Annotated in this window: 46 protein-coding genes (1 of these 46 cut by a window edge); 25 read left to right on the top strand and 21 right to left on the bottom strand. The window is 70.6% G+C overall.

The window, feature by feature from the left end:
* From ACZ7L5_RS07655 to ctaC, 4 genes are all read right to left on the bottom strand, one after another.
* On the bottom strand, positions 1-912 hold the 5' portion of the coding sequence (locus ACZ7L5_RS07655; protein ID WP_471515213.1) for a L,D-transpeptidase. 351 nt of this gene lie to the left of the window's left edge; the window shows 912 of its 1,263 coding nt (coding positions 1-912); its start codon is at positions 910-912; the stop codon falls past the left edge of the window.
* A gap of 130 nt (positions 913-1,042) precedes the next feature.
* On the bottom strand, positions 1,043-1,441 hold the full coding sequence (locus ACZ7L5_RS07650; RefSeq protein ID WP_328882172.1) for a cytochrome c oxidase subunit 4: 399 nt from the start codon (positions 1,439-1,441) through the stop codon (positions 1,043-1,045).
* On the bottom strand, positions 1,438-3,174 hold the full coding sequence (ctaD, locus tag ACZ7L5_RS07645) for an aa3-type cytochrome oxidase subunit I (protein WP_328882171.1): 1,737 nt from the start codon (positions 3,172-3,174) through the stop codon (positions 1,438-1,440). The genes ACZ7L5_RS07650 and ctaD overlap by 4 nt, the downstream gene beginning before the upstream one ends.
* Positions 3,171-4,136, bottom strand: a complete 966-nt coding sequence (gene ctaC / locus ACZ7L5_RS07640) for an aa3-type cytochrome oxidase subunit II (RefSeq protein ID WP_328428288.1) — start codon at positions 4,134-4,136, stop codon at positions 3,171-3,173. The genes ctaD and ctaC overlap by 4 nt, the downstream gene beginning before the upstream one ends.
* Before the next feature lie 259 nt (positions 4,137-4,395).
* On the opposite strand from ctaC, the gene ACZ7L5_RS07635 reads away from it, so the two are divergent.
* Positions 4,396-5,772 (top strand): aminotransferase class V-fold PLP-dependent enzyme, encoded by a 1,377-nt coding sequence (locus ACZ7L5_RS07635; protein ID WP_471515211.1) that lies wholly within the window; start codon positions 4,396-4,398, stop codon positions 5,770-5,772.
* A gap of 27 nt (positions 5,773-5,799) precedes the next feature.
* On the opposite strand, the gene ACZ7L5_RS07630 is transcribed toward ACZ7L5_RS07635, so the two are convergent.
* Positions 5,800-6,774, bottom strand: a complete 975-nt coding sequence (locus ACZ7L5_RS07630) for a carbohydrate kinase family protein (RefSeq protein WP_328882169.1) — start codon at positions 6,772-6,774, stop codon at positions 5,800-5,802.
* 131 nt (positions 6,775-6,905) lie between these two features.
* Between ACZ7L5_RS07630 and ACZ7L5_RS07625 the strand changes: the two genes are divergently transcribed.
* Both ACZ7L5_RS07625 and ACZ7L5_RS07620 read left to right on the top strand, forming a co-directional pair.
* The gene (locus tag ACZ7L5_RS07625) at positions 6,906-7,115 is read left to right on the top strand and encodes a hypothetical protein (protein ID WP_471515209.1); all 210 of its coding nucleotides are present in this window, start codon (positions 6,906-6,908) and stop codon (positions 7,113-7,115) included.
* Positions 7,116-7,322: 207 nt separating this feature from the next.
* On the top strand, positions 7,323-9,245 hold the full coding sequence (locus tag ACZ7L5_RS07620) for a hypothetical protein (RefSeq protein ID WP_471515207.1): 1,923 nt from the start codon (positions 7,323-7,325) through the stop codon (positions 9,243-9,245).
* 135 nt (positions 9,246-9,380) lie between these two features.
* On the opposite strand, the gene ACZ7L5_RS07615 is transcribed toward ACZ7L5_RS07620, so the two are convergent.
* Positions 9,381-9,737, bottom strand: coding sequence for an iron-sulfur cluster assembly accessory protein (locus tag ACZ7L5_RS07615; RefSeq protein WP_030582488.1), 357 nt, complete (start codon positions 9,735-9,737; stop codon positions 9,381-9,383).
* Positions 9,738-10,065: 328 nt separating this feature from the next.
* Here ACZ7L5_RS07615 and nadA point away from each other — a divergent pair, with 328 nt between their 5' ends.
* Positions 10,066-11,250 (top strand): quinolinate synthase NadA, encoded by a 1,185-nt coding sequence (gene nadA, locus ACZ7L5_RS07610; protein ID WP_467482454.1) that lies wholly within the window; start codon positions 10,066-10,068, stop codon positions 11,248-11,250.
* Between the two features lie 27 nt (positions 11,251-11,277).
* On the opposite strand, the gene ACZ7L5_RS07605 is transcribed toward nadA, so the two are convergent.
* Positions 11,278-13,533: a protein kinase domain-containing protein gene (locus ACZ7L5_RS07605; protein ID WP_471515205.1), complete on the bottom strand. Its 2,256-nt coding sequence runs from the start codon at positions 13,531-13,533 to the stop codon at positions 11,278-11,280.
* Between the two features lie 174 nt (positions 13,534-13,707).
* Between ACZ7L5_RS07605 and ACZ7L5_RS07600 the strand changes: the two genes are divergently transcribed.
* The 5 genes from ACZ7L5_RS07600 (at position 13,708) to ACZ7L5_RS07580 (ending at position 20,905) form a co-directional block, all read left to right on the top strand.
* The gene (locus ACZ7L5_RS07600) at positions 13,708-14,172 is read left to right on the top strand and encodes an SseB family protein (RefSeq protein WP_471515203.1); all 465 of its coding nucleotides are present in this window, start codon (positions 13,708-13,710) and stop codon (positions 14,170-14,172) included.
* A complete protein-coding gene (locus tag ACZ7L5_RS07595; protein ID WP_471515201.1) occupies positions 14,169-14,771 on the top strand; it encodes a hypothetical protein in 603 nt (200 codons plus the stop codon). Before ACZ7L5_RS07600 ends, ACZ7L5_RS07595 begins: the two co-directional genes overlap by 4 nt.
* Complete coding sequence (locus tag ACZ7L5_RS07590; RefSeq protein ID WP_471515199.1) at positions 14,771-19,498, top strand: putative T7SS-secreted protein; 4,728 nt, start codon at positions 14,771-14,773, stop codon at positions 19,496-19,498. Before ACZ7L5_RS07595 ends, ACZ7L5_RS07590 begins: the two co-directional genes overlap by 1 nt.
* Complete coding sequence (locus tag ACZ7L5_RS07585) at positions 19,488-20,246, top strand: hypothetical protein (RefSeq protein ID WP_471515197.1); 759 nt, start codon at positions 19,488-19,490, stop codon at positions 20,244-20,246. The genes ACZ7L5_RS07590 and ACZ7L5_RS07585 overlap by 11 nt, the downstream gene beginning before the upstream one ends.
* A gap of 446 nt (positions 20,247-20,692) precedes the next feature.
* Entirely contained in the window at positions 20,693-20,905 is a 213-nt protein-coding gene (locus ACZ7L5_RS07580) for a hypothetical protein (protein WP_471515195.1), read from the top strand.
* Between the two features lie 66 nt (positions 20,906-20,971).
* Here ACZ7L5_RS07580 and ACZ7L5_RS07575 read toward each other — a convergent pair whose 3' ends face one another.
* From ACZ7L5_RS07575 to ACZ7L5_RS07555, 5 genes are all read right to left on the bottom strand, one after another.
* Positions 20,972-24,151, bottom strand: a complete 3,180-nt coding sequence (locus tag ACZ7L5_RS07575; RefSeq protein WP_471515193.1) for an efflux RND transporter permease subunit — start codon at positions 24,149-24,151, stop codon at positions 20,972-20,974.
* Positions 24,152-24,334: 183 nt separating this feature from the next.
* The gene (locus tag ACZ7L5_RS07570; RefSeq protein ID WP_363037438.1) at positions 24,335-25,018 is read right to left on the bottom strand and encodes a response regulator transcription factor; all 684 of its coding nucleotides are present in this window, start codon (positions 25,016-25,018) and stop codon (positions 24,335-24,337) included.
* A gap of 49 nt (positions 25,019-25,067) precedes the next feature.
* Positions 25,068-26,300 (bottom strand): sensor histidine kinase, encoded by a 1,233-nt coding sequence (locus tag ACZ7L5_RS07565; RefSeq protein WP_471515191.1) that lies wholly within the window; start codon positions 26,298-26,300, stop codon positions 25,068-25,070.
* Between the two features lie 124 nt (positions 26,301-26,424).
* Complete coding sequence (gene pspAA / locus ACZ7L5_RS07560; protein ID WP_328882156.1) at positions 26,425-26,703, bottom strand: PspA-associated protein PspAA; 279 nt, start codon at positions 26,701-26,703, stop codon at positions 26,425-26,427.
* Positions 26,704-26,744: 41 nt separating this feature from the next.
* Positions 26,745-27,533 (bottom strand): PspA/IM30 family protein, encoded by a 789-nt coding sequence (locus ACZ7L5_RS07555; protein ID WP_471515189.1) that lies wholly within the window; start codon positions 27,531-27,533, stop codon positions 26,745-26,747.
* A 229-nt stretch (positions 27,534-27,762) separates the two neighbouring features.
* Here ACZ7L5_RS07555 and ACZ7L5_RS07550 point away from each other — a divergent pair, with 229 nt between their 5' ends.
* The 3 genes from ACZ7L5_RS07550 to ACZ7L5_RS07540 all read left to right on the top strand — a co-directional run bounded on the left by ACZ7L5_RS07550 (position 27,763) and on the right by ACZ7L5_RS07540 (position 31,309).
* Positions 27,763-28,461 (top strand): DUF3043 domain-containing protein, encoded by a 699-nt coding sequence (locus tag ACZ7L5_RS07550; RefSeq protein ID WP_384187651.1) that lies wholly within the window; start codon positions 27,763-27,765, stop codon positions 28,459-28,461.
* 83 nt (positions 28,462-28,544) lie between these two features.
* On the top strand, positions 28,545-29,246 hold the full coding sequence (locus ACZ7L5_RS07545) for a class I SAM-dependent methyltransferase (RefSeq protein ID WP_471515187.1): 702 nt from the start codon (positions 28,545-28,547) through the stop codon (positions 29,244-29,246).
* Between the two features lie 974 nt (positions 29,247-30,220).
* Complete coding sequence (locus ACZ7L5_RS07540; protein WP_471515185.1) at positions 30,221-31,309, top strand: S1C family serine protease; 1,089 nt, start codon at positions 30,221-30,223, stop codon at positions 31,307-31,309.
* 42 nt (positions 31,310-31,351) lie between these two features.
* Here ACZ7L5_RS07540 and ACZ7L5_RS07535 read toward each other — a convergent pair whose 3' ends face one another.
* Entirely contained in the window at positions 31,352-31,561 is a 210-nt protein-coding gene (locus tag ACZ7L5_RS07535) for a hypothetical protein (protein WP_328882153.1), read from the bottom strand.
* A 113-nt stretch (positions 31,562-31,674) separates the two neighbouring features.
* On the opposite strand from ACZ7L5_RS07535, the gene ACZ7L5_RS07530 reads away from it, so the two are divergent.
* Positions 31,675-32,877, top strand: coding sequence for a bifunctional adenosylcobinamide kinase/adenosylcobinamide-phosphate guanylyltransferase (locus tag ACZ7L5_RS07530; RefSeq protein WP_363037446.1), 1,203 nt, complete (start codon positions 31,675-31,677; stop codon positions 32,875-32,877).
* Here ACZ7L5_RS07530 and ACZ7L5_RS07525 read toward each other — a convergent pair.
* On the bottom strand, positions 32,866-33,738 hold the full coding sequence (locus tag ACZ7L5_RS07525) for a class I SAM-dependent methyltransferase (RefSeq protein WP_471515183.1): 873 nt from the start codon (positions 33,736-33,738) through the stop codon (positions 32,866-32,868). The genes ACZ7L5_RS07530 and ACZ7L5_RS07525 overlap by 12 nt on opposite strands.
* Positions 33,739-33,953: 215 nt before the next feature.
* Here ACZ7L5_RS07525 and cobT point away from each other — a divergent pair, with 215 nt between their 5' ends.
* Positions 33,954-35,081: a nicotinate-nucleotide--dimethylbenzimidazole phosphoribosyltransferase gene (gene cobT / locus ACZ7L5_RS07520; RefSeq protein ID WP_471515181.1), complete on the top strand. Its 1,128-nt coding sequence runs from the start codon at positions 33,954-33,956 to the stop codon at positions 35,079-35,081.
* 79 nt (positions 35,082-35,160) lie between these two features.
* The gene (locus ACZ7L5_RS07515) at positions 35,161-35,865 is read left to right on the top strand and encodes a hypothetical protein (protein ID WP_471515179.1); all 705 of its coding nucleotides are present in this window, start codon (positions 35,161-35,163) and stop codon (positions 35,863-35,865) included.
* Here ACZ7L5_RS07515 and ACZ7L5_RS07510 read toward each other — a convergent pair.
* Entirely contained in the window at positions 35,805-36,569 is a 765-nt protein-coding gene (locus ACZ7L5_RS07510) for a hypothetical protein (protein WP_451170192.1), read from the bottom strand. The two genes, ACZ7L5_RS07515 and ACZ7L5_RS07510, sit on opposite strands and share 61 nt — an antisense overlap.
* A 73-nt stretch (positions 36,570-36,642) precedes the next feature.
* On the opposite strand from ACZ7L5_RS07510, the gene ACZ7L5_RS07505 reads away from it, so the two are divergent.
* Complete coding sequence (locus tag ACZ7L5_RS07505; protein ID WP_471515850.1) at positions 36,643-37,422, top strand: adenosylcobinamide-GDP ribazoletransferase; 780 nt, start codon at positions 36,643-36,645, stop codon at positions 37,420-37,422.
* Positions 37,423-37,431: 9 nt separating this feature from the next.
* On the opposite strand, the gene ACZ7L5_RS07500 is transcribed toward ACZ7L5_RS07505, so the two are convergent.
* From ACZ7L5_RS07500 to ACZ7L5_RS07485, 4 genes are all read right to left on the bottom strand, one after another.
* Entirely contained in the window at positions 37,432-38,082 is a 651-nt protein-coding gene (locus ACZ7L5_RS07500) for a spherulation-specific family 4 protein (RefSeq protein WP_471515177.1), read from the bottom strand.
* Positions 38,079-39,539 carry a hypothetical protein gene (locus tag ACZ7L5_RS07495; protein WP_471515175.1) on the bottom strand — a complete coding sequence of 487 codons (1,461 nt, stop codon included), beginning with the start codon at positions 39,537-39,539 and terminating at the stop codon, positions 38,079-38,081. The genes ACZ7L5_RS07500 and ACZ7L5_RS07495 overlap by 4 nt, the downstream gene beginning before the upstream one ends.
* Positions 39,536-41,056 (bottom strand): GT4 family glycosyltransferase PelF, encoded by a 1,521-nt coding sequence (pelF, locus tag ACZ7L5_RS07490; protein WP_471515173.1) that lies wholly within the window; start codon positions 41,054-41,056, stop codon positions 39,536-39,538. Before pelF ends, ACZ7L5_RS07495 begins: the two co-directional genes overlap by 4 nt.
* A 108-nt stretch (positions 41,057-41,164) precedes the next feature.
* Positions 41,165-43,198 carry a hypothetical protein gene (locus ACZ7L5_RS07485; protein ID WP_471515171.1) on the bottom strand — a complete coding sequence of 678 codons (2,034 nt, stop codon included), beginning with the start codon at positions 43,196-43,198 and terminating at the stop codon, positions 41,165-41,167.
* 353 nt (positions 43,199-43,551) lie between these two features.
* Here ACZ7L5_RS07485 and ACZ7L5_RS07480 point away from each other — a divergent pair, with 353 nt between their 5' ends.
* The 8 genes from ACZ7L5_RS07480 to ACZ7L5_RS07445 all read left to right on the top strand — a co-directional run bounded on the left by ACZ7L5_RS07480 (position 43,552) and on the right by ACZ7L5_RS07445 (position 54,411).
* Entirely contained in the window at positions 43,552-45,093 is a 1,542-nt protein-coding gene (locus ACZ7L5_RS07480) for a leucyl aminopeptidase (protein ID WP_365062005.1), read from the top strand.
* Between the two features lie 253 nt (positions 45,094-45,346).
* A complete protein-coding gene (lpdA, locus tag ACZ7L5_RS07475; RefSeq protein WP_467482427.1) occupies positions 45,347-46,735 on the top strand; it encodes a dihydrolipoyl dehydrogenase in 1,389 nt (462 codons plus the stop codon).
* 59 nt (positions 46,736-46,794) lie between these two features.
* A complete protein-coding gene (gene sucB / locus ACZ7L5_RS07470) occupies positions 46,795-48,576 on the top strand; it encodes a 2-oxoglutarate dehydrogenase, E2 component, dihydrolipoamide succinyltransferase (RefSeq protein WP_365062007.1) in 1,782 nt (593 codons plus the stop codon).
* 209 nt (positions 48,577-48,785) lie between these two features.
* Positions 48,786-49,418 carry a GntR family transcriptional regulator gene (locus tag ACZ7L5_RS07465; protein WP_328882140.1) on the top strand — a complete coding sequence of 211 codons (633 nt, stop codon included), beginning with the start codon at positions 48,786-48,788 and terminating at the stop codon, positions 49,416-49,418.
* Between the two features lie 155 nt (positions 49,419-49,573).
* Positions 49,574-49,705: a hypothetical protein gene (locus ACZ7L5_RS07460; RefSeq protein ID WP_328882139.1), complete on the top strand. Its 132-nt coding sequence runs from the start codon at positions 49,574-49,576 to the stop codon at positions 49,703-49,705.
* 282 nt (positions 49,706-49,987) lie between these two features.
* Positions 49,988-52,690 (top strand): pyruvate dehydrogenase (acetyl-transferring), homodimeric type, encoded by a 2,703-nt coding sequence (gene aceE / locus ACZ7L5_RS07455; protein WP_471515168.1) that lies wholly within the window; start codon positions 49,988-49,990, stop codon positions 52,688-52,690.
* A gap of 114 nt (positions 52,691-52,804) precedes the next feature.
* A complete protein-coding gene (locus ACZ7L5_RS07450) occupies positions 52,805-53,779 on the top strand; it encodes a helix-turn-helix transcriptional regulator (protein WP_471515166.1) in 975 nt (324 codons plus the stop codon).
* 113 nt (positions 53,780-53,892) lie between these two features.
* The gene (locus ACZ7L5_RS07445) at positions 53,893-54,411 is read left to right on the top strand and encodes a DUF4240 domain-containing protein (protein WP_471515848.1); all 519 of its coding nucleotides are present in this window, start codon (positions 53,893-53,895) and stop codon (positions 54,409-54,411) included.
* 40 nt (positions 54,412-54,451) lie between these two features.
* Here ACZ7L5_RS07445 and ACZ7L5_RS07440 read toward each other — a convergent pair whose 3' ends face one another.
* Positions 54,452-54,670, bottom strand: coding sequence for a hypothetical protein (locus tag ACZ7L5_RS07440; RefSeq protein WP_471515164.1), 219 nt, complete (start codon positions 54,668-54,670; stop codon positions 54,452-54,454).
* A 211-nt stretch (positions 54,671-54,881) separates the two neighbouring features.
* Here ACZ7L5_RS07440 and ACZ7L5_RS07435 point away from each other — a divergent pair, with 211 nt between their 5' ends.
* Positions 54,882-56,009, top strand: a complete 1,128-nt coding sequence (locus ACZ7L5_RS07435; protein ID WP_471515163.1) for a lipid II:glycine glycyltransferase FemX — start codon at positions 54,882-54,884, stop codon at positions 56,007-56,009.
* Between the two features lie 639 nt (positions 56,010-56,648).
* On the opposite strand, the gene ACZ7L5_RS07430 is transcribed toward ACZ7L5_RS07435, so the two are convergent.
* Positions 56,649-57,383: a peptidoglycan recognition protein family protein gene (locus ACZ7L5_RS07430; RefSeq protein WP_471515846.1), complete on the bottom strand. Its 735-nt coding sequence runs from the start codon at positions 57,381-57,383 to the stop codon at positions 56,649-56,651.
* Positions 57,384-57,671: the final 288 nt, after the last annotated feature.

Below are 57,671 nucleotides of genomic sequence, written 5' to 3'. Positions count from 1 at the left end.
GCCTTCGGCTATGCCGATGCTCGTGCCGCGCATGCGTACGAAGTACTCCTTGCCCAGTACGACCTTGACGCCGTTGCGGGTCTCGAAGCCGGGCTTGCCGGTCGTGACTGGTACGGACCTGACCTCCTCGCCGTTGCGGTAGAGCGTCAGCTGGTGGGACGCGGCGTCCGTGACGGCTATGACCTGGTCGCCCGTGTTGATGCGCAGCGGCTTGGCCTTGCCGCCCCAGAGCCGGTCGCTGACCTTGATGCCGTCCAGGTTGCTGCGGGCCTGGATGGTGGCGTTCGCGGGCCAGAACTCCTTGGGGCGGTAGTGGAGTTTCTTGTCGTCCACCCAGTGCCAGTTGCCCTCGACGGCGGGCGCGGAGTCGACCTTGAGGGCCCGCTCGACTATCGCCCGCTGGTTCCGGTCCTTGATGGGCTGGCTCAGTTCGGCCGTGACGGGCTGGCCGACGCCGTAGGTACCGGTCTTGGGGCCGAACGTCACCGTCAGGTGCTTCTTGCTGGTCGGCTTGCTGGTGTCGAAGGCGAGGACCTTGCGGCCGGGGGCGCCGTCCTCGTCCTCGGTGCTCACGCGGACCGTGTAGCGGGCGTTGGCGGCGAGCGGAGAGGTGCTGTGCCAGCGGGTGCCGTCGGCGGAGAGTTCGCCCGCGACGTAGCGTCCTGCGGCGTCCCTGGCGGTGACGTCCGTGATACGGCCGTCGGAGTCCTCGGCGGTGACTTCCAGGGGCTTGTCGGGGTCGGCCTTCTTGCCGTCTCCCGCGGGGCCGTTGAAGGCGATCTGGTCCGCCGCGTCGTACGGCTCGGCGGACAGCGGGTTGCCGTCGCCGCTGCACCCGGCGGCGCTCGCGCCGAGCGCGATCAGCAGGAGCGTGCAACCTATGACGGAGCCCTTGCTCGGTTTTCTGCTCATGGCCTCACGCTAGGAAGCAGCGTCGGCCGCGGCGCGCCGGATAAGGCGTACGGGTGATCGTGGCTACGGCAAACGAAGGAACCCGGACACTCCTGACGGAATGTCCGGGCCCCTGAGAGCTCAGCTCGTGTTACTGGGTGCGGTTCTCACCGCGGTAGTACTCGAAGACCCAGCCCCAGATGCCGACCAGGATCAGCGGCGCCGAGAAGTACATCAGCCACCAGCCGATCGCGATCGACAGGAAGGCGAGTGCGCCTCCGATCGCGAGGGAGAGCGGCTGCCAGCTGTGCGGGCTGAAGAACCCGACCTCGCCGGCGTCGTCCGCCACGTCCGCTTCCTTGTTGTCCTGCGCACCCGCGTCGATCCGCCGGGCCGTGAAGCCCAGGTAGAAGCCGATCATGATGCACAGAGCGAAGGCCAGGAAGAGGGCCGTGGTACCGGCCGGCTCCTTCGACCAAACGCCGTAGACGACCGCCATGGCGAGGATGAAGACGCTCAGCCAGGTGAACATCGTGCCCTGAGTCTTCACTTGCCGGCCTCCTTGCCACCAGCCAGAGCCTTCTCACCGTGAGGGGCGTTCTCGAGCTGGTCGAGAGCGGCGATCTCAGGGTGATGCAGGTCGAACGCCGGGGATTCGGAACGGATCCGCGGCAGAGTGAGGAAGTTGTGCCGCGGCGGCGGGCAGGACGTCGCCCACTCCAGCGAGCGGCCGTAGCCCCACGGGTCGTCGACCTCGACCTTCTTGCCGTACTTGGCGGTCTTCCACACGTTGTAGAAGAACGGCAGCAGCGACGCGCCGAGCACGAACGAGCTGATCGTCGAGATCGTGTTCAGGGCGGTGAAGCCGTCGGCCGCGAGGTAGTCCGCGTAACGACGCGGCATGCCCTCGGCACCGAGCCAGTGCTGCACCAGGAACGTGCCGTGGAAGCCGACGAACAGCGTCCAGAAGGTCATCTTGCCGAGGCGCTCGTCGAGCATCTTGCCGGTCATCTTCGGCCACCAGAAGTGGAAGCCGGAGAACATCGCGAAGACGACGGTGCCGAAGACGACGTAGTGGAAGTGCGCCACCACGAAGTACGAGTCGGACACGTGGAAGTCCATCGGCGGCGAGGCCAGGATGACACCGGTCAGACCACCGAAGGTGAAGGTGATCAGGAAGCCGACCGCCCAGAGCATCGGTGTCTCGAAGGACAACGAGCCCTTCCACATCGTTCCGATCCAGTTGAAGAACTTCACGCCGGTTGGTACGGCGATGAGGAACGTCATGAAGGAGAAGAACGGCAGTAGTACGCCGCCGGTGACGTACATGTGGTGCGCCCACACCGTCACGGACAGACCCGCGATCGCGATGGTCGCCGCGATCAGACCCATGTAGCCGAACATCGGCTTCCGGGAGAAGACCGGAATCACTTCGGAAATGATTCCGAAGAAGGGCAGGGCGATGATGTACACCTCTGGATGGCCGAAGAACCAGAAGAGGTGTTGCCAGAGCAGGGCCCCGCCGTTGGCCGAGTCGAAGATGTGGGCGCCGAACTTGCGGTCCGCCTCCAGCGCGAACAGCGCCGCCGCGAGGACGGGGAAGGCGAGCAGGACCAGGACGGCCGTCAGCAGCACGTTCCACACGAAGATCGGCATGCGGAACATGGTCATGCCGGGGGCGCGCATGCAGATGATCGTGGTGATGAAGTTGACCGAGCCGAGGATGGTGCCGAAGCCGGAGAAGGCCAGACCCATGATCCACATGTCGGCGCCGATACCCGGGCTGCGGACCGCGTCCGACAGCGGGGAGTAGGCGAACCAGCCGAAGTCGGCCGCGCCGTCCGGGGTGAGGAAGCCACCCACCGCGATGAGCGAGCCGAACAGGTACAGCCAGTAGGCGAACATGTTCAGCCGCGGGAACGCCACGTCCGGCGCGCCGATCTGCAGCGGCATGATCCAGTTCGCGAAGCCGGCGAACAGCGGCGTCGCGAACATCAGCAGCATGATCGTGCCGTGCATCGTGAACGCCTGGTTGAACTGCTCGTTCGACACGATCTGAAGACCGGGCCGGGCGAGCTCGGCGCGCATGATGAGCGCCATCACGCCACCGATCACGAAGAACGCGAACGACGTGACGAGGTACAGCGTTCCGATCGTCTTGTGGTCGGTGGTGGTGAGCCACTTGACCACGACGTTGCCGGGTTGCCTGCGCCGGACCGGCAGCTCGTTCTCGTACGAGTCCTCAGCTGCCGCGGCACCCTGGGGTTCGTTGAGGATGCTCACAGGTTGTTCGTCTCCCGGTTCTTCTCGTGGCTCGTCTGCGCGATGCCGGCGGGAACGTAACCGGTCTGCCCCTTCTTGGCGAGGTCCTTGAGGTGCTGCTCGTAGCGCTCGGGGGAGACGACCTTCACGTTGAACAGCATCCGGGAGTGGTCGACGCCGCACAGCTCGGCGCACTTGCCCAGGAAGGTGCCCTCCTTGTTGGGGGTCACCTCGAAGGCGTTGGTGTGGCCCGGGATGACGTCCTGCTTCATCAGGAACGGCACCACCCAGAAGGAGTGGATGACGTCACGCGAGGTGAGGACGAAGCGGACCGTCTTGCCCTTGGGCAGCCACAGGGTGGGGCCGGGGTTGCCCGTCTGGGGGTTCCGGCTGCCGGGGGTACCGGCGTCGTAGACACCGCCCGCGTTCGCCGGGAAGTCCTCCTTGAACCGGTCCGGAATGGCCGCCAGGTTCTTGTCGGTCTTCGCGTTGCCCGTGGAACCGTCGACGGGCTGGACGTAGTTGAAGGCCCAGCTCCACTGGTAGCCCACGACGTTGACCGTGAGGTCGGGCTTGTCCTTGAGGCTGAGCAGCTTCGTCTCGTCGCGGGCCGTGAAGTAGAAGAGCACCGAGACGATGATGAGCGGGACCACGGTGTACAGCGCCTCGATCGGCATGTTGTACCGGGTCTGCGGAGGAACTTCGACCTTGGTGCGGCTGCGCCGGTGGAAGACGGTGCTCCACAGGATCAGGCCCCAGACCAGCACGCCTGTGGCGAGCGCGGCCGCCCACGACCCCTGCCACAGGGAGAGGATCCGCGGAGCCTCTTCCGTGGTCGGGGTGGGCATACCAAGACGGGGGAAGTCCTCCCAGTTGTACGAGCAACCGGTGGCTGTAGCCAGGACCAGGCCCGCAGTCATTGCCTGCAGCAGCTTCCGCCGCATCGGGCGCCGCGGCGAGCGGTCGGAGCCGTTGGGACTCACGTAGCGCCTTCCCGAGAGTCTCGCCCGCGCGGATCGGCTGCGGCCTTCTCGCTGGTCGGTCGCCGCCCTGCGTCGGGCAGGGGTTTGGATGTTTATGCGGACCAAACCCTAGCCGACGCCCTCCGGGGGTTCGCGGGGAGGGGGGCCTACTGGGGTGGGGGGTTCGCTTGATTGGCGGCTGCGGGTTGTTTGTGGCTGATCGCGCAGTTCCCCGCGCCCCTGAGGTCCGCTGCCCTGCTGGACGTTCTAGCGTTGCTGTGTGGCTTACTTCGACGCTGCTTCCAGTGCTCCCCTTCATCCCGTTGCCCGGCAGGCCCTGGTGGCCTCCCTCGATGAGGGGTGGGCCGATCCTGCCCGTCTTTACAGGGAAGGGCGGCGGGCGCGGATGTTGCTGGACGCCGCTCGGGAGGCGGCTGCCGAGGCTGTGGGGTGCCGGGCCGACGAGTTGGTGTTCACCTCTTCGGGGACGAAAGCCGTCCACTCGGGTGTCGCCGGGGTGTTGGCGGGGCGTCGGCGCGCCGGACGCCACCTGATCGTGTCTGCGGTCGAACACTCCTCTGTGCTCCATGCGGCTGACGCGCACGAGGGCGACGGGGGGACGGTCACTCAGGTGGCGGTGGATCGTGCGGGGGCGGTGGGCGTCCAGGCGTACGCGGATGCGCTGCGGCCGGACACCGCGCTGGCGTGTCTGCAGTCGGCCAACCACGAGGTGGGGACCGAGCAGCCGGTGGCCGAGGTGGCCGCCCTGAGCCAGGAGGCCGGGGTGCCGCTGCTGGTTGACGCGGCGCAGTCGCTGGGGTGGGGGCGCGTCGAGGGCGCCTGGTCGGTGTTGACCGGAAGTGCCCACAAGTGGGGTGGTCCGTCGGGGGTCGGGCTGCTTGTCGTGCGCAAGGGCGTGCGGTTCGCCGCGCAAGGGCCCGCGGACGAGCGGGAGTCCGGGCGGGCCCCCGGGTTCGAGAACATCCCGGCGATCGTCGCCGCGGCGGCCTCGCTGCGGGCCGTACAGGCGGAGGCGGCCCAAGAGTCGGTACGGCTGCGGGAGCTGACGGAGCGGATCCGGGCACGAGTGCCGCAGCTGGTGCCGGATGTGGAGGTGGTCGGTGATCCGGGACGGCGACTGCCCGGCATCGTCACCTTCTCCTGTCTCTATGTGGACGGGGAGATCCTGCTGCACGAGCTGGACCGCGCCGGGTTCTCGGTCTCCTCGGGCTCGTCCTGCACGAGCAGCACGCTGACTCCCAGCCATGTGCTGAAGGCGATGGGCGTGCTGAGCGAGGGGAACGTACGGGTGTCCCTGCCGGTCGGGACGGCGGAGGAGGACGTCGAGCGGTTCCTGGAGGTGCTGCCGGCGGCGGTGGCCGGGGTCCGGGAGAAGCTGGGGGCGCCGACGCCCAGCACGGTCGTACGGGAGGACGTCCTGGTCGTGGACGCCCTCGGCAAGCTCTGTCCGCTCCCGGTCATCGAGCTGGCCAAGGTCATCGGCGAGGTACCGGTCGGCGGCACGGTCCGCGTCCTCGCCGACGACGAGGCCGCCCGCCTGGACATCCCGGCCTGGTGCGAGATGCGGGGCCAGGAGTACATCGGTGAGGAGCCGGCGGAGCGAGGAACTGCGTACCTCGTCCGCCGGGTGGCCTGAACGCCCTGCCGGTGAACCGTCGCGGGATCAGCCCAGGTGGGTCCGCACCTCTTCACCCGCGTCATGCCCGTACGCCTTGGTGAACCGGTCCATGAAGTGTGCCCGGCGCAGCTGGTACTCCTGCGTGCCCACCGTCTCGATGACCAGCGTCGCGACCATGCAGCCGACCTGCGCGGCGCGCTCCAGGGACACACCCCACGCCAGCCCCGACAGGAACCCGGCGCGGAAGGCGTCGCCGACACCCGTGGGGTCGGCCTTGCGCTCCTCCTCGGGGCAGCCGACCTCGATCGGGTCCTCGCCGTCCCGCTCGATGCGCACGCCCCGCGCGCCGAGGGTGGTGACGCGGTGGCCGACCTTGGAGAGGATCTCCGCGTCGCTCCAGCCGGTCTTGGACTCGATGAGGCCCTTCTCGTACTCGTTCGAGAAGAGGTACGTCGCACCGTCCAGCAGTATCCGGATCTCGTCGCCGTTCATGCGGGCGATCTGCTGGGAGAAGTCGGCGGCGAAGGGGATCGCGCGGGAGCGGCACTCCTCCGTGTGGCGGAGCATGGCCTCGGGGTCGTCGGCGCCGATGAGGACCAGGTCCAGGGCGCCCACGCGGTCCGCGACGGTCTTCAGCTCGATCTGCCGGGCCTCGCTCATCGCACCGGTGTAGAAGGAGCCGATCTGGTTGTGGTCGGCGTCGGTGGTGCAGACGAAACGGGCGGTGTGCAGGGTCTCTGAGATGCGGACCGACCCGGTGTCGACACCGTGCCGGTCGAGCCAGGCCCGGTACTCGTCGAAGTCGGAGCCCGCGGCGCCGACGAGGATCGGCTTCGTGCCCAGCTGACCCATGCCGAAGGCGATGTTCGCGCCTACGCCGCCCCGGCGTACGTCCAGGTTGTCGACCAGGAAGGACAGCGAGACCGTGTGCAACTGGTCCGCGACGAACTGGTCGGTGAAGCGACCGGGGAAGGTCATGAGGTGGTCGGTGGCGATGGAGCCGGTGACTGCGATGCGCACGGCGTGGAGTCTCCTGCGAAGAGGATGGGTTGACAGTTCACGCTACCGTTCGTGACCTGGACTCTGAAGCAGTCAAAACTACCCGATAGTAGATCTTTCTTCGCGGGTGTTCGCGTGCCTACGGTGCCGCTATGACGAAATTCGAGGTCCGTGCCACCGCTGAGGCCCACCGGGAGGCCGGCCTGGCGTCGCTGCTCGGTGACTGCGCGCGGATGGCTCCCCACTGGGCCGCTCCCGACCGCGTCCTGTCCCGTCCGGTCTCCCCGTCACTCATCCACGGGGTGACCGTGCCGCCGAGGTCGGCACGGCTGGTGGACGCGATGTCGGACTACGGCGACTGATCGAAACGACCGCCGTTCGTCCGGAATACGCCGGCCCGTCCAACTCCGGCGGCTCGATCGGCGCCCTTCAGGGAACCGTGCGCTCCCCCGCTGCGTCCCATCGCTGTCCCCCGTAAAGGGGATGCGGGATACGACCCGGCAGACCGTCCCTTTTGACAGGGTCGGGTCAGGGTCTTGGGACATGCGCGCAGCCGAAGGAGCGATGCGGTGAACACCGAGCGACCCGAGAACGACGACACGGGCGCCGACGGCTCCGCCGAGGAGCAGGGCACCCGGGAGGAGAAGGGCGCCGCGGGTACCGAGGCATCCGGTACCGGGGCTTCCGGCGCCGTGACGGACGGCACCGGGGCTCCCGATGCCGGGGGCGAGGGCGACGCCGGGGCCCGCAAGCCCGAGGGCGATGCCGAGGTCGGGGAAACCGGGCGCGCCCCTGAGGCCGGCAGGACCGACGGCGAGCGCGACGGTGCACGGAGCGCCACCGGCGCCGCCGGCGGGGAGCGGGCCGGGGACGGGGAGGCTGCTGCGCCCGCTGCCGCTGCTGAAGCGGAGCCGACCTCGCCGGCCGGAGCGGATCCCGCTGCTGCCACTGCCGCTGCCGCTGCCGCTGCCCATGAGCATGAACATGAGCATGGAGCCGACGGTTCGAGCCGGCGCCGCTCCCCCGCGATCATCGCTTCCGTCGCCGCCGCCGTCCTGCTCGTCGGGGGTGGCGGGGCCTACCTCGCCGCGAACGCGTCCGGGGGTCCGGACGGCGGTACGACGTCCGGGGCGGCCGACGACGGCACTCCCCCGCCGCTCCACCTCGACGGTTACACCGAGGGCGGCGGCACGAAGGGCATCGCGCCCGGTGAGCCCAACCCGTACGGCGTCACCTACAAGGCCGGCGGGGAGCTGGCGGACGGCCCCGGCTCGGCGCCCGTGTACCGGGCCGGCGGCGAGGTCGGCGCCGACGAGGTGGCCCGGCTGGCCGAGGCGCTCGGGATCGACGGCAAGCCGGTCGCGCAGGGGCAAACCTGGCGGGTCGGGGCGAAGGACGGGGCGGGGCCCAGCCTCCAGGTGAACAAGCAGGCGCCGGGGACGTGGACCTTCTACCAGTACGCCCCCGGCACGGATGACTGCCAGTCCATCACCACCTGCTCGAAGGGATCGCCTGACGCGGGCGGCGACCCGGTGAGCGAGGCCGCCGCGAAGAAGGCCGCCGCGCCGGTACTCGATGCGGTGGGTCAGGATGACGCGAAGCTCGACGCGAGCCAGCTCATGGGCGGCCGGCGCGTCGTCAACGCGAGCCCGGTGGTCGGCGGTTTGCCCACCTACGGCTGGACGACCGGGGTAACCGTGAACGCCCAGGGCGAAGTGGTCGGCGGCAGCGGCCAGTTGGCGGCGCCGGTGAAGGGGGACACGTACCCCGTCCTGGACGCCGAGAAGACGCTCGGGCTGATGAACGCGGCGCCGGGGACCGACGGCCGCATGGGCATCGGCGGCTGCGCCAGCCCCGTACCGCTGAAGGACCGTCTTGAGGCGCCCTGCGGCTCCTCCGGTGCGGAGGCTTCGACGGATGCGGGTACCGGTACGGACATGCCGGCCAAGGACACCCTCACGGTCGAGAAGGCCGTGTTCGGGCTCGCCTCGCACTTCGTCGACGCGCGGCAGGCGCTGGTGCCGTCCTGGCTGTTCGAGGTGCGGGCGCCGGGCGCGAAGGACAGCTTCACGGTGACGCATCCGGCGGTCGACCCGAAGTACCTGGTGTCGACCACGCCGTCGCAGGAGCCGCCCGCTCAGCCGAGCCCGCGGCCGTCCGGACCCAAGGACGAGCCGACGGCGGCGCCGGTCACGCGGAACGTGGGTGTGGACGCCTACGCCGTCGACGGCCGGGAACTGACCGTGGCCTTCACGGGCGGTGTGTGCGCCGACTACAAGGTGACCGCGAGTGAGAGCGGCGACGAGGTGACCGTTCGGGTGACCGAGACGTCGCAGCCGGACAAGGTCTGCATCCTGATCGCCAAGGTGTTCCACAAGACCGTGCAGCTGGACGAGCCGCTCGGGGACCGCAAGGTCGTGGGCACGGACGGCCAGGACGTCCCGCTGGAGAAGCCGGGGACGGTCCGGCCGGAGACGTCCGGGGCCCGGTAAAGGGCCCACGGACACGGGAAGGCGGCGGCCCCGTCGGAGGGGGTCGCCGCCTTCTCGCTTCTCGCGTTTCGACCGGGTCGGCCGGTCAGCCGACTTCGACTGAGCGGACGGCTTTGCCGGCCGGTTTCGGCCGGGTCAGCTGAAGGAGTCGCCGCAGGCGCAGGAGCCGGTCGCGTTCGGGTTGTCGATCGTGAAGCCCTGCTTCTCGATGGTATCCACGAAGTCGATGGACGCGCCGCCCAGGTACGGGGCGCTCATGCGGTCGGTGACGACCTTCACGCCGCCGAAGTCCTTGACGACGTCGCCGTCGAGGGAGCGCTCGTCGAAGAAGAGCTGGTAGCGCAGGCCGGAGCAGCCACCGGGCTGTACGGCGACACGCAGGGCCAGGTCGTCACGGCCTTCCTGGTCGAGCAGGGCCTTGACCTTCGCCGCAGCGGCGTCGGACAGGATGATGCCGTCGGTGACGGTGCTGGTCTCGTCCGATACGGACATCTACATCTCTCCCGGGTTGTTCGGAGACTGCTTGCCGACGGTTGCAACCGACGGGGCCGCGGATTCATTCCGGGCCGGGCGTTCGTCTTTCGGTCCTTCTTCATGCTCGCACACGGCGCCCGCAGCGGAAAACGACCGATTCGGGAATACGCGGGCCTGTCGTCGGGATTCACGTCACATCGACATGATGGCCATCGTCAAACTGACGTGAACCGGTTATGATAGATAACGTCAATTCGACGAGAAGTCGAAGAAGGTGTCCCGCTTGACCCGCCGGGTCCGGATTTTCCCGGTGCCGGCGAGCCGCAGAACAGAAAGGGTGCGTGTCGTGACCACCGCCCAGACCCAGGAGCTCGACGTACAGCCGACGCCCCTCGCCCTGCTGCTCCTCGGCCGTGAGGCCGACCCGAGGAGCGAGCGTGGCGTCGAGTGTCCCGGCGACCTTCCCTCGCCGTCCGATCCGGACCTGGTCGAGCGCGCCCGCGCAGCCAAGGAGAAGCTCGGGAACAAGGTCTTCGTGCTCGGCCACCACTACCAGCGCGACGAGGTCATCCAGTTCGCCGACGTGACCGGTGACTCGTTCAAGCTGGCCAAGGACGCGGCCGCCCGCCCGGAGGCCGAGTACATCGTGTTCTGCGGCGTGCACTTCATGGCCGAGTCGGCGGACATCCTGACGTCCGACGACCAGAAGGTCGTCCTGCCCGACCTCGCCGCCGGCTGCTCGATGGCCGACATGGCGACGGCCGAGCAGGTCGCCGAGTGCTGGGACGTGCTGACCGAGGCCGGGATAGCCGAGCAGGTCGTGCCCGTCTCGTACATGAACTCGTCCGCGGACATCAAGGCGTTCACGGGCAAGCACGGCGGCACCATCTGCACCTCGTCGAACGCGAAGCGGGCCCTGGACTGGGCCTTCGAACAGGGCGAGAAGGTCCTGTTCCTGCCCGACCAGCACCTCGGCCGCAACACCGCCGTCCGCGACATGGGCATGTCCCTGGAGGACTGCGTCCTCTACAACCCGCACAAGCCGAACGGCGGGCTGACGGCGGACGAGCTGCGTGCCGCGAAGATGATCCTGTGGCGCGGCCACTGCTCGGTGCACGGCCGCTTCAGCCTCGACTCGGTGAACGACGTGCGCGAGCGCATCCCGGGTGTCAACGTCCTCGTCCACCCGGAGTGCAAGCACGAGGTCGTCGCCGCCGCGGACTACGTCGGCTCGACGGAGTACATCATCAAGGCCCTGGAGGCCGCCCCGGCCGGCTCGAAGTGGGCCATCGGCACGGAGCTGAACCTGGTCCGCCGGCTGGCGAACCGTTTCGCGCCGGAGGGCAAGGAGATCGTCTTCCTCGACAAGACGGTCTGCTTCTGCTCGACCATGAACCGCATCGACCTCCCCCACCTGGTCTGGACCCTGGAGTCGCTGGCCGAGGGCAACCTGGTCAACCGGATCGAGGTCGACAAGGAGACCGAGGCGTTCGCGAAGCTGGCGCTGGAGCGGATGCTGGCGCTGCCGTAGGTCTGTCGATGGCCCCGCTTCAGGCGCTCACCCCGACACGGGTTTCCGGTCGGGGTGGGCGGGGTCGAGGGTGAAGAGGTCGCCGTCGGGCGTGGCGGCGATCAGGGAGCCGTCACGGACCATCACCTCGGGCAGCGACCGGCTGCCCGCGTTGGTCACCCGTTGGGCACGCGGCAGGGTCTCCCACAGCAGCGTGCCCTTCTTCGTGTCGAGGGCGGCGACACGGCCGCTGGCGCTGGACAGGTAGACCGCTCGGGACCGCGGGTCGTGGGTGACGCCGCTGGGCGTCTCCAGACTCGTCGCGGTCTGCCACAGCCGCTCGCCCGTCCGGACCGACACGGCGCTCACCTGGCCGGAGGACGTGACGAACCACAGCGTGTCGTCCCCGAGCGTCACCACGCCCTCGAACTCCTGCGCCAGCTTCGTCGAACGGCCCTCACCGGTCTCCGGGTCCACCAGCCGGATCCGGGAGAACGGCCCCTCGTCGCCGGCCGGGATGTTCCCCTCCTCGTCCTCGGCCGGGTCGACGTAGAGCAGGCGGCCGTCGAACGTCCCGACGAGGGTTCCGCGATTGGGCACCTTCACTCGCCGAACCGAGCCGTCGGCCCGGTCCAGCTCCATGAGCAGGATGTTCTCGGAAGGCGCGAACTCGGCGACGCACTCCAGGCGGAGGGCCTCGCCCACATCCGCGGCGTCGCAGTACTGCCCCGCCGGCAACGGTGTCGTCCAGCGCTCGGCGCCGGTGCGTGCCGAGCGGGCGGTCACCGCGCGGGCACCGTCGGCCGCCATGACCACGAGGCTGCCGGAGACCGCCGGGGACATCCCGTTGTTCGCCACCTTCCGATGCCAGAGCCGCTCACCGGTCCCGGTGTCGAGAGCGGCGACCGTCGTGGTCGACGCCTCCCCGGCGACAGGGGTGAAGTCCTGCTGGACCAGCATCGCGTCGTCCACGAGGCCGAGGACGGAGAAGGTGTACGTCCCCTGGCGCCGGCCCGGCGGCAGCACGTCGGCCCGCCAGTCGATCCGCCCGGTCAGCCCGTCGAGGCGCATGGGCAGCACACCGTCACCCGCGCAGTAGACGGCACCCTCGTACAGCCGGCATTCCGGGCCCTCTCCCAAGCCGGTCCCGCCGGCCGACCCCTTCTTCACGCCGTGCGCGGCGGTGGCGTCCACCGTTGTCTGCCAGGGCTTCCAGCCGGCCGGCATGGCCGCCCACCGGGAGGGCGCGGATGCGGCGGTGTCCGCCTCCGTCGGGGCGTCCTCGTCCCCCACTCCGGTCCCGAGCAGCAGGTATCCCGTCAGGCCGAGCGCGAGAGTGCCGACCGTGCCGGCCGTGGCCCACAGCGGACGTATACGACTGCGTCGTCGGCCGGGGGCCGCGGCGCCGGGGTCGGCGACCGCGGCGGGCCGGGTCCGGACCAGGGCCATCTCCTCCGTGCGCAGCGTCACGGTGGGCTGGTCGTCCGCACCCGTCTCCGGCAGCGCGGCCACGAACTCCCGCGCCAGTTCGTCCAGTTCGGGCCGGTCGGCGGGATCCTTGGCGAGGCAGCGCTCCAGGATCGCGCGAAGGGGCTGCGGTACGCCGTCCAGGACCGGGGCGTCGTGGACGACCCGGTACGCCGTGAGATAAGGGCTGTCCGCGTCGAAGGGGCCCCGCCCCGTGATGGAGAAGACGAGCAGAGCGCCGAGGGAGAAGACGTCGGAGGCCGGCTCCACCGAACGGGCGTCGGTGAGTTGCTCCGGAGACATGTACGGCGGGGTGCCGATCATCTGCCCGGTCTCGGTGAGGGTGTTGTGGTCCTCGGCCGCACGCGAGATGCCGAAGTCGATGACACGCGGGCCGTCGTCCGCGATGAGAACGTTGGCGGGTTTGAGGTCCCGGTGGACCACCCCCGCCCGGTGGATGTCCCGCAGCGCCTCCACCAGACCGAGCGTCAGCCGCCGCAGTTCGGTGCCCTTCAGCGGACCCTGGTCGCCGATCCGGGCGGCGAGGGAGAGCCCGGGCACGTACTGGGTGGCCATCCAGGGCCGTACCGCCTCCGGGTCGGCGTCCACCACCGGTGCGGTGAAGGCGCCGCTCACCTTGCGGACCGCCTCGATCTCCTGCCGGAAGCGGGCGCGGAAGACGGGGTCCTCGGCGTACTGGGAGTGCACCACCTTGACGGCCACCTCACGGCCCGAGCGCGACCTGCCCCGGTAGACGACCCCCATGCCCCCGGACCCGAGCCGGTCGACCAGCTTGTAGCCGCCGACCGATCGCGGATCGTCCTTGTGCAGCAGCACGCGCGGAGCCCTCCCCCGTCAGGCAGTTCGAGGGCTCAGGATACGTAACGGTAGACGGCCCGGTCCGGGCGAGGAGCCCTTGGAACTCCGGGTCCCCCCTGGCCGAAACGCCGAGACCGGCGCCGCCTGGATCGGCTCGCGTTCACCGGACTAGCATGATCGTTCGCATGTGCGATGAACGGTGAAGTTTTCGGCGGGGTTTCGGCGGGGGTTGTCTTGAGCGCGGGTGCCATGGGGCTGCGGGTGCGGTTGGCGGATCTGGCGGCGACCGGGCAGGGCGATCTGCGTGCGGCCGTGGGGGAGTTCCGGCGCGGTGAGGTGCTGGTGCCGGTGGTGGATGACTCGTTGCTGTCGGTGGCTGCGGGCGGGGTCCGCTGGCTGTTTGCGTTCACGGATGACGCGGCGTTGGCGCGCTTTGCGCAGGCGCGTGGTGAGGCGGTGCCGGAGCGGGTGCCGGTGTACGGGGCGCGTTTGCTGGACCAGGTGGTCCCGGAGGTGGCGAAGGCGGACGGACGGCCGGTCGGGATCGCGGTGGACGCGGGCAGTCCGGCTGGCCTGGTGCTGCCTCCGGCGAAGGGGGTTGTTCCGGACGCGGTGGCTGTGGACACGGTCGTGGACTCTGAAGGGGTGGACGCGTGAGCGGCGGTGACGGTTACCGGGTCGATCCGGAGGCGCTGGAGCGGATCACCCGGGGCATCAACCTGGCGATCGACGAGCTGAAGGAGCTGGGCTTCGACATCGAGGCGGCCCAGGGCCGGGGCTTCGACGACCTGGAGCTGGCCGGTCTTGAGGTGGGGGACGCGAACCTGCGCCAGGTGTTCGCCGACTTCTGCGAGCGGTGGGGCTGGGGGGTGCGTGCGCTGATGCAGGACGCGAACGGGTTCGCGCAGCGGCTCAACCTGTCGGCGGGGCTGTATCACGAGCAGGAGCAGTACGTGTCGAACACCGTGAAGACGGTGTGGACGGCGGCGGCGGGCAACCCATACCTGTCCGAGGAGGAGGTCGAGCAGCGTTCCTGGTCGCAGACGTTGAACGACAACTCCGTGTCCCACTTCATGAACGCGGATTACAGCGCGGAGTCCATGCAGGCCGGCGACCAGGCGGCCCGGCAGGCCTGGGCGCAGGCGAAGGAGGACCTGGAGACGTCGACGGTGACCCCGGACGCGCCGTTCGATTCGCGGACCAACTGGCAGCCGGACGGCCCCGAGGCCTCGGCGTTCGGGGAGGTTGAGCGCTGATGGGCCTGGGGGACATGGTCAACGACCTCGGGGACGGCCTGGAGAGCGCTGTCGACGGCGTGAGCAAGGGTGTCGGCGAAGCCGTCAACTGGGGCACGGACAAGGCGGCGGACGGCCTGTCGGCGGTCGGCGCGGACGGCGCGGCCGAGGGGGTACGTGACTTCGGGGAGGGGGTGAACAACCGGCTGGGCGGCGATGTCGCCGAGCGCCGGCTGGGAGAGAGCGAGGACCCCAGGGAACTGGTCCACGGCAGCCCACAGGCACTCGAGGCACGGGCGAGGCATCTGCGGGACTTCTTCCGGGCGTTCGAGAGCGTCGGCCAGGGGATGCGCTCGTTGGACGGCGAGGGCTGGCAGGGCAAGGCGGCGGACGCCTTCCGCGAGAAGTTCGACATGCATCCCAAGCAGTGGCTGAAGGCGGCCGACGCCTGCGAGGCAGCCGCCAAGGCGCTGGAGGCGTACGCGGACACGGTGCGCTGGGCGCAGGGGCAGGCGCAGACGGCGATCGACGCCTACCGCACCGCGCAGGAGGACAGCCGGCGGGCGGTGGATGCGCACAACGCTCAAGTGACGGCGTACAACCAGGCCGCCGACCAGTACAACGCGGCGGCTTCGGCGGGACGCAACCCGGGCCGCAAACCAACCGAACCGGGTGCCTTCGTCGACCCGGGCGCGGCCGGCCGACGGGAGGCCGAGGAGATCCTGGCCGAGGCGCGCCGCCAGCGCACCGACGCCGCCCGCGACGCGCAGCGCCGGGTGGCCGCCGCGCTGGAGAAAGCTCCGCCGAAGCCGGAGTTCACCGACCGGTTGAAGGCCGACGCGGTGGACGCCGTCGTCAGCACGCAGCTGAACCAGGCCCATGTCCTGGGCGGTCTCCTCAAGGGAGGCGCTGACCTGGTGAAGCTGGTCCGCACCGTCAACCCGATGGACTCCTACAACATCACCCACCCCGGCGAGTATGTGAAGAACTCCAACATGCTGCTGGCCGGCCTGGTGGGCACCGCCGCCCATCCCGAACGCCTGCCGAAGGCCGTCATCGGCAGCGGCTGGAGCAGCGACCCGGGCGACTCCCTGGGCTACCTCGCCTCGAACCTGATCGGCGGCAAAGGCGCCACGAGCATGGCCCGAGGGGCCGGACGCAGCGCGGCCAAGGGCGCGGCGAGTGGAGCGGGGCGCAGGAGCCTCGGCGAGGCGGCCGAGGGGATCAAGAATTTCGCTCGGGAGCTGAAGTGCAAGGTGTTCGGCGGCGACCCGATCGACATGGCCACCGGCCGCATGTCCTTGCCGCAGACCGACACCGCCCTGCCCGCCAAGCTGCCCCTGGTCTTCTCCCGGCAGTTCGAGTCGTCGTACGAGGCCGGACGCTGGTTCGGCCCGAAGTGGACCTCCACCGCTGACCAGCGCCTGGAGATCGACGCCGAGGGTGTCATCTTCATCCGTGAGGACGGCTCCCTGCTGGCCTACCCCCACCCCGCTCCGGGCGTGCCGACCCTGCCCCTTGAGGGCGGCCGATACCCCCTCACCATCGACGCCTACGGCGACTACGCGATCACCGACCCCGCGGCCGGCCGCACCTGGCACTTCGCGGCCCCGGGCGGCGACGGTAACGGCATCGCCCTGCTGGAGCAGATCACCGACCGCTCCGGCCAGTGGCTCACCTTCGAATACGACAACGAGGGCGCCCCCACCGCGATCGTGCACTCGGCCGGCTACCACCTCGGCATCAAGACCACCGAGGACCGAATAACCGCCCTGCGCCTGGCCGACAGTACGGCGGACAGCAGCGGCGACGTCGAGCTGGTCCGCTTCGGCTACGACGAGCACGGTCACCTGGCGGCGGTAACGAATTCGTCCGGCACACCGACCCGTTTCACCAACGACGAACTCGGCCGCCTCACCGCCTGGACCGACACGAACAACTCGTCCTACCACTACGTCTACGACGACGAGGGCCGCTGCACCTCCCAGTCGGGCGAAGCAGGCCACCTGCGCAACACCTTCACCTACGGCGACATCGACCCAGCGACCGGCCACCGGACCATCACCGCGACCAACTCCCTGGGCCACAGCACCCGTTACGACGTCAACAGCGATTTGCAAGTGGTGGCCGAGACCGGCCCCGACGGGTCGACGACCCGCACCACATACGACCGCTTTCACCGCCCGCTCACCATCACGGACCCCCTCGGCCGCACACAGAGCTACGCGTACGACGAGGCAGGTCGACTCGTGATGGCCGTCCGCCCCGACGGCCGCTACACCAGCATCGGCTACGACGACCGGGGCCGGCCGGTGGCCATAGCAGGCCCGGACGGCGCCCACGGCGCCCAGCAGTTCGACGAGTTCGGCAACCGCACTCAGGTGACCGACACCATTTCGGGAGCCACGACCCGCTTCGCCTACGACGACCTCGGTCACCTGGCGTCGGTCACGGACGCGACGGGCGCGACGAGCACGCTCCGCTGCAACACCGCGGGCCTGCCCCTGGAGGTCACGGACCCGCTCGGCGCGGTGACCCGCTACGAGCGGGACGCCTTCGGCCGGCCGACCACGATCACCGACCCGACGGGTGCGGTGACCTGCCTGGAGTGGACGGTGGAGGGCCGCCTGTCCCGCCGTATCACCGCGGACGGCGCCACGGAGACGTGGACGTATGACGGCGAGGGCAACACCACCAGCCACACCGACGCCATGGGCGCCGTATCCCGCTACGAATACACCCACTTCGACCTGATGTCGGCCCGCACCGGCCCGGACGGGGTGCGCTACGAATTCACTCACGACACCGAACTTCATCTGACAAAGGTCACGAACCCGCAGGGTCTGACCTGGTCGTACGAGTACGACGCGGCCGGACGGCTGATCGCGGAGACGGACTTCGACGACCGCAGGCTGACGTATGAACACGACAGTGCAGGCCAGTTGACCGCCAGCACGACGGCCTCCGGCCTGAGCATCTGCTTCGACAGGGACGTGCTGGGCCGCGTGGTGAGGAAGGACGCGGCCGGAGCGGTCACGACGTACGCGTACGACGCGACGGGTGGCCTGGCCCGGGCAGTCAGCCCGGATGCGGTCCTGACGTTGCAGCGGGACGATTCCGGGCGCCTGCTGTCCGAGACGGTCAACGCCCGCAAGCTCAGCTACACTTACGACGTCCTGGGCCGCCGCACCAACCGCACCACACCGACCGGCGCGAGCAGCACATGGACGTACGACGCGGCGGGCAACCGTACCGAACTGACGACCAGCGGCCACACCCTCACCTTCACCCACGACGCGGCCGGCCGCGAACTGACCCGCCACATCGGTGAAGACCTCACCCTCACCAACGCCTTCGACCCCCTGGGCCGCCTGACGAAGCAGGAACTCACCGGACCGGGCGACACGCGCCTCCAGCACCGCGCCTACACCTACCGCGCCGACGGCAACCTGACCGGCATCGACGACGACCTGAACGGCCCCCGCCGCTTCGACCTGGACGCGGCAGGCCGGGTCACCGCCGTCCACGCCGCGAACTGGACGGAGTCCTACGCCTACGACGCGGCAGGCAACCAGACTCGAGCCGCTTGGCCGGACTCCATGCCGGGCCAGGAGGCAACCGGGGATCGCACCTACACCGGCACCCGAATCACGCGCGCGGGCAACGTCCGCTACGAGCACGACGAAGCCGGCCGGATCACCCTGCGCCAGAAAACCCGCCTGTCCCGCAAACCGGACACCTGGCGCTACACCTGGGACGCCGAGGACCGCCTCACCTCCGTCGTCACGCCCGACGGCACCACCTGGCGCTACCGCTACGACCCCCTGGGCCGCCGCATCGCCAAACAACGCCTTGCTGCCGACGCCCAAACCGTCCTGGAACAGGTCGACTTCACCTGGGACGGCACGACCCTGTGCGAACAGACGACGCGCACGCCCGGCACCGACCAGTCGGCCATCACCCTCACCTGGGATCACCAAGGCCTACGCCCGTTGACCCAGACCGAACGCAAGACGGCGGGCGACGCGTCCCAGGACGAAATCGACGAGCGCTTCTTCGCGATCATCACCGACCTCGTCGGCGCCCCAACCGAACTCGTGGATGAGCACGGTGACATCGCTTGGCGTACACGCCGCACCCTTTGGGGCACCACCACCTGGGACCGCAGCGCCACCGCCTACACGCCCTTGCGCTTTCCAGGACAGTACTTCGATCCCGAAACCGGCCTCCACTACAACTCCCACCGGCACTACGACCCCGAGACCGCCCGCTACACCACCCTCGACCCTCTGGGGCTTACACCCGCGCCCAACCCAACCGCCTATGTTCGCAATCCTCATTGGCTGATAGACCCATTGGGGCTCGCCCCTTGCCCTATAGGCGGCAAAGAGAACCACGTTCCGCTCAACTCCGGACGCGGGGACGTTGTATACGCTGCACAGGATGAAGCACTACATGAGGTACTGCGGCGCCACGGCGTGACCGATCCATCCCTGATCGAGAGAACACCCCAGTGGGGAAAGAATCCAAACCTGACAGGGCCCAATGGGGAGCCATGGGAAACGATATCCGCCATCAGCTCCAATGGGAATATTATAGAAATCGGACATCACGCCAACGGACACTACTTCAAAGATGCGGATCAGTGGGCACTACCCCACTACCATGGCCCGAATGGCGAACATGTCTACTATGGGAGCATGGACTCCGGATATGGACTAGCAGGGAGGCCTAGAAATGCCGAGTGATACCAACCCAGGGACGTCGACAAAGGTCATTTTCGGCCAACATGAATGGGATTCTAAAGGAATCGGGTCACACATCTCTGCACTTGAGGGCGAACTCTCCGGAATTTCCGCCTTCTGGATCACTTGTGACCCAATTGACGAAATGGCCTGCCTCCAGGAAACGGTATCAGCTTTCTCTGGACATCAGCTGTTCTCTTGGGAAACTAAGATTTCTACAGATGGCCAGACGTCATCCCCTCAGGGCCCCAGCGCCTACCTGACAAAGTTTACCAAGCGGGCGGCACTCAATAAATTCCCACGAATGCCGTTCGTCGAATCCGTCTATAGACGCTACCCGCATTTCAGCTTCGGCGACCATGCGGAAATTGAGCCACTACTGCACAGGAAATCGGGGTATGCCCTGGGCATCGCGACGGAAACCTGTTCCCCGACAAGGTGGACAGGTGCAGCACAGTTGCTTGAAAGCCACTTTTCACTCTCCTTTGACTTTGAGAACAACATCGAGTTCGAATCGATCCGAAGGAGGCACGTGGCCCTCTATATTTCGACGGCAGTCAACATGGGCGTCATGCCCCTGGTTCCAATCGACAAACATCCGGCAGCCGGCTCCGTGATCTTCTGCCAAAGCCGCTCTTATGAATCAGTGGCCGAAAATTTGGCTATGAATTCTGTCGTGCTGCATGGTGAATCGGGTGTTAGGGAGATCGCCAGGTTGGTCGACGGTGGTAGCGGGCTGGCCTATCTCTGAGCACAAGGGGTTACACAACTCGTAGAGGAAGCCACAAAAGAGCTGCCGACTCAGGTCGAGTGGACTCTCGACAGGAGCAGCAGAAATTGGATTCTCCTGCCATCCGGATCTTGAGCGAGGCACAGGGGCTTGCGAATCCCGCGTTCGCAGACGCCGTACACTCGACCAATGTCCATGATCAGGAATTCTGTCTCAGAGCGCTGGCAGATATTGAGTTGATCATCCAGCGCCTTCAGGAGACCTCCCCCAGACGACTGATCCTTTGATGCTCAGAGCGACCTGCCCCGAGCAGATTTCGCAATTTCGTAGGGAGGCTCACCGCTGTGCCTCAGATGGCAACTCTGAGCATCCTTTCCGTCGAGTCGGTGAAGCCCAGCAGCCCCAATGCGGCGGGCCGCGCGGCCGTGTGCGTTGTGCGGTGCATTGAAGGGACTGCACGGCTGGGCATGGAGTTGCACCGCCTCGCCCCGACGCACGGGGCGGCGGCCCCACTCAGCGTGGTCGCCATCGAGTGGTACGGCCGGCAGGTCGACCAACTGGACACCACTCACTCCGCCAAGGTCACCTTCACCGGATCGGGAGCGGACGCCCTGGCCGTCCGGGAAATCCTGAGTTCCGCCCCGGACACGAATGAATCGCCACGAGAGGGACCCGGGTAGCGATCTTGACGAAGAAGCCCGTCCCAGGACACTCCCTGGGACGGGGTTCTTCAGTGACGGCGAAGGTCAGACCCCCGCCGTCTCCGGCTCGTCCGAGTCCGAGGAGGCGGCGGACTTCGACTGCGGCGCAGTCACCCCCGCCTTCCTCTCCCGCTTCGCCTGCCGCTTCTTCGCCCGTCGTTCCTTCCGAAGCTCCACCATCGCGTACAGCGTCGGTACGAGGAGCAGGGTCAGGAGGGTCGACGTGATCAGGCCGCCGATCACGACCACGGCCAGGGGCTGGGCGATGAAGCCGCCCTCGCCGGTGACGCCCAGGGCCATGGGGAGGAGGGCGAAGATCGTTGCCAGGGCCGTCATGAGGATGGGGCGGAGGCGGTGGCGGCCGCCCTCGATCACGGCCTCCACGACGCCGTACCCCTGGCTTCGGTACTGGTTGATGAGGTCGATCAGCACGATCGCGTTCGTCACCACGATGCCGATCAGCATCAGCATGCCGATCATCGCGGGGACGCCCATCGGGGTGCCGGTCGCGATCAGCAGGCCGATCGCGCCCGTTGCCGCGAACGGGATGGAGACCAGCAGGATCAGGGGCTGGATGAGGGAGCGGAAGGTCGCGACCAGGAGCATGAAGACGATCGCGATCGCCGCCAGCATCGCCAGGCCCAGGTTGACGAACGCCTCGTCCTGGTCCTCGGAGACACCGCCGATCGAGGCCGTGGCACCGGCCGGCAGGGTCAGCGAGTTGATCTTGGACTGGAGGTCCGCGCTCACCGCGCCCGTGTTGTCGCCGGTCGGCTTCGCGGAGATCGTGGCCGCGCGCTGGCCGTCGATGCGGGTCATCGAGACCGGGCCGTCCACCAGCTTGACGTCAGCGATGACGCCGAGCTTCACCGGACCCAGGTTCAGGTCCTGAAGCTGCTTCAGCGTCGTCGCCGGCTTGGCCGACTTGATGACGATGTCCCGCTCGGTGTCGTCGAGGGTCGCCTGGGCCGCCGTGTTGCCGCGGACCGCCTGGGCGACGGCCAGACCGAGGGTCTGGTCGTTGAAGCCGGCCGCGGCCGCCTTGTCGTTGGCCTTCACGGAGATGCGCGGCACGCTCTGCGCCAGGTCGCTGGTCACGTCGGTGACGTCGTCCAGGCCGGCCACCGCCTCGCGGACCTGCTCGGACGCCTTGCGCAGCACGTCCCCGTCGGCCGCCTTCACGACGACGCTCAGGTCCTGGGCACCGAAGCCGTCACCGGCCGCGATGGTGGTCGTACCGATGCCGTCGAGCTTCTTCAGGCCCGCCTCGACGCGGTCCTGCACGTCCTCGTACGACGCCGAGTCCTCCAGCATCACCTGGTAGGACGCCTGATTGGTGTCGGTGCCGCCGCCGAAGGCCGCCATGAAGCCCGACGAGCCGATCGTGACCTGGTAGTCCTTCACGCCCTTGGTGTCGGCGAGCAGCTTCTCGACCTTCTTCGCCTGCTCGTCGGTCGCCGACAGGCTGGTGCCCGGCTTCAACTCCTGCTTGACGGTGAGGACTTCCTGCTCGCCCTGGTCGAAGAAGTTCGTCTTCAGCAGCGGCGCCATGCCGAACGTGCCGATGAGGATGACGATCGCGAGCAGCACGCTGGTCATGCGGCGGCGGGTCGCGAAGCGCAGGACGGGGACGTAGAAGCGCTGGAGCCTGCTCTTCGCCTCCTTCTCCTCCGCGATCCGGCGGGCTTCGGCAGCGTCCTCGGGTGTGCCCTTCGGGGCCCGCAGGAACCAGTACGACAGGACCGGTACGACCGTCAGCGACACCAGCAGCGACGCCAGCAGCGCGGCCGTCACGGTCAGGCTGAACGAGCCGAACAGCTCGCCCACCATGCCGCCGACGAGGCCGATCGGCAGGAAGACGGCGACCGTGGTGAGGGTGGAGGAGGTGACCGCGCCGGCGACCTCGCGGACCGCCTTGAGGATGGCCTCCTGGCGCTCCTCGCCGTAGCCGAGGTGCCGCTTGATGTTCTCCAGGACGACGATCGAGTCGTCGACGACGCGGCCGATGGCGATGGTGAGCGCGCCGAGCGTCAGCATGTTCAGCGACAGGTCGCGCGTCCACAGGACGATCAGGGCCAGGACCACCGACAGGGGGATCGAGACCGCCGTCACCAGCGTCGAACGGATCGACGCCAGGAAGACCAGGATGACGAGGACCGCGAAGAGCAGGCCGAGCGCGCCCTCGGTGGTCAGGCCGTCGATGGACTTCGAGACCGCAGGGCCCTGGTCGCTGACCACGGTCAGCGTGGCGTCGGAGCCGAGGTCCTTGCGCATCTCAGGGAGCTTGTCCTGGACCGCGTCGGAGATCGCGACCGCGCTGCCGTCGCGGTCCATGGTGACCGCGATCGCGAGGGACGGCTTGCCGTCCGTGCGCGTGAGGGAGTCGGCCGGGGCCTGCTCCTGCTCGACGGTGGCGACGGAACCGAGGCGGACCGGCTTCTTGCCGGAAGCGTCCGCACCGCCGCTCGCGCCGCCTGCGCCGCCCGCGCCGGTGACCCTCAGGTCCTCGATCTGCTGCAGCGAGGTGAACCCGCCGCCCACCTGGACGGTGCGGTTGTCGCCGCCCTCGTCGAAGGAGCCCGCCGGGACGGTCGCGCCGCCCGCCCTCAGGGCCTCGGAGAGGTCCGCCGAGGTCAGGCCCGCCTTCGCCAGCTTCGCGTCGTTGGGGGTCACGGTGACCTGAAGGTCCCGTACGCCGTCGACGGTGACCTGGCCGACACCGTCGATGTCCTTCAGGTCCGGCACGACGGTCCGGTCGAGCTGGTCGGCCAGCGCCTGCTGGTCACGGCCGGAGGTGACGGCGAGGACGACGGTCGGGATGTCGTCCGTGGAACCGGCGATGACCTGCGGGTCCACGTCGTCCGGCAGCTGGGCGCGGGCCCGGTTGACGGCCTGCTGGACATCGGCGACCAACTGCTGGTTGTCGGGGCCGTAGTCGAAGGACGCCATGATCACGGCGTTGCCCTCACTGGCCGTGGACGTGACGCCGGTGATGCCGTCGACGGCTTCGAGGCTGTCCTCGATCGGCTCGACGACCTGCTTCTCGACCACGTCCGGCGCGGCGCCCTGGTACGGCGCCAGCACGGACACCATGGGCAGTTCGATGGAGGGCAGCAGCTGTTGCTTGAGCTGGGGTATCGCGATGGCGCCGAAGACGATCGCGATGATCGACATCAGGCCTATCAGGGCGCGCTGGGCGAGGCTGAACTTCGACAGCCAGGACATGGTTCAGGGTCTCTCTTCTGTGAGCGGCAGAAGCGGCAAGGAAGGCATGGAGGCGTGGAGCAGACGTGGAGCAGGCATGCGCCCGCCCCTACACCCTGAGCCATCGGGGAGCCCGGTTTCGTAGGCCGCAGGTCCCGTTCCTTATCCGGCGCATACTCCGGGCGCAGTACGCCCGGGTCGAGCTCACTCCACCCTTGGACGTACCAGCCCGGACTCGTACGCGATCACCACGAGCTGCGCCCGGTCGCGGGCTCCGAGCTTGGACATGGCCCGGTTGACGTGCGTCTTCACGGTCAGCGGGCTGACCGCCAGCCGCTCGGCGATCTCGTCGTTGGAGTGCCCGCCGGCGACCTGGACCAGGACCTCGCGCTCCCGGCCGGTGAGCGCGCCGAGCCGCTCGGCGCGGCCCGGGTCGCGGTCGTCGTCGGCGCCGTCGCCCTGAGCGAGGAAGCGGGCGATCAGGCCCTTGGTGGCGGCCGGGGAGAGCAGAGCCTCGCCCCCGGCGGCGACGCGGATGGCGGCGAGGAGTTCGTCGGGTTCGGAGCCCTTGCCGAGGAAGCCGGAGGCGCCGGCGCGCAGCGACTGCACGACGTAGTCGTCGACCTCGAAGGTGGTCAGTATGACGACGCGGACGTGGGCGAGGGCCGGGTCGGCGCTGATCATGCGGGTGGCGGCGAGGCCGTCGGTGCCGGGCATCCGGATGTCCATCAGGACGACGTCCGCCCGCTCCTCCTTGGCCAGCCGCACCGCCTCCGCGCCGTCGGACGCCTCGGCGACGACCTCCATGTCGGGCTCGGAGTCGACCAGCACCCGGAAGGCGCTGCGCAACAGGGCCTGGTCGTCGGCGAGCAGGACACGGATCGTCATGCGGGGTCCTCTCCGTGCCCTTGTGCGGGGCGGTGGGGGCGTTCAGTTGTCATACGGCGTCGTCGGCGGCGCGCGTACGGCTCTTGACCGGCAGGATCGCATGCACGCGGAAGCCGCCTCCGTAGCGGGGCCCGGTCGTGAGGGTGCCGCGCAGGGCGGTGACGCGCTCGCGCATGCCGAGCAGGCCGTGGCCGCCGCCGTCGGTCGTGTCGTCCTCGCCGGCCCCGTCGTCGAGGACGGTGATCTCGACGTTCGGTCCCACGCGGACGACGCTGACCTCGGCCTTGGCGTCCGGGCCCGCGTGCTTCTGCACGTTGGTCAGCGCCTCCTGGATGACGCGGTAGGCGGCCAGGTCCACGGCGGCCGGGAGCGTGGCGTCCTGGTCGGCGCGGGCGACCTCCACCTGGAGGCCCGCGCTGCGGAAGGTGCCCACGAGTTCGTCGAGGCGTACGAGGCCGGGAGCGGGCTCGGTGGGGGCCTCGGGGTCGCCGGACTGCCGCAGCAGGCCGACGGTCGCGCGGAGTTCGTTGAGCGCGGAGCGGCTGGCCTCGCGTACGTGCGCGAGGGCCTCCTTGGCCTGGTCGGGCCGCTTGTCCATGACGTGGGCTGCGACGCCGGCCTGCACATTGACCAGGGCGATGTGGTGGGCGACGACGTCGTGCAGGTCCCGGGCGATCCGCAGGCGCTCCTCGGCGACGCGGCGGCGGGCCTCCTCCTCGCGGGTGCGCTCGGCGCGTTCGGCACGTTCCCGGATGGCGGTGACGACGGCGCGGCGGCTGCGGACCGCGTCACCGGCAGTGGCGCCGATGCCGGTCCAGGCGAAGATGGCCAGGTTCTCCTGGGCGTACCAGGGCAGGGGGCCGGCGAGCATCGCGGAACCGGTCAGGACGGTGACGGTGAGCAGGCCGACGCGCCAGGTGGTGGTGCGGTCGGTGGTCGAGGCGACGGTGTACAGGGCGATCACCGCGGACATGGCGACCGGGGCGCGGGGGTCGCCGGTGACGGACTCGATCAGGGAGACGGCGCCGGTGACCGCGAGGACCGTCATGGGGGCGCGGCGGCGGAAGACCAGAGCCCCGGCGCCGAGGGCGATGAGCACCAGGCTGAGCGTGTCCGGGGTGCGCAGACCCCAGGTCACGCCGTTCTTCCCGTGCGGGTCCACGAACGAGCCGGACACCATGCAGACCAGGACGCCGACCGCCAACGCCGCGTCCAGCGCCATGGGGTGCGCCTTGAGATGCCGCCGGACGCGTTCCCCTGCGGAGCTTGGAAGGGGGGCCAACTGGAGGTTCCTCGCGTCATGTGCCCGGCGCTGCGGTGTGCGTCGCCCGGGGGCTGCCGCCCCCGGACCCTCGCTTCGGCCCTGAACGGGCCTCGTCCTCAAACGCCGGACGGGCTGATATGACTCAGCCCGGGATCAAGCCGTCATCGCTCAGCAGCTCCCGGACCTCCTCCAGCGTCGCGTCCGGCGACGGGAGGATCAGTTCCGACGGCTCCAGGGAGTCGTCGGGCAGGGGCTCGCCCAGTTCGCGGACCTTCTGGAGAAGGGCGTGGAGGGTGGCGCGGAAACCTGGGCCGTCGCCGTTCTCCATTTCCTCCAGGAGCACGTCGTCCAGCTTGTTCAGCTCGGTGAGGTGGCTGTCGGCCAGCCTCACCTGCCCCTCCCCCATGATCCGTACGATCATGTCGCCCTCCTCGGCGATGGGCCCGCCCCGTCTCCGGGGGACTACTGCTTGTCGAAGCGCGGGGTGTCCTGCGGCTGCTGCTGGGACTGCGACTGGGCCTGGCCGTTGCCGCCCTCGATCGCCTGCTGCGACGAGGAGCCTCCTGCCAGCTCCGCCTTCATGCGCTGCAGTTCCAGCTCTACATCCGTACCACCGGAGAGCCGGTCCAGCTCGGCCTGGATGTCGTCCTTGTGCATGCCGGACTGGTCGTCGAGGGCGCCCGAGGCGAGGAGTTCGTCGATGGCTCCGGCGCGTGCCTGGAGCTGGGCCGTCTTGTCCTCCGCGCGCTGGATCGCCAGGCCGACGTCGCCCATCTCCTCCGAAATGCCGGAGAAGGCCTCGCCGATGCGGGTCTGGGCCTGGGCGGCGGTGTAGGTGGCCTTGATCGTCTCCTTCTTGGTGCGGAAGGCGTCGACCTTCGCCTGCAGGCGCTGGGCCGCGAGGGTGAGCTTCTCCTCCTCGCCCTGCAGCGTCGCGTGCTGCGTCTCCAGGTCCGTCACCTGCTGCTGGAGGGCGGCGCGGCGCGAGAGCGCTTCGCGGGCCAGGTCCTCACGGCCCAGCGCGAGCGCCTTGCGGCCCTGGTCCTCCAGCTTCGTCGACTGCTGCTGGAGCTGGTTGAGCTGGAGTTCCAGGCGCTTGCGCGAGGTGGCCACGTCGGCTACACCGCGGCGGACCTTCTGGAGCAGCTCCAGCTGCTTCTGGTACGAGTAATCGAGGGTCTCGCGCGGGTCCTCGGCCCGGTCAAGGGCCTTGTTCGCCTTCGCGCGGAAGATCATCCCCATACGCTTCATGACACCGCTCATGGGCTTCGCGCGCCCCCTTCTGACGGACTCCACTCCAGCACCTGCGACAGAACCCACAGTACGGGCCCTGCATCCATTACCGCACTGTTCGGGGACGGATGCGCTCATCCCCAAGGACGACTGCGTACGCTCCCGCTCCGGCGTAAGGAGTAGGTGACTCCCGGGTGCCGGCCCGGTGCCGCCCACGTGCCTTCCTCGTGGCCGTCGGAGGAACGGTCTGCAACGTCCCCTCTGTCCCCCTACGACGACTGGTGTTGCCGGATCGTTCCCCACGGGGCTGGGGTCCAACCCCTGGCACCCCGTACCCTTGGGTTTTGTGTTCCGTAGCCGTGCGAAGGAAGAGAAGGCCCAGTCCGCCGACAAGGCGCTGGTGACCGACTCCAATGAGACCCGTCACCCCGAGGCCCCGAAGGGCCGGCCCACGCCCAAGCGCAGCGCCGCCCAGTCGCAGCGTCGAAGCGTGGCCAACACGTCGATGACGCGCAAGGACGCCGCCAAGCGGCAGCGCGAGGATCGCCGTGCCGCCCTCGCGAAGCAGCGTCAGGCGCTGGCCGGGGGCGACGAGCGGTATCTGCCGGCCCGTGACAAGGGTCCGGTCCGCAAGTTCGCGCGTGACTTCATCGACTCGCGCTTCAACATCGCGGAGTTCTTCCTGCCGATGGCCGTGGTCATCCTGGTGCTGAGCATGGTCCAGGTGCCCGCGCTGCAGAACATCGCGCTGCTGCTGTGGCTGATCGTGATCGTGCTGATCGTGCTGGACTCGGCCGTCACCGGCTTCCGTCTGAAGAAGCGGCTCGCCGAGCGCTTCCCCGACGACAACAAGCGCGGCGCCGTCGCCTACGCGCTGATGCGCTCCCTCCAGATGCGCCGGCTCCGGCTGCCGAAGCCTCAGGTCAAGCGCGGAGAGCGGCCCTGAGCGCAACTGCCTTTTCCGGGAGTGCGGCGGATGCGTGGCTCGACAAGCTGGGCGGGCTGCGCGATGTCGTACGACAGGAGCTGGTGGGCCGCCAGCTCGACGAGCAGATAGCCGGGCGGTTCCCCGTCGGGCAGCGGTTGCGGGTGCTCGACGTGGGGATGGGCCAGGGCACGCAGGCGCTGCGCCTGGCCAGGGCCGGGCACCAGGTGACCGGCGTGGAGCAGGACCCCAAGATGATCGCCACGGCCCGCGAGGCGCTCGCCGGTGAGCCGGAGGGGATCCGGGAGCGGGTGCGGATCGTCCAGGGCGACGGTCGGGACACCGGCGTCCACTTTCTGCCTGGCAGCTTCGACGTCGTGCTCTGCCATGGCGTGCTGATGTACATCGACGAGCCCGATCCGCTGCTGGCAGGGCTGGCCCGGATGCTCGCCCCGGGCGGGCTGCTGTCGCTGCTCGTCCGCAACGGCGACGCGCTCGCCATGCGGTCGGGGCTGGCCGGGGACTGGCCCGGCGCACTGACCGCCTTCGACACGACCGCCTACCGGAACCGGCTGGGCCTGGACGTCCGGGCCGACCGCCTGGCCGACCTGACGTCGACACTGGCGGGCATCGGGGCACCGCTGCACGCCTGGTACGGAGTGCGCGTCTTCACCGACACGGCCGCCGACGGGGCGCAGACCCCGCCGGACGTGGAGACCTTGCTGACGGTCGAGGAACGGGCCGGCAAGACGGACCCCTACCGCAGCGTGGCAGCACTCCTGCACCTGTGCGGGGTCCGCGGCTGAGGCGACCGGGGGCCGGGCCCTGAGGACGTGGGCGGCGACGCCTCCTGCGGCGCCTCGGGAAGCCTGCCCCGTCCGGGCGCGCGACGGAGTGAGCCGACGCCGGCTGCTGTCCGACGGTGTCCACAGCGCCGGGACGGAACCGGCTGCCTCCCGGAAGCAATCCGCCTCCCTCGCCGCTGAGGGCTTCGCCCCCGGAACACGGTCGCTGAACACGGTGAGCGTGACACCGGAGGCGAGGCCGCTTGCGCGTCCCGGGGAGCCTGGCCCGTCCGGACGCGTGACGGAGTGAGCCGGCGCCATCTGAAGCCCGCCCGCGTCCACGGCGCCGAGGCGGACCCGCCGCCTCCCGGAGACCCCCTCGCCTCCGTCGCCGCATGCCCTGCACGCCCCCCAGGGACCCCGTCGCCGACCAGATGAGCGTGGCGCCGGAGGCGACACCCCTGCGCGTCTCGGTCGCCCGTGCCCGTCCCGGGCGCATGACGGAGTGAGCCGGCGTCGACTGCTGCCTGACGGCGCCCACGACCCCGAGACGGGACCCGCCGCCTCCCGGAAACGGCCCGGCGCCGGCTGGTGGCCCGACCGCGTCCACGGCGCCGAGGCGGACCCGCCGCCTCGGGGAGACCCCCTCGCCTCCGTCGCCGCATGCCCTGCACGCCCCCCAGGGACCCCGTCGCCGAACAGGTAAGCGTGGCGCCGGAGGCGACACCCCTGCGCGTCTCCGTCGCCGTGCCCGTCCCGGGCGCATGACGGAAGGAGCCGACGTCGACTGCTGCCCGACGGCGCCCACGGCCCCGAGACAGGACCCGCCGCCTCCCGGAAACGGCCCGGCGCCGGCTGGTGTCCGACCGCGGCCACGACGCCGAGGCAGACCCGCCGCCCCCCGTAGCGCCCCCGCACAGGGCGGGGACCGTCACGTCAGCTCGTTCGGGTGCGCAGCGCAGGCCGGGTTCTTGGCGCGCGGGGAGACTCGGGGCATGGATGCTCGGCGTTCCCGTACCGCGCGGCTCGGTCTTCCGGTTGTCGGGCTCTGCTGTTGTCTCGGGGTGTTCTCAGGTTGTTCCGGCTCGTCGTCCTCCGGCGGGCGGGAGGGCTCGACCAGGCAGGCCGCGCAGGCCGCCGTTCCAAAGGCGCTGACGGCGACCGAGGATCTGCAGGACGGCTATCTGAAGGTGATCAAGGACGTCCTGCCGTCGGTCGTGCAGATCCAGGCCAGGAACGATCTCGGATCGGGTGTGGCCTACGACGACCAGGGACACATCGTCACCAACGCACACGTCGTCGGGGACGAGAAGACCTTCCGCGTGACGATCGCGAACCGCGAGGACGAAGTCACCGCGCGGCTCGTCTCCTCGTACCCGCAGCAGGACCTCGCCGTCATCAAGCTGGACGACATGCCGGACGGGCTGAAGGCGGCGACCCTCGGGGACTCCGCCGAGGTCGAGGTCGGACAGATCGTGCTGGCGATGGGCTCGCCGCTGGGGCTGTCGTCCAGCGTGACGCAGGGCATCGTCTCGGCGACCGGACGGACCGTCACCGAGGGCAGCGACAACGGCGGTACGGGCGCGACGATCGCCAACATGGTGCAGACGTCGGCCGCCATCAACCCCGGCAACAGCGGCGGCGCCCTGGTGAACCTCGACGGCAGGGTCATCGGCATCCCGACCCTCGCCGCCACCGACCCCGGCCTGGGTGACAGCGCCGCACCCGGCATCGGGTTCGCCATCCCGGCGTCGACGGTGCAGACGATCGCCGACCAGATCATCAAGGACGGCAGGGTCACCGACTCGGGCCGGGCGGCGCTCGGCATCACGGCCCGTACGGTCGTGAACGACGACTACCAGGCCGCCGGCGTGGCCGTCGTCAAGGTGCAGACGGGCGGGGCGGCCGACAAGGCCGGTCTGGCACCGGGGGACATCATCACCCGGCTGGGCGACACGGACATCACCACCATCACCTCGCTGTCCGAGACGCTCGCCGCCGCCAAGCCGGGCGAGCGGACGAAGGTGACGTACACCCGCAACGGCAGTAAGAAGACGGTGGATGTGACGCTGGGTGAGCAGTGACGGGGATGGGCGAGGGCCACAACGCCCTCGCCCCCGTGAGCGTTACGCGTCGGCGTGCAGGCTCATCGGCCCGTAGATCTCCGTGGAGTCCTCGAGCAGCCGTACCTGGTCCGCACCGCCTTCGAGCAGTGCCTTCCAGTGCTCCCCGATCCACGACTCGGCGTCCCCCTGGGTGGTGAACTCCTCGGGCTGCACCGCGGGTTGGACCTCCGCCCCGTCGGCCTTCTCGAACCGCCACGTCCATGCCGCCATGTACGCCTCCAAGGTGTCGGCACGTGCAGAGAAGGAGCCTGATCAAGGTCCGGCTCCTGTCCTGAGCCTAGCCGGATGCGCGAGACCTGCGCCGACACGCGAAAATCGGTTCTGTGGAACTCACTCTGCTCGGCACCGGTGCCCCCGCGGGACTCCCCCGCCCCGACTGTCCGTGCGCGGCTTGTGCGAGCGCGCTCGGGGATGATGCGCGGGCGGCGACCGCGTTGCTCGTGGACGGGGCGCTGCTGCTCGATCTGACGCCCGGGGCGGCGTTCGCGGCGGCACGGGCGGGGCGTTCGCTGGGGAACGTGCGGCAGGTGCTGCTGTCGCATCCGCACAACGGGCCCGCCGTCGAGGTGCCCGCCGGGGTGCCGCAGCCGGGGCGGGTGCCGGACGGGCGGGAGTTGGCGCTGCTGACGGGGCATCGGGTGCGGGCGGTGGCGATGGACCACCCGGGCACGGGGTACGCGGTGACCGGCCCGGACGGACAGCGGCTGCTGTATCTGCCGCCGGGGGGTGCACCGGCCGGGCTGGGGAACGGGGCCGTCGGGATGTACGACATGGTGGTCGCCGATGTCGTGGGGCGCCCGGACGCGCTGGCCAAGCTGCGGGCGGTGGGTGCCGTCGGGCCGACGACGGACGTCATCGCCGTACATCTGGATCACGACGCGCCGCCGGGTGCCGAGCTGCGGAGGCGGCTGGCCGCGGCGGGGGCGCGGGCGGTGCCGGACGGGACGACGCTGGAGGTGGGGGCGTACGAGGACGTGCCGGACGTGCCGCGGCGGACCCTGGTGCTGGGCGGCGCCCGGTCCGGGAAGTCGGTGGAGGCGGAGCGGCGGCTGGAGGCCTTCCCGGATGTGCTGTACGTGGCGACCGGCGGCACCCGGAGCGGCGACAACGAGTGGGCGGCGCGGGTCTCCGTGCACCGGGAGCGGCGGCCGGGGTCGTGGCGTACGGCCGAGACGTGCGACCTGGTGCCGCTGCTGGCCGCGGACGGGCCGCCGCTGCTCATCGACTGTCTGTCCCTGTGGCTGACGGACGCCATGGACGCCGTCGGGGCGTGGGACGACGCGGTGTGGGCGGAGGGCGGGGAGAAGGCACTGCGGGAGCGGGTGCAGGAGTTGACGCGGGCCGTGCGGGCCACCCGGCGGACCGTGGTCGCCGTGTCGAACGAGGTGGGATCGGGGATCGTGCCGGCGACGGCGTCGGGGCGGCGCTACCGCGACGAGTTGGGACGGCTGAACGCCGCGTTCGCCGGGGAGTGCGAGCAGGTGCTGCTGGTGGTGGCCGGGCAGGCGTTGGTGCTACGCGGCTGAGGGCGGTGGGGTCGGCCGCACGATCGGCAGTGCGGCCGGTGGTGCGGTCGGCCGGGCGGTCGGCTCCTTGCGGGCGATGACCCGGTAGGTGTTCGACAGGCGGGTACGGCGCACCACGGGGGCCAGGAGGTGATCGAGCGCCCAGGCCACGCCGACCAGGGGGGCACTCGCGCGGGACAGGGACGCGGGCAGCAGGTGCGTCAGCACCCGTGAGGTGAAGGCCGCGAAGTCGTACGGGATGTGCGTGCCGCGGCGGTCCGCCGAGAGCACGGTGCAGCCCAGGGCCTGGAGCTCCTCGCGGAGGGTTTTCAGAGGCAGCAGGTGCAGGTGGCCAGGGCGGCTGTGCGGGATCCACCACCTGCCGAGCAGCAGGGCGAACACGCCCCTCGGGTTGGGCAGTTCGAGGAGGAGGTGGCCCCCCGGGCGCAGGACCGCGAGAGCGGCGCGCAGTTCCCTGCGGGGGTCCTGTGCATGTTCCAGGTGGCGGAACATGCTGACGATGTCGTAGCGGGCGCGCAGCCGGGCCGTGATGCGGGGGTCCGTGAGGTGGCCGACGTGGGCCTCCTCCACCCGCTCGGCGACGCGGGCGTCCAGGACGCGGTGGGTCAGGTCGAGGCCGTCGAACGCCGTGTACGGGAAGAGTTCCTTCGCCACGTCCGGGAAGCGGGCGTATCCCGTGCCCACGTCCAGCCAGCTCTCCGGCTCGGGGAAGTCCAGCGCCACGCGGGCCGCGGCTCTCAGGTGCCGGTACGGCAGCCGCGTGAGCCGCAGGTGGCGGGGGGCGTAGGTGTGCTCCCGGCATCTGGCGAGGGTGAACGCACAGTCGGCGCGGTGTCGTTCGGAGGGGGCGGTCGCGGTCATGGGCGGCTCCCGGGCGCGAGGGCGTACGCGGGGGCGTACGGCGGAGGCGGACGGCGGGTGGTGCGAGCATGCCCCGACAATCCACAGCAAAACGGAACGTATGGGATGGCGATCTTGGGTGCAACGACGTCGCTCGGATGGGGTGGGGACGTGGCGGAGCACGAGGAGGCCATGTGGCGCCGTTCTGTTCGACCGGTGCCGGTACTGTTCGGCGAATGAGCTCGCTTAATCTCGACGACTTCACTGATCTGATCGAGCGCCCCGACGGAGGGGTGCGCCGTGACGCGGAGGCGCGACGTGAGCGTCAGATCGTGCCGCCCGGAGCGCTGGGCCGCCTCGACGAACTGGGTGAGTGGCTGGCGGCCGCGCAGTCGGCGGTGCCGGTACGGCCGATCGAACAGCCGAGGGTCGTGCTGTTCGCCGGTGACCACGGCGTGGCCGAGCTCGGCGTGTCGGCGCGGGCGGCGGGCAGCGCCGGGGAGTTGGTGCGGGAGATCCTCGAGGGCGGCCGGCCCGTGTCGGTGCTCGCGCGGCGGGCCGGGGTTCCGGTGCGGATCGTCGACATGGCCCTGGACTGCGACCCGGAGTCGCTGCCGGAGGCGGTCGTACGGCATCGGGTGCGGCGCGGCAGCGGGCGTATCGACGTCGAGGACGCGCTCACGGTCGAGGAGGCCGAGGCCGCCTTCCGGGCCGGGGTGGCGGTGGCCGACGAGGAGGCCGACTCCGGGACGGACCTGGTGGTGCTCGGCGATGTGAGCGTCGGCGGGACCACGGCGGCGGGGGTGCTGGTCGCCGCGCTCTGCGGGACCGACGCGTCCGTCGTCACCGGACGGGGCGGACTGGCCATCGACGACCTGATGTGGATGCGCAAGTGCGCGGCGATCCGGGATGCCCTGCGCCGGGCCCGGCCCGTGCTCGGGGACCAGCTGCAGCTGCTCGCGACCGTGGGCGGGGCCGATCTCGCGGCGATCACCGGATTCCTGCTCCAGAGCGCGGTGCGGAAGATGCCGGTCGTGCTGGACGGGGTGGTCGTCGCCGCCTGCGCCCTGGTGGGACAGCGGATCGCGTTCCGGGCGCCGGACTGGTGGCTGGCCGCGCACAACAGCGGGGAGCCCGGCCAGGCCAAGGCGCTGGACCGGATGGCCCTGGAGCCCCTGCTCGACCAGGGCGTGAAGGTCGGGGAGGGCGCCGGGGGCATGCTGGCCCTGCCGATGGTGCAGGCCGCGGCGGCGCTCGCGGCGGAGCTGCCGGAGCAGCCGGAGAAGCCGCAGGATTCGGAGGATCCCGAGGATTCGGAGGCCGCGGACGGTTCGGGGACGGCGGAACCGGCGGAGACCGAGTAGGAGCCGGAGTCGCGGCAGCGGCGAGGAGCCCGGAGCGAAAAGGGCGATTCATTCACGAGTGGACATATGATCCCCACTCGTGAGAGCTGACACCCTCGGCCGCTGGGCCCGTGCCGAGTGGGGGACTCTGTACCTCGCCGCGCGCGGGACCCTGGCCGAGCGGCGGTGGCGGGCCGTGCCGATGACCCTCGGGGCCGTGTGTCTGACCGGGGTCGTGCAGTTCGTGCAGAACCGGTCCTGGGGCTATCAGCTCGTGCAGAACCTCGGCGGCGTACGCGCCGAGGACCCGCTGTGGCTTGCGCTGCTGCGGACGCCGCTGTCGCTGTTCGTGCCGGCCCTCGACCTGCCGGTGTGGGGTGCGCTCGCGCAGATCCTGCTGGTGTTCGGGATCGCCGAGCTCTGCCTGGGCTGGTGGCGGACCCTCGTCATCGCCTACGTCGCGACCCTCGCCGGCACCCTCTACGCGCGCGTGGGCGTCGCGCTCGGCCCCGGCCACCCGATCGGCCTGCCCGCCTCGGACGCACACGTCGTGGACACGGGACCGTCGGCCGCGGTGGTGGGCCTCGCGGTGTTCCTGGGCTGGCGCTACGGCGCGTATGTCACGGCCGGTGTGGTGATCGCGGCCATGGTGGTCGAGGTGGTGCTGGAGGACAACCTCGCCGGGAAGGAGCACCTCGCGGCCATCGCGGCGGTCCTGGTGCTGTGCGCGCTGGTGGCCGTGCGTCAGCGGCGCTCCAGGGCCCGCGGGGGCTCCACGTCGGGAGCGCCGCCGATCCAGTCCTGAAGTTTGCGGCTGGGGCCCGCCCAGCGCCGGTCGTGGTGGTAGGCCCGCAGCTGGGCCTTGGCGCGGGCGCGCGGGCGGCGGCGATAGAAGCGTTTCGCCCATGGGGACGTCGGGCGGGCCAGGCGGATGGCGCCGAACAGGGCGATGAAGGGGATGATCACCCCGAAGATCGCGACCCGGGCCTTGCCCTTGGTCAGGGCGATCAGGGCGAGGAGGAAGTTCCCGGCGATGGTGCCGAGCACCGTCCCGCGGTTCTGCATCTCGTCGTCGTTGAGGTCGTTCACGCCGAAGGGCGCGAAGCCGAGGAGGAGCAGGCCGACCACGGCGGCGGTGAGCACGACCACCTCGACGCTCTTGCGGCCGTCCTCGGTCCAGTAGACGTCGTCCAGATGCAGGATCAGCGCGAACTCGTCCATGACCAGGCCCGCGCCGATCCCGAACACCACGGCCGCCGTGGCCGAGCCGAAGCCGCGCTGACCGCCGGCGACCGCACAGAAACCGCCGATGATCGTGAGGATGATGCCGGGAACGACATGGTGGATGTGGACGGAGCCGGTCTCGATGTTGCGGAAGGGCCCCTTGCCCGCGCGGATGAGGCGGGTGATGACGCGGGTGACGAGGAACGTGACCACGAAGGCCGTCAGAGCCAGGAGCAGGGGGAGCTTGCCCGGTTCGATGATGTTGCGCTGCCACCAGTCACCCATGGTTTCAGTGTGTCCGGGACAGGGGTGGGCCGCCTGGCGGGGACGACGTCCGGGCTAGTCTGCGGGCGTGTCCATGACCCCGCCACCCCTGCACGGCCTGCGTTTCGCCTTCGGCACCCTGAGCGTGCTGCCCGTCAGGGTGAGCCGCTGGGACCGGGAAGCGGCGCGCGGCGGCATGCTGTGCGCCCCGCTCGTCGGAGTGGTCCTCGGCTGCGGTGCCGCCGCGGCGGCGCTTGCGCTGCTGTTCCTGGGCGCCGGGCCCCTCCTCGCCGCCGTTGCCGGCGCAGCCGTCCCCGCCGTCCTCACCCGGGGGCTGCATCTCGACGGTCTCGCCGACACCGCCGACGGCCTCGGCAGCGGTAAGCCCGCCGAGGACGCGCTGCGGATCATGAAGCAGTCGGACATCGGGCCGTTCGGGGTCATCACGCTCGTGTTCGTGCTGCTGGCGCAGGTGGCCGCGCTGGCGCAGCTGTACGACGACTCGTGGGCCCGCGGCGCCCTGGCCACCGTCGTCTCGGCCGTCGCCGCCCGCCTCGCGCTCACCCTCGCCGCCCGCACCGGTGTGCCCGCCGCCCGGCCCGAGGGGCTGGGTGCGGCGGTTGCCGGTGTCGTTCCCGTACGGGGCGCGGTGGCCGTGGCCCTGGCCGTGACCGGCGTCGCCGCGGCAGCGGGGACGCTGCTCGGGACGGACGACATCGCCCGCACCGCCCTCGCGGTCCTCGCCGCGCTCGCCGCCGCCGAGCTGCTCCTGCGGCACTGCACCCGCCGCTTCGGCGGCGTCACCGGTGACGTCTTCGGGGGGCTCGCGGAGACGGCGGCGACGACGGCGCTCGTCGTGCTGTCCCTGGGCTGACGCCCCCCGTCACCGAGCGGGTGCCAGCCCGTGCGGCAACGTGCCCCACGGATGATCGCCCACGCCCGGCACCGCACAGTGCACGGTGGCCCCGCGGGCACGCGCAGGCTCCGTCAGGTCGACACCCGCCGGGACGCCGTACACCAGGTGGCACAGCCGCACTCCGGTGGCGCCCCGCCACGGCTGCGGGCCGAGCCGGGTGTACGACGCCCAGGGCCCCTCGAAGGTGACCAGGAGGTCGGCGATCCTGGCGTACGACGCGTGCGGCGCCGTGCCGTGGTTCAGGGCGAGCGTGCCGTGGCCGGCACCCCACGCTGCCGTCGCGAGCCGCTGGTAGTGGCCGAACTCCGCCTGCCCAGCGGCGACTTGGTCGAGGAAGACGCCATCCGCACGGTACCAATCGCGGTGACGGGTGATGTCGCGTACGACGTCGGCGTGCGGCCTGCGGCCGTAGTCGGTGTCGGCGTAGCCGAGCACCCGTACGTCCACCGCCCGCAGACGGGCCGCGACCTCGGCGAACGCCGGGTCGGGCGCGTCGCCGGGGCCGCTGGCCGGGTTCAGTACGACCCCGTAGAGGCGGGGCGCGGCGGCGATGATCGCGTCCCATTCGGCGGGGCGGACGGACGGGTGCTCGTAGTAGGGGATCAGCAGGTCGGTCATCGGTGAGCGGTCACTCTCCCCAACAGGGCGCAGACCAGGGCAGCCTGGGCCACCGCGGCCGTCCCGTGGACGATCAGGGCGACCCAGTGCGGATTGCCGGTGTGCGTCACCACGGCGGCCGTCTGGGCGAGGGCGGCCGCACAGCAGATCGCCACCGCGCCGGCCACCGCGCCGAAGGACTGGAGCAGCAGGGCCGTCCACAGGACCACGCCCAGCAGAAGCAGACCGGCGAGGCGGACACCGGCGATGCCCGAGGTGTGCGGCCACAGGGCCGACGTGGCGAGGCTGAGCGCGAGCAGGGTGACCAGGTAGGCGGCGAGGCACTCCACGACCGTGAGCACCGTCGTCCGCCGGAACGCCCTCGGCGTGCTGCTGGAGCGCAGGCCCGCCAGGCTGCCGCTGCGGAAGCGGTACAGCAGCCATTCGGCGGGGCCCATGCTGAGGGTGAGGGCGACGGTTCCCTCTCCGGAGAGGGCGTCGCCGAGGGCCGCGTAGAGCACCAGGACGCCGGTGGCGAGGCCGAACAACGCGTACGGGAGCGATGCGGAGAGGCGGGGGGCCGTTGCCGTGGCTCGGCTGCGGGTGCTTGGTGGCTTGTCGCGCAGTTCCCCGCGCCCCTTGCGGGGTGCGACTTCACGTAGGCCGAGGAGGGCCACCACCATCAGTGATCCCAGCAGCAGGATCAGTCTTGCGACGTCCGGCACGGAGTAGACCAACGACACGACCGCGCCCGCCGTCATCGGTGCCAACGCTGCCAGCAAGGCACGTTCGCGGCCCATGACGAGCAGGATCGTGGCGGCTCCGAGGTAGCAGGACTGCGCGGCGGCGAAGGCGACCACCGTCGGCCAGTCCGGTCCGGCCACGGACAACGCGACCAGGGCCCCCAACAGGGCACCCACCGGCGCACCGGACAGCAGCGAACGGCGGGCGGCCGATCGATCCCCCAACCCCAGCCAGACGTAGGCCCGATGCGCCAGCCCTTGGTTCCAGGTCCAACCGACCAGGGCGCCCGCCAGCAGCGGGAGCGTGGCCGGGGGGAGGCCGGAGGCGGCGCGGGGGCCCGCGAGCAGCGGGGCTCCGAGGACGTAGCCGAGGCCGGGCAGGGCGAAGAGCAGGCCCCGCAGGAGGCAGCCGACGAGGCCCGCCTGCCAGGGGTCGTGGGGCGGGCCCTCCGGCTCCGGGTAGCGGCGCTCGCCCCGTTCGTACAGTTCCTCGGCGAGGGCGAAGGAGTTCTTGACGCCGTAGCGCTCGCGTATCTGGTCGTCCGAGAGGCCGTCGGACTCCAGGAGCGCGGCGATCTCGTCGGGGTGGACGGCGGCGGCTATGAAGTCGTGCAGACGTGCGGCGAGTTCGTCGATGGGGTCGGGCCGGGCCCAGCTGGGCCGGTCGCGCTGGCGCGGGACGGCGGGCAGGGTGTCGGAGCGGGAGCCGGGCGGCACCCAGAGGCTGCCGCTCACCAGCCGGTTCCGTCCGTCGCGACCTTCTCGTACCAGGGGTCGCGCAGTTCGAGGGTCCAGTCGGCGACCGTCTCCAGCGTGGGCTCGTACACCTCGGGGCTGCCCGCGAGCTCCTGGTAGATCGTCCGGAAGTTGTCCACTGAGCGGCGCAGTGTGAAGCGGTCGATCACGCGCTGCCGTGACAACTCGCCCAGTTTCAGGCGCCGTTCGTCGTCTTGGAGGAGGGTGAGGGCGGCGGCCGCCATCTTCTCCGGCTCACGGGGTGGGACGACGAGTCCCGTGTCGCCGACGGCCTCGCGCACTCCCCCGACGTCCGTCGAGACGGTCGTACGGCCGCAGGACATGGCCTCGATGATGGAGAACGGAAAGCCCTCGGAGATGGACGACAGCATCACGAGGTGCCCGGCCGCGTAGGCGCGCCAGACCTCGGTGATGCGGCCCTCGAAGGTCAGGGCGTCCGTGACGCCGAGTTCGGCGGCGAGCTTCTCCAGCTTGGTGCGGTAGGCCTCGCCGCCGGGCGGGACCGGGCCGAACAGCCGCAGCCGGGTCTCCGGGAGCTCGGCGCGGACCATGGCGTAGGCCCGCAGCAGGGTTTCCAGGTCCTTGATGGGGTCGACACGGCCGCACCAGGTGAGGGTGGGGACCTCGGGCTCGGGGCCGGCGTGCGGGAAGGCGTGCGGGTCGACGCCGTTGTAGACGGTACGGATCTTGTCGGCGTCGGCGCCGCCGCGCTCCTCCCAGCGGCGGTTGTACTGGTTGCACGGGGTGATCAGATCGGCCGTGCGGTAGCCGAGCGAGTTCAGCTCGCGGTAGAAGCCGAGCATGAACGCCTTCACGGGCCAGCGCTGGGCGTCGCCGCGGTAGCCGAGGTAGCGCTCGCGCAGATAGATGCCGTGCTCGGTGAGGAGGAAGGGCACGCCGTCCAGCCTGCGGGCGGCGAGGGCCGGGAGGGTGGCGAATCCGCTGCTCACCGCATGGGCGACCGAGTCCTCGGGGATGCGGACCCCGAGGGGACGCAGGGCGTGTTCGAGCAGGTCGGTCGCGGTCAGGGCGTCGTGGACGGTGGGGCGGGCCGCCGCGGTCGGCAGATGCGGCATCGTCCATATCCACATCAGCGAGCGCAGCGCGGATTCCGTGCGCAGGGCCGCCGACAGGCGTCCGTCGCGGGCGAGTTCGGCCAGCTCGTCGAAGGCTTCGCCGAAGTCGCAGTGGGCCTCGGGGTCGAGGAAGGAGAGCAGGAAGCGCTCGTAGGAGTCGGTGAAGCGGCGCCGGGCCCGGCCGTACGGAGGTCGCTTGTGCCCCGGACGCGGGCCCCAGGTCGGTACGGAGGTGTGCCGGTAGACGTTCGGCGGCAGCTCCCAGGTGACGGGTTCCCGGCCGGTTCCGGTCAGCGACACGATGTGGAAGTCGACCTCCGGCATGCCCTTGACGAGCTGGTCGCACCAGGTGCTGACGCCGCCGTGGACATGCGGATAGGTGCCTTCGGTGAGCATGGTGACATGACGGCCATGGCGCATCACGCGCGTTCCCCCCTGTGGAACAAGTTGGTGCCTCGGCCCGGAAGCGCACCCCGGCAGGTCGGTCGTGAGATGGCCGGGGTGCGCCTCAGGTCCGGCTGAGCCGCGCTACGGCAGCCTGAGCTTGAGAGCGGTCTGCAGCAGCCCCGGCGTGGTCCACGCCGAGCGCTCTCCCGCGTACGGCGTCCCGAACGCGCTGGTGCCGATGAGGAGTTGCTTGACGGTCCCCTGCGGTGCGGTCACCGGGATCTGGGTCCCGGACGGGGCGTTGACGGTGACCGTGTCGCCGATGCGGTACGCCGTCACGGAGCCCTTCGCGAGAGCGGACTGCCAGGCGGCGCGGCGCTGCAGCTCCGTGCCGATGGCGCTCTGCGCGAGGTTCTCCACCGGGGTGTTGTCGGCGAAGAGCGCCCGGTAGTCGGCGAGCACCTTGTCCAGGACCGGGTACAGCGTCCGGTCCTCGGCCAGGTTGGACTGGTGGGCGTAGTGCGGGCGCGGGTCGTTGCTGATGGCGTGCCCGAGGGCGGTGCGTGCCTCCAGCGGGACGATGTGGTCGTCGTACCCGGTGGCCGTGTCCAGCGGCTCGTCCAGGCAGGTGGAGGCGGGGTTGTTCTCGCAGATGCCGCTGCCGCCGTCCGCGGCGGAGGTGTAGATCCAGTTGTACTCGTCGGCCATCTCCTCCTCGGTACCGACGTTGTAGTACACGTTCATCGGGTACCGGGGCACGGTCAGCGCGGCGCCGACCGGACGCTGGGCGGGGTCACGGGAGTTGTCCGAGGCGATCCACTTGACGCCGTTGTCGGCGAGGGCGCGGGCGAGGTTGGGGTTGTCGTCGGGCTGCTGCGGCAGGGTCTTCAGGCCCGAGTGCTCGCCGGTCACGAGTTCCGTGCGGTCGAGCGGGAGTCCCTTGGTGACGCCCCAGTTGTGGTTGTCCCTGATCTGCGCCGAGATGTCCGCGCGGCTCATGTACCGCGTCGACCCGTCGGCGTTCTTGGCACAGCTCCACGGCACGGTCGAGGTGTCCTGGACGCAGCCGAGGAACGGGTGCGTGTAGGTGTGGTTGATCCAGCGGTACTGCGCCCTGTCGGCGAGCAGCTGGGTCGCGAGGGGGTCCGTGCCGCCGTTCTCGCTCTTCCACTCCTCGCCGGAGCCGGCGTTGTAGACCATGTCCAGCTTGAAGCCGCGCTCGCGCTGCCACTGTGCCGCGCGGACCGCGTCCTCGGCCGTCATACGGATCGGCGGGGTCTCCTCGCCGCCACCGCCCACGCAGTCGATGTCACCGGGCGTGCAGTTGCGCTCGGTGTCCCAGCGGGCGTCGGGCGCGAAGACGTCGTCGACGTGCACCGCGAAGTAGTTGCGGGCCTGACCGAGGTGGACTCCCTGGGTCAGCCATTCGACGATGCCGCGGGCCAGGACGCGGAACTGCTGCTGGTACTGGTTGTACGCGAAGGTCACGACCAGTTGCCGGCGCCCGTCGTTGGTGTACTCGCCGACCAGGCTGCCGCGCCCGGAGCCACCCGGCACGGGCACGTCGACGTAGCTGGTGAAGCCGGCGCGGGGCCGGGCGACGAAGCCGTAACTCTCCAGTACGGACGGGTCGTTGTCCTCGAACGCGAAGGCGCCGTCGAGATAGCCGAAGTACCCCGACTTCCCCTGGGCCGTGACCGAGGCCTGCTGTCCGTCGAGGCTGCCCGCGAAGCCGCCCTCGCTGGTGTAGTCGAGGCCGACGCCCGGGTGGGCCCAGGTGTAGGCGTCGACCTGCGGGATGCCGTAGGTCCGCTCGTAGCTCTCCAGCGCGGTCTGCTCCGCCGAACCCTCGCCGAAGGGGGCCTCGTTGGGCAGGACGACGCCCTGGAACTTGGCGCGGGGCGTGCCGCCCACCGTGTCGCTGAGGAACGCGGCGGTGACGGTCGGGCGGTCGGCGTCGGTCAGGTCGACGGTGGTGTACGGGATGCCGGTGCTCTTGAGCTGGGCGGTGATGGCCTGGACAGGCGCGTCACCGTTGTCCACGACCAGCACCCTGAGATCGATGCGCGGCTCCCCCGCAGCCGCGGCGCCGGGTACCCCCAGACCCAGCGACAGCAGACCGGCGGCCCCCAGAACGGCAGCCGTGTTTCTCCATCTGTGCGCACTCTGCGCCATTGATCGTTCCTTCCCCCCAGAAGATCCCCTTGTGGCCGGTTGCGGTGAATCGGCGGAGGATCCGTGGAAATCATGCAAAGCGGCGAGCTGACAGCTCACCGGAACCAGACGAGTGTGACTCAGCTCACCGGTCCCGAGAATCAGGAAATGGCCGCGACGCCACCGACAGGTGAACGTCCGAAGGAATGAGCGAACGCTCACACGAGCGTAGGCTCGTGCCGAGTGTTCGCCGTACCGGGGAAGGCCCCGCTGAAACCGCACCCATAGGTGGTAACTAGGGTCGGCCGTCGGGCCCGGTCGACCCACACCATTCGGCCACTGCAACTTCACATCGGAAGCGAGATTTCACCACCGTGACTGCTCTCACTCTCAGCACCGCCGCGGCGCCCGGCCTGCGCGCCGACGCGATCGTGATCGGTGTCGCCAAGGGCTCTGGTTCCAAGGCCGCGGGACCGGTCGTCGCCCCGGGCGCCGAGGCCGTGGACAAGGCGTACGACGGCAAGCTCGCCGGCGTCCTGGAGACCCTCGGTGCCACCGGTGCCGAGGGCGAGGTGACGAAGCTCCCCGCGCCCGCCGGCTTCAAGTCCCCCCTCGTGGTGGCGGTCGGCCTGGGTGCCGCGCCCGAGAAGGACGCCGACTACGACGGCGAGGCGCTGCGCAAGGCCGCCGGCGTCGCCGCCCGCGCCCTCGCCGGCTCCAAGAAGGCCGCGTTCGCGCTGCCGCTGAACGACGCCGCCGACATCGGCGCCGTCGCCGAGGGCGTGCTGCTCGGGGCGTACGCCTTCGACGCGTACAAGGACAACGGCAAGAGCGACCGGGACAAGAAGAACGGCAAGGGTCCCCTCGCCGAGGCCGCGCTGCTCGGCGGCAAGTCCCGCGACAAGGAGCACAAGGCGGCGATCGAGCGCGCCACCGCCGTCGTCGAGGAGCTCAACCGCGCCCGCGACCTGGTCAACACCCCGCCCAACGACCTCAACCCCGAGTCCTTCGCCGCGGTCGCCTCGACGGCGGCCAAGGAGCACGGCATCAAGGTGCAGGTGCTCGACGAGAAGGCGCTGGCCAAGGGCGGCTACGGCGGCATCCTCGGCGTCGGCTCCGGATCGGCGGCCGGACCGCGGCTGGTGAAGCTGTCGTACACGCACTCCAAGGCCGACAAGCACCTCGCGCTCGTCGGCAAGGGCATCACCTACGACTCGGGCGGCATCTCGCTGAAGCCGGCCGGGCACAACGAGACGATGAAGTGCGACATGAGCGGCGCGGCCGCCGTGTTCGCCGCCGTCGTCGCAGCCGCGCGGCTCGGGCTGCGCGTGAACATCACCGGCTGGCTGGCGCTCGCCGAGAACATGCCGTCGGGGTCCGCCGTGCGTCCCGGTGACGTGCTGCACATGCTCAGCGGCAAGACCGTCGAGGTGCTCAACACGGACGCCGAGGGCCGGCTGGTGCTCGCCGACGCGCTGTGGGCGGCCTCGCAGGAGAAGCCGGACGCGATCGTGGACGTGGCGACGCTGACCGGAGCGATGGTGCTGGCGCTGGGCAACCGGACGTTCGGCGTCATGGGCAACGACGACGCGTTCCGCACCGCGATCGTCGAGGCGGCCGAGGAGGTCGGTGAGGCGTCCTGGCCGATGCCGCTGCCGGAGCACCTGCGCAAGGGGATGGACTCCCCCACCGCCGACATCGCCAACATGGGCGAGCGCATGGGCGGCGGGCTGGTCGCGGGGCTCTTCCTGCGCGAGTTCGTCGGCGAGGGCATCACCTGGGCGCACATCGACATCGCCGGTCCCGCGTTCAACGAGGGCGGGCCCTTCGGATACACGCCGAAGGGCGGTACGGGGTCCGCGGTGCGGACGCTGGTCCGGCTCGCCGAGCTGACGGCGGCCGGGGACCTGGGCTGACGTTGTCATGAGTGAGGGGGCTCCGCGCGCGGGTAGGGCGGAGCCCCCTCTTCCATGCCCTCCGCCATGCCCGCTCAACCGAACGTGGGACGTCTCACACACCGGCCCGGCGTCTCGTTCGGTGTGGACAAGTGCGAAGATGGGGCTCGGCAGGACAGGGCCCCACCACAGGGCCGAAGAAAGAGCGGCCGGACACCAGCCGCCGACCGGTCACCGCTGACCGGCGTAGGCGCACATGCATGGAGGACGTGACGTGGCGAACGACGCCAGCACCGTTTTCGACCTAGTGATCCTCGGCGGTGGTAGTGGCGGTTACGCCGCAGCCCTGCGCGGGGCGCAGCTGGGCCTGGACGTCGCCCTGATCGAGAAGGACAAGGTCGGCGGCACCTGCCTGCACCGGGGTTGCATCCCCACCAAGGCCCTGCTGCACGCGGGCGAGATCGCCGACCAGGCTCGTGAGAGCGAGCAGTTCGGTGTGAAGGCCAGCTTCGAGGGCATCGACATCGCCGGTGTCCACAAGTACAAGGACGGCGTGATCTCCGGGCTCTACAAGGGCCTCCAGGGTCTTGTCGCCTCCCGCAAGGTGACGTACATCGAGGGTGAGGGCCGGCTGTCCTCCCCCACCTCGGTCGACGTGAACGGTCAGCGCGTCCAGGGCCGCCACGTCCTGCTGGCGACCGGCTCCGTGCCGAAGTCGCTGCCGGGCCTGGAGATCGACGGCAACCGGATCATCTCCTCCGACCACGCCCTCGTCCTGGACCGCGTCCCGAAGTCGGCGATCGTCCTCGGCGGCGGCGTCATCGGCGTCGAGTTCGCCTCCGCCTGGAAGTCCTTCGGTACGGACGTCACCGTCATCGAGGGCCTGAAGCACCTCGTCCCGGTCGAGGACGAGAACAGCTCGAAGCTTCTTGAGCGCGCGTTCCGCAAGCGCGGCATCAAGTTCAACCTGGGCACCTTCTTCTCGAAGGCCGAGTACACCGCCGACGGCGTCAAGGTCACTCTCGCCGACGGCAAGGAGTTCGAGGCCGAGGTCCTGCTGGTCGCCGTCGGCCGCGGCCCGGTCTCCGCCGGTCTCGGTTACGAGGAGCAGGGCGTCGCCATGGACCGCGGCTACGTCCTCGTCGACGAGTACATGCGCACCAACGTGCCCACCATCTCCGCCGTCGGTGACCTCGTCCCGACCCTCCAGCTCGCGCACGTCGGCTTCGCCGAGGGCATCCTGGTGGCGGAGCGTCTGGCCGGTCTGAAGACCGTTCCGATCGACTACGACGGTGTCCCGCGGGTGACGTACTGCCACCCGGAGGTCGCCTCCGTCGGCATCACCGAGGCCAAGGCCAAGGAGATCTACGGCGCGGACAAGGTCGTCGCTCTGAAGTACAACCTCGCGGGCAACGGCAAGAGCAAGATCCTCAACACCTCGGGCGAGATCAAGCTCGTCCAGGTCAAGGACGGCGCCGTGGTCGGCGTCCACATGGTCGGCGACCGCATGGGCGAGCAGGTCGGCGAAGCCCAGCTGATCTACAACTGGGAGGCGCTGCCCGCCGAGGTCGCCCAGCTCATCCACGCCCACCCGACGCAGAACGAGGCGCTCGGCGAGGCCCACCTGGCCCTGGCCGGCAAGCCGCTGCACTCGCACGACTGACCCTCGGTCGACGAAGCGACGACTCAGACTTCCGCAATTCGTAAGGAGCAACCGAAACCATGGCGGTTTCCGTAACCCTTCCGGCGCTCGGCGAGAGCGTCACCGAGGGCACTGTCACCCGCTGGCTGAAGGCCGAGGGTGAGCGCGTCGAGGCCGACGAGCCGCTGCTCGAGGTCTCCACCGACAAGGTCGACACCGAGATCCCCTCCCCCGCCGCCGGCGTCCTGGCCTCCATCAAGGTCGCCGAGGACGAGACGGTCGAGGTCGGTGCCGAGCTGGCCGTGATCGACGACGGCACGGGCGCCCCGGCTGCCGCCCCGGCCCCCGCCGCCGAGCCGGAGCCGGCCGCTGAGCCGGAGCCGGCCCCGCAGGCCGCTGCCCCGTCCACCGAGCAGGCCGCCCCGGCTCCGGCGCCCAGCGCCGAGGCCGCCTCCGGCGCCGGCTCCGCCGAGGGCACGGACGTCGTCCTGCCCGCGCTCGGCGAGTCCGTCACCGAGGGCACCGTCACCCGCTGGCTGAAGTCGGTCGGTGACAGCGTCGAGGCCGACGAGCCGCTGCTGGAGGTGTCGACGGACAAGGTCGACACCGAGATCCCCGCCCCCGCCTCCGGCACGCTGCTGGAGATCGTGGTCGGCGAGGACGAGACGGCCGAGGTCGGCGCCAAGCTGGCCGTCATCGGTGCCGCGGGTGCCGCTCCGGCGGCCGCCCCGGCCCAGGAGACCCCGGCCCCCGCCGCCGCTGCCCCGGCCGCGCCCGCGGCTCCGGCCGCTCCGGCTGCCCCCGCCGCTCCGGCCGCGCCCGCCGCAGCCGCCCCGGCTCCGGCCCAGCCCGCCGCTCCGGCTCCCGCGCCGGCCGCCCCGGCCCCGGTCACCCCGGCTCCGGCTGCTCCGGCCGCCGCCAAGCCGACCGACGAGGGCGCCTACGTCACCCCGCTGGTGCGCAAGCTCGCCGCCGAGAACGGCGTCGACCTGGCCGCCGTCAAGGGCACCGGCGTCGGCGGCCGTATCCGCAAGCAGGACGTCATCGCCGCCGCCGAGGCCGCGAAGAGCGCCGCCGCCGCTCCGGCTCCCGCCGCTGCCGCGCCGGCCGCCAAGAAGGCGCCGTCCCTGGAGGCCTCTCCCCTCCGTGGCCAGACCGTCAAGATGCCGCGCATCCGCAAGGTCATCGGCGACAACATGGTCAAGGCGCTGCACGAGCAGGCGCAGCTGTCGTCGGTCGTCGAGGTCGACGTCACGCGCCTGATGAAGCTGCGCGGCCGGGCGAAGGACTCCTTCGCCGCCCGCGAAGGCGTCAAGCTCTCCCCGATGCCGTTCTTCGTCAAGGCCGCGGCCCAGGCGCTGAAGGCGCACGCGCCCGTCAACGCCAAGATCAACGAGGCCGAGGGCACGATCACCTACTTCGACACCGAGAACATCGGTATCGCGGTGGACTCGGAGAAGGGCCTGATGACCCCGGTCATCAAGCACGCGGGCGACCTCAACATCGCCGGCATCGCCAAGGCCACGGCCGACCTGGCGGGCAAGGTCCGCGCCAACAAGATCACGCCCGACGAGCTGTCCGGCGCGACCTTCACCATCTCCAACACCGGTTCGCGCGGAGCGCTCTTCGACACGATCATCGTGCCGCCGGGCCAGGTCGCGATCCTCGGTATCGGCGCCACGGTCAAGCGCCCGGCCGTCATCGAGACGGAGGAGGGCACGGTCATCGGCGTCCGCGACATGACGTACCTGACCCTGTCCTACGACCACCGCCTGGTGGACGGTGCCGACGCGGCCCGTTACCTGACGGCGGTCAAGGCGATCCTGGAGGCCGGCGAGTTCGAGGTCGAGCTCGGCCTGTAAGGACGCCGCCGGCCGAATGGGGCCAGCCCGTACGACGATGCCCTCTCCCCGGCTTCCGGGGGGAGGGCATCGCCATTGTGTCGACCGACCGAGCGTGTAAGTCTCCGTGTAAGTCTCGTCTCACCTGCACCAAAGCGCCCCCGCGCGCCCCTCCGGCGGAGCCTCCCGGCCTTATTGTCTAAACGTCAAACGCGCCCTAAGGAGCTCTCATGACCGCCCCCGTCATCCACTCGCTGCGCGAACAGATCCGCGAGCACATCCTGGAGGGGATCATCAGCGGGCGCTGGCAGCCGGGCGAGCGGATCGTGGAACGGCGGATCGCCACCGAGCTGGAGGTCAGCCAGACTCCGGTGCGGGAGGCACTGCGTGAGCTGGAGTCGCTGCGGCTGATCGAGTCCGCGCCCAACAAGGGCGTACGGGTACGGAGTCTGACCGCGGCCGACCTGGAGGAGAGCTACCCGGTCCGGGCCGGTTTGGAGGCCATCGCCGCGGAACTCGCGGCCGACCGCCTCTCGGAGGACTGCTCCGCCCTGGAGCCGCATGTCGCCGCTCTGTACGAGGCCGACCGCCTCTCGGACGGCACGGCCCAGGTGCGGCACACGGTCGCCTTCCACCGCGAGCTGGTACGGGCGGCGGGCAACTCGGTGCTGCTGCACACCTGGGAGGGCCTCGGCATCGAGGTGTTCACAGCCCTTTCCATCCGCTGGCTGGGGACGGTGCAGCAGTCGTACGCGGAGGAGCACGAGGAGCTGGTGGCCGCGTTCCAGCGCCGGGATCCCCGCATCGCCGAGATGGTCAAGGCCCACGTACTCGGGTGCGCACCGAGGCACGAAGGCGAATAGCCGGGGCCGGGGCTGCCGGTGCCCGTGGTGGCCCGGGGCGCCGTCGATGCGCTGGGGAGAGTTCACCCGCAGGCAACCCGTGTGCAGCCTGCCGGATGACATCGGCGCGGACAAAGGAGGCGTACTCCGCACGACGCACACGAAAGGCGGCCCCCATGCCGCAGATACTCGGCACGATCCTGACCCAGGTGGCGATCGCCCTCCTTGAGGCCGTTCTGGTCCGCCTGGCCATCCAGCTCTGGAAGGCGTTCGCCACGAGCGCGCGTCCGGCGGCCGCGCCCGCCTGAGCCGACCGCCACCCCGAGAGCCGAACCCGCGCAAGCTAGCCGCCCACGACTCATGTGAGCAGGGAAAACGCGGCACCGCGTGCCTGTTCTCCCGGCACCGGATGCCAATTTTCGCGGTATAGGGACCTTTTAGCCCTTCCCCCTTTGATCGATCATCGATCAGGGAGTTACAGTCGCCGACGGGCTTGCACCCAAGCCCTCCGCCCTGTCCTGCCAAAGACAAAGGGCACCCCCGAACCCTTGCCGATGAGGGAACCCCCTTCGACTGAGGAAGGCGGCGACATGACCGACCCCAACGCCATCCAGCCGAGCGCGCTCGACCAGCTCCCCGACCGTGATCCGGAGGAGACCGCCGAATGGCAGGCCTCACTGGACGCGGTCGCCAAGGCAGCAGGTCCGCACCGCGCCGCATACCTGATGCGCCGGACGCTGGAGCGGGCCGAGGGCACCGGCATCGCGCTGCCCAAGCTCCTCGAGACCGACTACGTCAACACCATCCCCACCCCCGTCGAGCCGTCCGCGCCCGGTGACGAGGCGATGGAAGCCCGTATCACCGCGTGGAACCGCTGGAACGCGGCGGCCATGGTGACCCGCGGCTCCAAGTACGGCGTCGGCGGCCACATCGCCACCTTCGCCTCCGCGGCCTGGCTCTACGAGACCGGCTTCAACCACTTCTTCAAGGGCAAGGAGGCGGACGGCTCCGGCGACCAGCTGTACATCCAGGGCCACGCCTCCCCCGGCATCTACGCCCGCGCCTTCCTCGACGGCCGCCTGAACGAGCAGCAGCTCGACAACTTCCGCCAGGAGGCCGGCGGCAACGGACTCCCGTCGTACCCGCACCCCCGCCGCCTGCCCTGGCTGTGGGAGTTCCCGACGGTGTCCATGGGCCTCGGCCCGCTCTCGGCCATCTACCAGGCCCGTTTCAACCGCTACCTCACCAACCGCGGCATCAAGGACGTCTCCGCGTCCCACGTGTGGGCGTTCCTCGGTGACGGCGAGATGGACGAGCCCGAGTCGACGGCGGCACTCGCCCTGGCCTCCCGTGAGGGCCTGGACAACCTGACCTTCGTCATCAACTGCAACCTGCAGCGCCTCGACGGCCCGGTCCGCGCCAACTTCAAGATCGTGCAGGAGCTGGAGGCCCAGTTCCGCGGCGCCGGCTGGAACGTCGTCAAGACGCTGTGGGGTACGGCCTGGGACGAGCTGTTCCAGCTCGACACGACGGGCGCGCTCGTACGCCGGCTGCGCGAGGTACCCGACGCGCAGGTGCAGACGTACCAGACCCGCGACGCCGCCTACATCCGCCAGGACTTCTTCGGCAAGGACCCGGAGCTCGCCGAGATGGCGAAGCTGCTGAGCGACGACAAGATCCTGGAGTGCTTCCACCTCTCCCGCGGTGGCCACGAGGCGCGCAAGGTGTACGCCGCCTACAAGGCCGCCGTCGAGTTCAAGGGCGCGCCGACGGTCATCCTGGCCCAGACGGTCAAGGGCCACACCCTCGGCGAGGGCTTCGCGTCGAAGAACGCCAACCACCAGATGAAGAAGCTGACGGTGGACGAGTTCAAGACGATGCGTGACCTGCTCGAACTGCCCATCTCCGACGCGCAGTTCGTCGACGGGGTCGTCCCCTACGGCCACCCCGGCGCCGACTCCCCCGAGGTCCGCTACCTCCAGGAGCGCCGCGCGGCCCTCGGCGGCCCGGCCCCGGCCCGCCGCGTCCACCCGGTGGCGCCGCTGCCCGCCCCCGCCGAGAAGGCGTTCGCCTCCTTCGACAAGGGCTCCGGCTCCCAGAACGTGGCCACCACCATGGCCTTCGTACGCCTGATCAAGGACCTGGTCCGCGACAAGGAGTCGGGCAAGCGCTGGGTGCCGATCGTCCCCGACGAGGCACGCACCTTCGGCATGGAGAGCCTCTTCCCCTCCCTGGGCATCTACTCGCCCAAGGGCCAGACCTACGAGCCGGTCGACCGCGACCAGCTCATGTACTACAAGGAAGCCCAGAACGGCCAGATCCTCAACGAGGGGATCACCGAGGCCGGTTCGATGGCCGACTTCATCGCCGCGTCGACCGCGTACTCCACGCACGGCGAAACGATGATCCCGTTCTACATCTTCTACTCGATGTTCGGCTGGCAGCGCACGGCCGACCAGATGTGGCAGCTCGGCGACCAGCTCGGCCGCGGCTTCCTCGTCGGCGCCACCGCGGGCCGTACGACGCTGACGGGCGAGGGCCTCCAGCACGCCGACGGTCACTCGCCGGTGATCGCGGCGACGAACCCGGCCGCCCTGACGTACGACCCGGCGTTCGCGTACGAGGTCGCGGCGATCGTCAAGGACGGTCTGCGCCGGATGTACGGCGAGGCGGCCCCGGGCGAGGACCAGAACGTCTTCTACTACCTCACCGTCTACAACGAGCCGCTCCCGCAGCCCGCGAAGCCCGCCGTGGACGGCGTCGACGAGGGCATCGTCAAGGGCCTGTACCGCTTCAACACGGCGGAGTCGGCCGGCCTGTCGCCGGTGGCGAACGCCCCGCGCATCCAGCTGCTCGGCTCCGGCACGGCGATCCACTGGACGCTCAAGGCGCAGCAGCTGCTCGCCGAGGAGTGGGGCGTGGCAGCCGACGTCTGGTCGGCGACGTCCTGGACGGAGCTGCGCCGGGACGCCCTCGAAGCCGACGCGGCCCTGCTGCGCGGCGAGGAGCGGATGCCGTACGTCCGTCAGGTCCTCCAGGGTGCCGACGGCCCGGTCCTCGCGGTCTCCGACTACATGCGCCAGGTTCCCGACCAGATCGCGCAGTGGGTCGAGCAGGACTACTCCTCGCTGGGCGCGGACGGCTTCGGCCTCTCCGACACCCGCGAGGCGGCCCGCCGCCACTTCGGCGTCGACGCCGAGTCGATCGTCGTCGCGGCCCTGGCCCAGCTCGCGAAGCGGGGCGAGGTCCAGGCGACGGCCGTGAAGGAAGCGCGCGAGAAGTACGGCCTGTAAGGGCTGACCTTCCTGGTCTGCGGCGAAGGGGTACGGCGGCTGCCGTGCCCCTTCGCCGTCATTGGGGCCGTCGTCAGCGGGTTCGTTGTCAGTGGGCCCCGGCATGATGGCCGTATGCGTGCTGCCCGGCTCATCAAGATGGTGCTGCTTCTCCAGTCCCGGCCTGCCATGACCGCGGCCGAACTCGCGCGTGAGCTGGAGGTCTCCGAGCGGACCGTCACCCGGGACGCGCAGGCCCTGTCCGAGGCCGGGGTTCCGGTGTACGCGGATCGGGGGCGGGCCGGCGGCTACCGGCTCATCGGCGGGTACCGGACCAGGCTGACGGGGCTCGGGCGCAGTGAGGCCGAGGCGCTGTTCCTGAGCGGCGTTCCGGGCGCGCTGCGGGAGATGGGACTGGAGGACGCCGCCTCCGCCGCCACGCTGAAGGTGTCGGCGGCCCTGATGCCCTCGCTGCGGGACGCCTCCCGTTCCGCCTCCCAGCGGTTCCATCTGGATGCCCCGAACTGGTTCAAGGAGCCGAGGACACCCGAGCTGCTGCCGGTCGTCGCGGACGCGGTGTGGGACGACCGGCGGATCGTGGCCCGGTATCGGCGCGGGGAGAGCGAGGTCGGCCGGGAGCTGGAGCCGTACGGGCTCGTGCTGAAGGCGGGGGTCTGGTATCTGTGCGCCCGCGTGGCGGGGCACGGCTCGTATCGGGTGTACCGCATCGACCGGTTCACCGCCGTGGACCGGGGCGAGGAGCGGTTCGAGCGGGACGGTGAGTTCGATCTGCCGAGCTTCTGGGAGGAGCGGGCCGAGCAGTTCGCGCGGTCCCTGCTGCGGGCCGAGGTGGTGGTGCGGGTGTCGCCGGGCGGGGTGCGCCGGTTGCCGTACACCGTCGATCCGCAGTCCGCGCGGGAGGCGCTGCGGGCGGCGGACGCCCCGGACGGGGACGGCTGGGTGACGCTGACGCTCCCCGTGGAGTCCGAGGAGGTCGCCCACACCCAGCTCGCGTCGCTGGGGCCGGAGGTCGAGGTGCTGGCGCCTCAGTCGCTGAGAGAGCGGTTCACGGACGACGCGATACGGCTGGCGGCGCTGTACGGGGCCTGACCCGGGCGCCCGCCGGGCCCGGTCCTGCCCGGCCGCCCAAGGTCCGTACGCCCATAACAATCCGTCGCACTCCACGTGCGCCCCACCCGCACAGGGCCGATGCTGGACCCGTGATGGACGAGACGGAGTTCTGGGAGCTGGTGGACGGCGCCCGTGAGGCCGCCGAGGGCGACCCCGAGGAGCAGGCCGACCTTTTGGTGGAGCGACTGCTCCAGCAGGACCCCGACTCGGTGCTCGACTTCGCCCGTCACTTCGAGGCCCGCTACAACCGCGCGTACACCTGGGACCTGTGGGGCGCCGCCTGGGTTCTGCTGGACGGGGCCAGCGACGACGCTTTCGACTTCTTCCGGTGCTGGCTGATCGGCCAGGGCCGCGAGGTGTACGAGGGCGGTGTGCACGACCCAGACTCGCTCGCCGACGTGCTGGACGACTTCGACGAGGAGTTCGACGGCGACGCCGAGGAGCTCGGCTACGCCGCGGACGAGGCCTACGAACAGCTCACCGGCACCGTCGCCCCCGACCTCGGCATCCCGCCCGCGCCCCCGGAACCGGAGGGCACGCCGGTCGACTTCGAGAACGAACGGGCGCTGGCGGACCGGTATCCCAAGCTGTGGGAGCGCTTCAAGGACTGAGACAGGTTCGGGGGCAGGCCGGCGGAAGGCCTCAGCCCGCTCACGCCGGGACGGTCCGCCTGCGGCCGGGGTCCGACGGGATGTACGCCTGCGTCTGCGCCTGGTCGGCCTTCACCGCGTGGTGCAGCGGCGCCTTGTTGGCCTGGTCCAGCGCGGACGCCGTGACGGCGGCCGGCCCCAGGACGACGGTCGCGACCGCGCAGACGACGGTCCAGGCCCGCTTGCTGCTGTGTTTGCGCGTGCCGTTGCTGCTGCTCATGATCCCCACCTCCGGTCAGTGCGTGTGCATGACGGTAGGGAGGCTGTCTCGGGGAGATCGTTGAGCCGGCTACGAGAAGCCTGTGAGCGGGCTGGTGAGAGGCCGGTGAGGGAGCCGGCGCGGGCCTTTCCGGAAGGTTCACGCGCCGTCTCTTGACCGGTTCCGTGATCTCCGGCTTAGGGTGACCGGACCGAACAGGAGCACCCTGCCCATGACCAGCCTGTACGTGCGGGAGATACCGCGCCAGGAGCATCTGGCCCACCTACGGCTGTATCCCGATGCGAGCCATCTGCAGATCCCCGAGTGGGGCGATGTGAAGCCCGACTGGCTGCCGGAGAGCGTGGGGTGGTTCGAGGGCGACGAGATGGTCGCGACGGCGCTCGTCCTGTACCGGCCCCTGCCCGGCACGCGGCGCTACCTGGCCTACCTCCCCGACGGACCCGCGATCGACTGGCACACGCCGCGCCTGGAGCGGTGGCTGGACCCGCTCGTCGCCCACCTGAAGCGGATCGGGGCGTTCTCGGTCCGGATCGGCCCGCCGCTCGTCGTACGCCACTGGGACGCGGCCGACGTGACGGCGGGCATCGCCGACCCGGCGACGGGGCATCTGCGCGACGTGCCCACGGCCGGCATCGACGGTTACGCGCTCGACGCCGCGGAGCGGCTGCGGCGGCTGGGGTGGCGGCGGTGCGAGGAGGACGACGGGAGCGGGTTCGGGCTGGGTCAGCCGCGCTACGGCTGTGAGATCCCGTTGGCGGGGCGTTCGGTGGACGATCTGCGCGATGCCCTCGCACCGCACTGGGAACAGTCGCTGCGCACGGCCGAGGCGGCGGGCGTCCGTGTTGCGTGGGGCTCGGCGGCCGACCTGCCCGAGTTCTACCGCCTGTACACCGTGACGGCCGCCCGCGACGGCTTCAAGGCCCGCCCGCTGGACTACTTCCGGCGCATGTGGGCGGCCCTGAACGCCGAGGACGAGGACCGGCTGCGGCTCTACCTCGCCGAGTACGACGGCGAGGTGCTCTCCGCGGCCCTCATGATCAGCGTCGGCTCCAGGGCCTGGCACTCCTACGCCGCGTCCGGCCGCCGGGGACGTGAACTGCGGCCCAGCAGCGCCCTGCTGTGGCGCATGCTGGGCGACGCCCGGGCCGCGGGCGCCGACACGTACGACCTCCGCTCCATCACCCCCACCCTCACGGAGGACCGCCTCCTCGGCCGCCTCCTGTTCAAGACCGGCGCGGGCGGCCGTGCGGTGGAGTACCTCGGCGAGTGGGAACTTCCGGTGGGGAGCCAGGGGAGGGTGTTGCAGCGGGCGCTGGGGGTTTATCTGGGGAGGCGGTGACCGGCCGGGGCGGGGTTGGGCCGGGGCGGCCGGGGGTGGGGCACGGCGGGCGGGGTTGGGGCCCCCGGGGTGGCCGGGGGGTGGGGCACAGCGGGCGGGGTTGGGACCCCGGGGCGACCGGGGGGTAGGGCACAGCGGGCGGGGTTGGGCCGGCGCGGCCGAGGGTGGGGCACGCCGCGCGGGGTTATGCCGGAAGGGCCGGGGGGTGGGGCACGCCGGGCGGGGTTACGCCGGAAGGGCCGGGGGGTGGGGCACGCCGTGCGGGGTTACGCCGGAAGGGCCGAGCAGTGGGGCACGCCGGGCAGGGTTGCGCCGGAAGGGCCGAGCAGTAAGGCGCGCCGGGGCAGCCGAGGAGTGGGGGCACGCCGGGCGGCCGAGACAGCCGTGGAGTGGGGGCACGCCGGGGCGGCCTGCGAGGGTCAGACCCGGGCAGCCGGGCGGGGCGGGTGAAGCCGGTTCGGCCCGGGGCGTGATCAGGCAGGTCCGCGCTGGAGGGCGGAGGAGGCCGGCGCCTCCCTGGAACTCCGGCAGGTGGGCTCAGGGCCGCCCTGCGGAAGGGCCGTCCCGGGCGCCGGGCGCCCGGCATCGGAGGTGTGCTCGGCGCACGGCAGCGGGGCCGCGGCAAGGACACCGCACGCGTCAGCTCCTGCCCTGCAGGCGGGCCGCCGTCTCCCTGATCTCCGGGAGACGCTCGCTGAGGGCCTCGCCCGGGCAACTGGTCATGTAACCGACGTTGTGGCCGGCGATCGCGGAGAACATCGCCGCGGTGCCGGACGGGTAGCGGCTGTAGCTGTTGCTGGAGGTCAGTCGGACCTTCGCGCGGGGGTCCGTGTCGGAGAGCCCCAGTTTCCAGGCGGCCACCGCGGCGATCGCCTCGGTCATCGCCTTCGGCACCGGCACGCCGGCCGTGAAGGTGCCGATGGCGGCGATGCCGGTGGTGCGGTGGTTGAAGCCCTGGGTGTGGGCGCCGGTCACGGGCCGGGCGATGCCGCCCTCGCGGCCCTCGTAGATGGTGCCGCAGCGGTCGACGAGGAAGTTGTAGCCGATGTCGTCCCAGTCACGGGAGCCGGTCTGGCCCGCGTACACGTACCGGATGATGCGGGGCACGTCGGCGCAGTCGTAGCCGTTGGGCGAGTCGGTGTGATGGATGAACACGGCGACGACCGTGTCGTCGTAACGCGGCGGCGGCTGGGCCCGCCGGGTCTCGTCGTCGAGCCAGGCCGACCTCGGCACGATGGCCGGCCGGGGCGCCTGATGCGAGTCGGCGGGCCGCGCCGCGACCGGCCGCGCACCGGCCGCGACGATCCGCTCGACGCCACTCGCGCACAACCCCAGCGCGAGAACGGCGGCGAGGCCGGGGACACAGCCGAGCAGCGCGAACGCGACGGGGTGTACGCGCCATCCCGAGGGCGGCTGCCACCGGCTCCGTGCCTGTATGCGGGCCCACCGACCGGCCGACGGCCCCCCGGCCCGCTCTTCCGGCACGTCCTGCCGCGGTCGCGGTTTCGACTGCACCTGCCGGGCAGGTTGTTCTCCGCCTGCGGGCAGACTTTGCGGGGCCGACGGTTCCCGTGGAGGCGGTCGGTCCCCCACCGGCGGCTGCTCCCGCCGTACAGGCCGTTCCGGTACCGGCAGCCACTCCGGCCCGCACGGATTTTCCCG

Source organism: Streptomyces sp. NPDC107528 (assembly GCF_055639295.1).
This window is presented reverse-complemented; position numbering and strand designations above follow the sequence as displayed.

Excerpts from the sequence above, each read along its gene's own strand:
- ACZ7L5_RS07625 (WP_471515209.1), top strand. The coding sequence starts at position 6,906 with ATGACGAAATTCGAGGTCCGTGCCACCGCTGAGGCCCACCGGGAGGCC.
- ACZ7L5_RS07615 (WP_030582488.1), bottom strand. The coding sequence starts at position 9,737 with ATGTCCGTATCGGACGAGACCAGCACCGTCACCGACGGCATCATCCTG.
- ACZ7L5_RS07600 (WP_471515203.1), top strand. The coding sequence starts at position 13,708 with ATGAACGGTGAAGTTTTCGGCGGGGTTTCGGCGGGGGTTGTCTTGAGC.
- ACZ7L5_RS07590 (WP_471515199.1), top strand. The coding sequence starts at position 14,771 with ATGGGCCTGGGGGACATGGTCAACGACCTCGGGGACGGCCTGGAGAGC.
- ACZ7L5_RS07585 (WP_471515197.1), top strand. The coding sequence starts at position 19,488 with ATGCCGAGTGATACCAACCCAGGGACGTCGACAAAGGTCATTTTCGGC.
- ACZ7L5_RS07580 (WP_471515195.1), top strand. The coding sequence starts at position 20,693 with ATGGAGTTGCACCGCCTCGCCCCGACGCACGGGGCGGCGGCCCCACTC.
- ACZ7L5_RS07575 (WP_471515193.1), bottom strand. The coding sequence starts at position 24,151 with ATGTCCTGGCTGTCGAAGTTCAGCCTCGCCCAGCGCGCCCTGATAGGC.
- ACZ7L5_RS07570 (WP_363037438.1), bottom strand. The coding sequence starts at position 25,018 with ATGACGATCCGTGTCCTGCTCGCCGACGACCAGGCCCTGTTGCGCAGC.
- pspAA (WP_328882156.1), bottom strand. The coding sequence starts at position 26,703 with ATGATCGTACGGATCATGGGGGAGGGGCAGGTGAGGCTGGCCGACAGC.
- ACZ7L5_RS07555 (WP_471515189.1), bottom strand. The coding sequence starts at position 27,533 with ATGAAGCGTATGGGGATGATCTTCCGCGCGAAGGCGAACAAGGCCCTT.
- ACZ7L5_RS07540 (WP_471515185.1), top strand. The coding sequence starts at position 30,221 with ATGGATGCTCGGCGTTCCCGTACCGCGCGGCTCGGTCTTCCGGTTGTC.
- ACZ7L5_RS07535 (WP_328882153.1), bottom strand. The coding sequence starts at position 31,561 with ATGGCGGCATGGACGTGGCGGTTCGAGAAGGCCGACGGGGCGGAGGTC.
- ACZ7L5_RS07525 (WP_471515183.1), bottom strand. The coding sequence starts at position 33,738 with ATGACCGCGACCGCCCCCTCCGAACGACACCGCGCCGACTGTGCGTTC.
- cobT (WP_471515181.1), top strand. The coding sequence starts at position 33,954 with ATGAGCTCGCTTAATCTCGACGACTTCACTGATCTGATCGAGCGCCCC.
- ACZ7L5_RS07510 (WP_451170192.1), bottom strand. The coding sequence starts at position 36,569 with ATGGGTGACTGGTGGCAGCGCAACATCATCGAACCGGGCAAGCTCCCC.
- ACZ7L5_RS07505 (WP_471515850.1), top strand. The coding sequence starts at position 36,643 with ATGACCCCGCCACCCCTGCACGGCCTGCGTTTCGCCTTCGGCACCCTG.
- ACZ7L5_RS07500 (WP_471515177.1), bottom strand. The coding sequence starts at position 38,082 with ATGACCGACCTGCTGATCCCCTACTACGAGCACCCGTCCGTCCGCCCC.
- pelF (WP_471515173.1), bottom strand. The coding sequence starts at position 41,056 with ATGCGCCATGGCCGTCATGTCACCATGCTCACCGAAGGCACCTATCCG.
- ACZ7L5_RS07485 (WP_471515171.1), bottom strand. The coding sequence starts at position 43,198 with ATGGCGCAGAGTGCGCACAGATGGAGAAACACGGCTGCCGTTCTGGGG.
- sucB (WP_365062007.1), top strand. The coding sequence starts at position 46,795 with ATGGCGGTTTCCGTAACCCTTCCGGCGCTCGGCGAGAGCGTCACCGAG.
- ACZ7L5_RS07465 (WP_328882140.1), top strand. The coding sequence starts at position 48,786 with ATGACCGCCCCCGTCATCCACTCGCTGCGCGAACAGATCCGCGAGCAC.
- ACZ7L5_RS07460 (WP_328882139.1), top strand. The coding sequence starts at position 49,574 with ATGCCGCAGATACTCGGCACGATCCTGACCCAGGTGGCGATCGCCCTC.
- aceE (WP_471515168.1), top strand. The coding sequence starts at position 49,988 with ATGACCGACCCCAACGCCATCCAGCCGAGCGCGCTCGACCAGCTCCCC.
- ACZ7L5_RS07450 (WP_471515166.1), top strand. The coding sequence starts at position 52,805 with ATGCGTGCTGCCCGGCTCATCAAGATGGTGCTGCTTCTCCAGTCCCGG.
- ACZ7L5_RS07445 (WP_471515848.1), top strand. The coding sequence starts at position 53,893 with ATGGACGAGACGGAGTTCTGGGAGCTGGTGGACGGCGCCCGTGAGGCC.
- ACZ7L5_RS07440 (WP_471515164.1), bottom strand. The coding sequence starts at position 54,670 with ATGAGCAGCAGCAACGGCACGCGCAAACACAGCAGCAAGCGGGCCTGG.
- ACZ7L5_RS07435 (WP_471515163.1), top strand. The coding sequence starts at position 54,882 with ATGACCAGCCTGTACGTGCGGGAGATACCGCGCCAGGAGCATCTGGCC.